This window comes from Bradyrhizobium sp. CCBAU 25338 (assembly GCF_028128965.1).
In the GTDB taxonomy this organism is placed as follows: Bacteria; Pseudomonadota; Alphaproteobacteria; order Rhizobiales; family Xanthobacteraceae; genus Bradyrhizobium; species Bradyrhizobium liaoningense.
The window spans coordinates 113,300-168,888 of sequence record NZ_LFKY01000037.1 but is presented as its reverse complement, the minus strand read 5'-3'; the positions used below and the strand labels follow the sequence as shown (position 1 = coordinate 168,888).

Sequence of the window (55,589 nt, the reverse complement as noted above, 5' to 3'; positions counted from 1 at the left end):
CGATCAGCAGGCCGAAGGCGAGCGGCGCCACCGCCTGCGCCATCCGTGCCGGGGCGCCGATGATGCCGAGACGATAGCCGAAATCCTTCGGGCCGAAGATCGACAGCGGCAGCGTGCCGCGCGCGATCGTCAAAATGCCGTTGCCGGAACCGTGGAACAGCGCGAACGCGCTCGCCGCTGCGCCGCCGAAGATCGCAACGATCATGGCTCCGAGCGGGTGGGTGAGGCAGGCGAGCCGGGTCGACCACAGCGGATGGAAGCGGCTGAGGAAGCCGGCTTCGAGCATGCGCGCCCCGACTTGCGCCGGGCCGATCAGTGCGCCGGCGGCGATGGCTTCGGCAGGCGTGGCCCCTGTCGCCTCCAGGATGCGCGGGAAATGCGCGGCCATCGCGCCGGTGACGGTCCAGACCGCCGCGAAGATGAAGCCCAGCAGGAGCATGGTGCGGTCGAGCGGCACGTGCGGCTTCTCGGCCGTGGCCGCGGCCTGCTTCGCGCCCTTGATCACCGGCAGCATGAAGAAATTGAGCGGCAGGCCGATCAGGACGTTGGCGGCGGCCCACGCAAAACAGGTGTCGCGCCAGCCGATATGGGCGATGCCCCAGGCCGTGAGCGGCCAGCCGACGGTGGAGGCGAAGCCCGCCATCAGCGTGATGCCGGTGATGGGCCGGCGTGCCTCGGTGCCGTAGATGCGTCCGAGCGCGGCGAAGGCAGCGTCGTAGAGCCCCATCGCCATGCCGATGCCGAGCACGAGCCAGGCGATCGCCATCACGGCGATCGATTGCGAGAACCCAAGGAGCACGAGGCCGGCGGCGATGATCAGGTTCGAGGCCGACAGCACCTGACGGCCGCCGACGAGATCGATCTGCCGTCCGATGCGCGGGCCGAGCATGGCCGAGATCACCAGCGCGGCCGAAAACGCGCCGAAGATCCAGTTGGAGGAGACGCCGAGGTCGTGTGCCATGGGATCGGCGAGCAGCGCCGGCACATAATAGCTCGAGGCCCAGGCCAGGGTCTGCGTGGTACCGAGCGCCAGGATGATCGGGAGCTGGCGCTGGGTCATCCGCGCGGGCTTCCGATTTGGGCCGACGAAGTCATCATCGCCGATATTTGCCGTTCGCGTGGCGAGGGCGTCAACCGGCGCCGCGACATATTCGACCTGCAGGGGACGGGAGCCTGGTGCACACGCCGGGCCTGCGCCTTTCGCTCGTCACGAATGCACGCCATAATGGCGCATGCAATTGACCTCGCGCCTTGCGCTGATGAACTGGGTGACCGGCCAGGGGCTCACGGGCCTGCCAGAGAACGAGCTGCTCCGCGGCTTCTGCGAGCGCTGCTGCGCCGAGGGGCTGGAACTGTCGCGCGGGCTCGTCGTCATCGACACGCTGCATCCGATCTATGAGGGCAGGGGCTTCCGCTGGAGCGACCGGCCCAGCAATGAGAGCGATGCGTTCGAATACGGCTCGACCGCCGACGGCGACGCGGCAAAGAGCTGGCGCCGCTCGGTGTTCTTCCACATGCTCGAGAATGGCCACGACGAGATGGTGATCGATCTCGCGGAGGCCCCGTCGATGGATTTCTCTCAAATCGGCGAGCTCGCCGAAAAGGGCCACAAGCACTATCTCGCCTTCGTGCATCGGTTCGGCGAGAATGGCGCGCTCGGCCTGATGGATTGCCTCTATTCCTGCTGGACCACCCGCCGCGAGAGCGGTTTCTCCGGACTGGAGCTGGAGGCGCTGCGCGATCTGGTGCCGGTGCTGGGTCTGGCGATCAAGTCGGCACAGCAGGTCGACATCGTGCGCACGCTCGGCCGGGTCTATCTCGGCCGCGATGCCTCCGAACAGGTTTTGCGCGGGCGCATCTCCCGCGGCGTCACCGAGCGCATCAACGCGGTGCTGTGGTATTCGGACCTGCGTGGCTCGACCGGGATCAGCGAGAGCATCGGCCCCGACGAGATCATTCCCTTCCTCAACGACTATGCGCAGACGGTGATCGACGCGATCCACCACGCCGGCGGCGACGTGCTGAAACTGATCGGCGACGGCGTGCTGGCGATGTTCTGGGGCGAGGATATGGCGGATGCGCGGCGGGCCGCGCTACGGGCCGAGCACCTGTTCCGCAAGAATGTCGCCGCGCTGAACAAGCGTCGTGCGGCGGAGGGCCGTCCGACCACGTCGGCTTATGTCGGCCTGCATGTCGGCGAGGTCTTTTACGGCAATATCGGCAGCGAGGACCGGCTCGATTTCACTGTGGTCGGCCCGACCGTCAACGAGGTCAGCCGCATCGCCTCGATGAGCCGCTCGGTCGACCGCGAGCTGCTGGCCTCATCCGAGTTTTATAGTGGCCTCGATGCCGCCGGCCGCCGCTATCTCGTCTCCACTGGCCGCTACGCGCTACGCGGCATCGGCCGCGCGCAGGATCTCTATACGCTCGATCCGGAGGTCGACGCGAACGAGCCGGTGACGGGGAGCTACGAACGCTACCTGGCGAATTGAACCAGCAACGACGTGGCTAGCATTGCGCTGCCACTTCGTCCCCCACCATGTCCGGCTGCCGGTCCAGCGCCACCGCGGGTGACAGCAGGATCACGAGCGCCTGCAGGCCGAATACGGCGGCGGCGAGATAGAGGCACGCTTCCGCGCTCCAGAGGCCGCCGACGATCGCGCCCAGCGCCGAGCCGAGCGGACGGGCGCCATAGCTCATGATGTTGATGGCGGAGACGCGTCCCAGGAGGCGCGGCGGCGTCACCGACTGGCGCAGCGTCGTGGTCGAGATCACCCACAGGATCGGACCGACGCCGAGCAGGAAGAAGCTCAAGGCCGCGAGCCACGGCGAGGGCAGCAGCACCGTCAGCGCCATCACCAATGCGGCGACGAAGCCGGTGACGGGGCCGAGTCCGACGACGGTGCCGAAGGCAATGCGCTTCATCACGCGCGTGGCGAGGAGCGCGCCGATCACCATGCCGACACCGTACATCGTCAGCACCGCGCCGACACCGGCCGCCGTCAAGCCGAGATGGCGCACGGCATAGGGCACGAACACGGCGATCTGCAGGAACCAGCCGGTGTTGAAGATGAACTGGGTGATGAATACCGGCCGCAGCAGCGGATGGTGGAACACGAAGGCCGCGCCTTCGCGGATCTCCTGGAACGGATGACGTCGCGGCGCAGGCCCGCGCGCGGGCTCGTAGATGCCGGAGAGCAGCACGACGGCGATGGCCGAGAGTGCCGCGGCAAAGCCGAAGGCCGGGCTGGCGCCCCACCATCCCACCAGCGCGCCGCCAAGCGCAGGGCCGCTGGCGAAGGCGATGGTGCGCGCGAGCTCGATCCGTGCATTCGCCGCCGGCAACAGCTCCGAGCTCACCAGCGAGGGCACCAGCGCCGGCGCGGCGACGCTGTAGACGACGGTGCCGCACACGGCAGCGAAGCCGAGCAGCGCCAGCAGCGGCAAGTCGAGGGCCCCCACCGCGAGCAGGAGCACGATAGCGGCGAGCGCGGCGGCCCGCAACGCCTCGGCGCCCGCCATCAGCCGGCGGCGGGAGATGCGGTCGGCGAGCACGCCGGCGGGAATGGCGAACAGGACGAAGGGCAAGGTGAGCGCAGTCTGGAGCAGGCCGGTCTGACCTTCGGCAACCCCCAGCGTCAGCACGGCGACGATGGGAGCAGCGGCGAGCGCAATCTGCTCGGCCGATTGCGCCGCGAGGTTCGACCAGGCGAGGCGATTGAAGGTGTCAGGGAGGCGGGCGGGCGTTGACATGGCTCATATCCTGCAAAGGCGAATTTCGCCAATGTTCGCCCCCGACGACCACCAGACCCACCCGCTTCCCGACAAGAGGCAAATCCCCCGCGGTCCGCGCCGGAACGGTGCCGCTAGATGCAGTTGCAAATGAGTTGCAATAAGAACAAAGTTGGTTATTCTGCCGGCATGGATGCCCGATCACCCCACCTGACTCCCGACGCCACCGCCTGGCGTGCCGACGCGCCCACCACCAAGAGCCTCGCCGAGGTCAATTCCACAGTCGCGATCCCGCGAGGCCACTGGTCCCGGCGGCTGCTGGCCTTCGTCGGTCCGGGCTACCTCGTCTCGGTCGGCTACATGGACCCCGGCAATTGGGCGACCGATCTCGCCGGCGGGTCGAAGTTCGGCTACACGCTGCTGTCCGTCATCCTGCTCTCGAACCTGATGGCGATCCTGCTCCAGTCGCTGGCGGCGCGGCTCGGCATCGTCACCGACCGCGACCTCGCGCAGGCCTGCCGCGCCACCTATTCACCGGCGGTGAACTTCCTGCTCTGGATTGCCTGCGAGGCGGCGATCATCGCCTGCGATCTCGCCGAGGTGATCGGGACCGCGATCGCGCTGAAACTCCTGTTCGGCATTCCCCTGATCGGCGGCGCATTGCTCGCCGCGCTCGACGCCTTCCTGCTGCTGCTCCTGATGAACCGCGGCTTCCGTTTCCTGGAAGCCTTCGTCATCGCGCTGCTGGCGGTGATCGCCGTCTGCTTCGCGATCCAGATCGTGGCTGCGGCCCCGCCGGTGGCGGAGGTCCTGCACGGCTTCCTGCCGAAGACCGAGATTTTCACCAATCCGGAAATGCTCTACATCGCGATCGGCATCATCGGCGCGACCGTGATGCCGCATAATCTCTATCTGCATTCCTCGATCGTGCAGACGCGCGCCTATGAGCGCAACGAGACGGGCCGGCGCGAAGCGATCAAATGGGCGACGACGGACTCCACCATCGCCCTGATGCTGGCGCTGTTCATCAACGCCGCCATCCTCGTTGTCGCTGCCGCGACCTTCCACAAGAGCGGCCATTCCGATGTGGCCGAGATCGGTCAGGCCTTCGAGCTGCTGTCGCCGCTGCTCGGCCTCGGCATCGCCTCGACGCTGTTCGCGGTGGCGCTGCTGGCCTCCGGCCTCAATTCGACGGTGACGGCGACGCTCGCCGGGCAGATCGTGATGGAGGGCTTTCTCGACCTGCGCCTGCCGAACTGGGCGCGCCGCCTGCTGACGCGCGGCATCGCCATCATTCCCGTGATCATCGTCACGGCGATCTATGGCGAGCGCGGCACGGCGGATCTGCTGGTGTTCAGCCAGGTCGTGCTGTCGATGCAACTGCCTTTCGCCGTCATCCCGCTGGTCCGCTTCGTCTCCGACCGCCGCAAGATGGGTCAGTTCGCGATACCCAAATCCGTCGCCGCGATCGCCTGGATCGTGGCGGGTGTCATTGTGGTTTTGAATCTGAAGCTGCTCGCCGATACGCTGTTCGGGTGAGTGGCGAATAGCGAGTAGCGAATGGAGCGTGCTTCTCCTATTCGCCATTCACCATTCGCTCCTTCAATCCTGCGGCTCGGATGCCACGTCGCCCTGCGCGTCGATGCGCAGCCAGCCTGAGGGTGCAAGGCGCTGCTGCGGCAGGAAGCGGGCCTTGTAGTCCATCTTCTTGGAGCCTTCGATCCAGTAGCCGAGATAGACGTAAGGCAGGCCTTGGCGGCGGGCGCGCGCGATGTGGTCGAGGATCATGAAGGTGCCCATCGAGCGGCTGACCTGGTTCGGCTCGAAGAACGAATAGACCATCGACAGGCCGTCGCTGAGCACGTCGGTCAGGGCGACCGCGATCAGCTCCTCGCCGCGGCCGGTGAGGCCGCTGTCGGGGCCGCGCTTGCGGTACTCGATGATGCGGGTCTCGACGTGGCTGTCCTCGACCATCATGGCGTAGTCGAGCACGGTCATGTCGGCCATGCCGCCGTGGCGGTGGCGGGCGTCGAGATAGGCGCGGAACACCGAATATTGCTCGGAGGTGGGCACCGCGCTGCGCTGCTCGCCGATGATGTCGGCGTTGCGCGCCATCACCTTCCGGAAGCTGCGGGAGGGCCGAAACTCGTTGGCGATCACCCGGACCGAGACGCAGGCGCGGCACTGGTCGCAGGCCGGCCGGTAGGCGATCGACTGGCTGCGGCGGAAGCCGCCATGGGTCAGGAGGTCGTTGAGGTCGCCGGCGCGGTCGCCGACGAGGTGCGTGAACACCTTGCGCTCATGCCGGCCGGGCAAATAGGGGCACGGCGAGGGCGCCGTGAGGTAAAATTGGGGGGTGTCGCGCGAGTGCTGGGTCAAGGGACGTCGTGGGCCTCCGAACTGAGCATCAGCATCGCGCTACGAAAGCCCCTGGTCAATCGGTCTGCTCGGCAGGTCAGATCACTCAGCTTAGTCCGTCCTGGTTGATAGGTTCTTGATCAGTACGGTCTTGCCGCTTGAGGCACGGGAGCGCGGACGGAATTGTTGATCACGACCGTGCCCAGCACGAAATCGTGCAGCAGGCGACGCCGGCCGTTGAACAGGCCGACCAGCACCACGAAGGGCGACAGGAACGAGACCGTGATCCAGAACAGCACGGCATGGGTGGCGCCGAGCACGAAGTAGCCGGGCGCGCCGTACCAGGTGCGCAATTCCAGGTCCATGACCCGCATGCCGATCGTCGCGGACGACGGACCGCCGATGCAGGCGCCGTAATAGACGATGGCCCAGATGACGGAGGCCGGCCACGCGATCCAGAACAGGGCCCAGCCGATGCCGAGGGTGACCACGCCGAACAATGCGATGAAGACGTAGCCGAGGATCACGGGCACCGAGATCACGACCATGTCGATCAGGAACGCGAACACCCGCCGCGTCGCCACGCCGCGGAACAGTTCCGGATGCAGGTAGGGGTCGTAGGCGTGCGGCTGCAACCCGCCGTCATTGCGCCAGACGCCTGAATCACTCGAGTCGTACGACATCGTCCGTCCTCCCAGGAGGAAAAACCCTCGTGGCACGACATGGGAACAGACCATGCCCGTGCCAAGGGCGCGCGGGCGTCAGCAAACCGAAATATTCCGGCGATTCGGGGGCGGGCTGGTGGTCGAAGAGACGCGCTGGCGCGACATCCCGCTGTCGTCCCCGCGAACGCGGGGGACCCATAATCCCAAGGGAGAGGTTTGGCGAAGATCAGCGGTTGATCCTTCGCCGGTACGAACAACGCGCATCACGAAGAGATCGCGCGGTATGGGTCCCCGCGTTCGCGGGGACGACATTGGAGATGCAGTGGGGGCTACCCTTGCGTCCGCAGCTTCTCTGCTGCCTTCGGCGCGAAATAGCTCAGCACGCCGTCCGCGCCGGCGCGCTTGAAGGCGAGCAGGCTCTCCATCATGGCACGTTCGCCGTCGAGCCAGCCGTTGTTCGCGGCGGCCGCGATCATCGCGTATTCGCCGGAGACCTGGTAGGCGAAGGTCGGCATCGCAAACGTATCCTTCACGCGGCGGACCACGTCGAGATAGGGCATGCCGGGCTTCACCATCACCATGTCGGCGCCCTCGGCGATATCGAGCTCGACCTCGCGCAACGCCTCGTCGGTGTTGGCGCTGTCCATCTGATAGGTACGCTTGTCGCCGGTCAGCGTCTTGGCCGAGCCGATGGCGTCGCGGAACGGGCCGTAGAAGGCGGAGGCATATTTGGCCGCATAGGCCATGATCTGCACGTCGAGCAGACCTGAGCGATCCAGCCCCTCGCGGATCGCGGCGACGCGGCCGTCCATCATGTCGGAGGGCGCGATGATGTCGCATCCGGCCTCGGCCTGCACCAGCGCCTGGCGCACCAGCACCGCCACCGTCTCGTCGTTCAGGATCTTGCCGTCGGAAATCAGGCCGTCGTGGCCGTGGCTGGTGAAGGGATCCAGCGCGACGTCGCAGAGGATACCGATCTCCGGAAACTCCTTCTTGATCGCGCGCACCGCCTGGCAGACCAGGTTGTCCGGGTTGGTGGCCTCCGAGCCTTCCTCGTCGCGCAAGGAGGGGTCGGTGTAGGGAAACAGCGCGATGCAGGGGATGGTCAGCTTCATGGCGCGCTCGGCCTCGCGCACGGCCTGGTCGACGCTGAGGCGGTCGACGCCCGGCATCGAGGCGACCTGCTCGCGCCTGTTGTGGCCGTCGATCAGGAACAGCGGCCAGATCAGATCGTCGGTGGTGAGGATGTTCTCGCGCACCATGCGCCGGGCCCACTCGGCCTTGCGGTTACGGCGCGGACGGACGGTCAGATCGAGGGCATGGGGCACTGCCGTGCTATCCCGGCGCGAAACCTCGCGCAATTCGATCGGACGTCCGTATTTGATCGCCATCACTCTTCCTCCGGCTGGAATTATTCTTATACCAGCTCGCATGGTTCCCGTCACCGCGGCTTGACCTGCCGCAAGGGATGGCAGCCGATTGATTTTGCGGGGCGAAGCAGCCAGAAGGGGCCATGTCCGAGATCTCCACCCGCGATGCGGCCCGCGACGGCGCCCAGGCCAGGGACGCCGCCCGAGACAATGCCAGAGAGAGCGCGTTGTCGGTGGCGGCGATCTCGTCGGAGCGCACCCAGTCCGATGACAATGTCTGGACGCGCCGGCTGGTGCTGTTCCTGCGGGTGATGGCGCTGCTCTCGATCCTGAAGGGTCTCTATCACTGGGCCCAGGTGACGGGGTTCGTCGGCGGCGAGGACGAGGCGTTCGAGAACCAGTCGATGGCCTGGCAGGCCGCGACCGTCTACTTCGCCGTGATCGAGCTCGTGGCCGCGGTCGGCCTCTGGCTCGCCACGCCCTGGGGCGCGGTGGTGTGGCTCACGACCGTGGTGTCGATGGCCGTGATCGAGCTGATGTTCCCTGGAATCTACGGCGGCAGCCTCGTCGTGGTCGGCGTCGAGGTCTTCATGCTTGCCGCCTATCTCGCGCTCGCCTGGATGGCCGCGCGCGAACGGCCGCCGTAGCAGCGTTTCTCGACGCGCGAACATTCGTGCCCCGGACGCAGCGCAGCATCAGCAGCGTGTTTGCGCGCGTCGTCAATGCGCTATGGTGATGCTCTGCTGAGCCGGGCCCATTTCGCCGCGATCTCAGTTTGCGACATCCGGATCCCGGCTCTGCGCTCCGCTTCGCGGCGCTTGTCCGGGACATGAGAGTGTTGCTCTTGGTTGACCGTTGGTTGCGTAAAATTCGACGTAAGTTTTCGCTAACCAGCCGCTTTCGCCACAGCTCTTACGCGCGCGTTTCGAAACGGGGCGGGGCTGTTCTGGAATGCGACAACAGGGGCGGACGGAGGGTGAACAGGACCTTGCGAAGGTCAACAGACGGTTGCGAAAAGTGCTTGTGGCACAGGCTTAATCCGCAATTCACTGTCTTAAATTCATGATCTCTTTATTCTCTTATTTAAGCCGATCTTCAAACGCGCCCCTTAAGTTGCACCTATCAGGCGGGACACAAGTTTCGTCGAATAAGTGTCGATAAAAACGACAACAGGGGAAGTGTCATGATGAAAGCCGTCGCAACTGCGGCAGATACCGCAGAGCGCGTCTCCGGCCAGCAGGGTTCGGTGCAGTCGCTCTATCTGGAAGCTTTGACTCTGGTGGAGCGGCTGCATCGCCGGCTCCTCGACGTGATCAAGGATGAATTCGATCGCCGCGGCCGTGCGGACATCAACTCGGTCCAGGCGCTCTTGCTCTACAACATCGGCGACAAGGAGCTGACCGCGGGCGAGCTGCGCACGCGCGGTTACTATCTCGGCTCCAACGTCTCCTACAATCTGAAGAAGCTCGTCGAACTCGGCTTCCTCGATCATCAGCGCTCGCGCGTTGATCGCCGCTCGGTGCGCATCCGCCTGACCCCGCAGGGCCAGGAAGTCCGCCGCATCGTCGACGCGCTCTACCAGAAGCACGTCAAGACGGTGGAGCAGGTCGGCGGCATCTCCGGCGACGAGTTTGCGACCCTCAACAAGTCGCTGCACCGCCTCGAGCGGTTCTGGACCGACCAGATCCTCTATCGCCTCTGAGTTTTCTGAAGGGATCAAGGCCAAGCCGGCCCGCAACAAGACCGGCAGCCTTCCCGAACGTGCCTGACCTCCCCAAGCGCGCCGGCCCGGATTTTCCGGACCGGTGCGTTTTGTGTTCTCGCACCTGCGAAAAAATGTGCCGGCCGTGAGGAACCAGTTCCGGGCTGGGCGCTTATCTCTTTCGGATCGGAGAGATGTCGATGCTGGTCGAGCGCGGGCTTCGGGCGATGAACGTGGAACTCGTCAGCGAGGCCTATGGCATTGCCGCGAATTACCTTCGCCGTTCCGGCGCGATCCCCGACACGCTCGTCACTGACGAGCGCCTGCTCGGCCTCATCGTCAAGCTGCTCCAGCAAGGCGAATTCAACAAGATCAGGCTGGCCAACAAGGCGATTGCCCGGTTCCAGGCGCAGATCGAGGCCAAGGCGGTTGCCTGATCGAAACTCCCAAAATCGCGACGAACCAGAGGATGCCATGGAAGCTGCCATCGACCGCATCATGCAGACCTATGACCTGCTCGCCAACCGCACCGCCGCGGCCAGCGAGGAGGCCCGGGCCAAGGTCACGAACTATCTCAATACGTTGATGGAAGCCGGCGAGAAGGACCCTCACAGGTTGACGGTTTGCGGCCTGACCTATCTGCGCCAGCTCGACGGCAGCGTCGATCCGGTGAAGGCGGGGTATACGGGGCTGTGAAACGCCGCCGGCTTGAGCCGGTGGCTGTTGGTGGAGATGAGGCCCGCAGCGGCCCGTCGAGATAGTGCAGAGGAGTGGTTCCATAGAACCGCTCCCGCGCTCGAAATCTCCAATCCGCCACCACATCTTGCATAAATATCAGGCTCGACCCGCAACTACTTGGCCTGTTGCGGGCGATGTGGTAGATCGCGCTCGCCGCTTCCGATCGCCACACCAGACCCGTCCGTAGCCCGCCAAAAGGCTGCGGCGGTGGAGATATTCGCAAGATGACCGCACCCAAAACCGCCTCCGCGCCCGATTCGTTTTTCACCGCCTCGCTCGAGCAGGCCGATCCGGAAATCGCCGCCGCCATCAAGGGCGAGCTCGGCCGGCAGCGCCATGAAGTCGAGCTGATCGCCTCCGAGAACATCGTCAGCCGGGCCGTGCTGGAAGCGCAGGGTTCGGTGATGACCAACAAGTACGCGGAAGGCTATCCGGGCGCGCGCTATTACGGCGGTTGTGAGTGGGTCGACGTCGCCGAGAACCTTGCGATCGATCGCGCCAAGAAGCTGTTCGGCGCCAATTTCGCCAATGTGCAGCCGAATTCCGGCAGCCAGATGAACCAGGCGGTGTTCCTGGCGCTGCTCCAGCCCGGCGACACCTTCATGGGGCTCGATCTCGCCGCCGGCGGCCATCTCACACACGGCTCGCCCGTCAACATGAGCGGCAAGTGGTTCAAGGCCGCGCACTATACCGTGCGCCGCGAGGACCAGATCATCGACATGGACGCGGTGGCCAAGCAGGCCGAGCAGGTCAAGCCGAAGCTGATCATCGCCGGCGGCTCGGCCTATTCGCGCGCCTGGGACTTCAAGCGTTTTCGCGAGATTGCGGACAGCGTCGGAGCGTACCTCCTGGTCGACATGGCGCATTTCGCCGGGCTCGTCGCCGGCGGCGTGCATGCTTCGCCGGTGCCGTACGCGCACGTCACCACGACGACGACGCACAAGTCGCTGCGCGGTCCGCGCGGCGGCCTCATGCTGTGGAATGACGAGACGCTGACCAAGAAGCTCAACTCGGCGATCTTCCCGGGCCTTCAGGGCGGTCCCCTGATGCACGTGATTGCGGCCAAGGCGGTCGCCTTCGGCGAGGCGCTGCGTCCGGACTTCAAGGTCTACGCCAAGAACGTCGTCGAGAACGCCAAGGCCCTGGCAGAGACCTTGAAGGGCCATGGTCTCGATATCGTCTCCGGCGGCACCGACAATCATCTGATGCTGGTCGATCTCCGGCCGAAGGGCCTCAAAGGCAACGTCTCGGAGAAGGCGCTGGTCCGCGCGGCCATCACCTGCAACAAGAACGGCATTCCGTTCGACCCCGAGTCTCCCTTCGTCACGTCAGGTATCCGGCTCGGCACGCCGGCGGCGACCAGCCGCGGGTTCGGCGTGGCCGAATTCCAGCAGGTCGGCGGCTTGATCGCCGAGGTCCTCAATGCGATCGCGCAGTCCTCCGACGGCAAGGCGCCGCTGGTGGAAGCTGCGATCAAGGAACGGGTCAAGGCGCTCACCGACCGGTTCCCGATCTACCAGTAAGGCTAGGCCAAGCGGATGCGCTGCCCGAACTGCAACAGTCTGGATACGCAGGTAAAGGACTCGCGTCCGACCGAGGACTCGTCCGTGATCCGCAGGCGGCGCGTGTGCGTCGCCTGCAATTTCCGCTTCACCACCTTCGAGCGCGTGCAGCTGCGCGAGCTCACGGTGATCAAGCGCAATGGCCGCCGCGTGCCGTTCGACCGTGACAAGCTGATGCGCTCGGTGCAGATCTCCTTGCGCAAGCGGCAGGTCGAGCCGGAGCGGGTGGAGAAGATGGTCTCCACCATCGTGCGCGAGCTCGAGACCGGAGGCGAAGCCGAGATCTCCTCCGAGGTGATCGGCGAGACCGTGATGGAGCATCTGCGCACGCTCGACGACGTCGCCTATGTGCGCTTTGCCTCGGTCTACCGCAATTTCCGCGAGGCCAAGGATTTCGCCGACGTCCTCGGCGAGCTCTCCGGCGAGGAGGAAGCGCGGCTCGCCGCGATCCGCAAATGATCTTCCGCATCCTGGAAGACCAGTTCGCGCAGAAGGCCCGCGAGGCCAAGGACGCCGATCGCCGATTCATGGAGCTGGCGCTCTCGCTGGGCAAGCGCGGGCAGGGGCGGACCTGGCCGAATCCGGCCGTGGGCGCCGTCATCGTCAAGGACGGCGTCATCGTCGGCCGCGGCTGGACGCAGCCTGGAGGACGGCCGCATGGTGAGCCCGAGGCGCTGCGGCGCGCGGGCGAGGCGGCGCGCGGCGCCACGCTCTATGTCACCTTGGAGCCATGCTCGCATTTCGGCAAGTCGCCGCCTTGCGCCGATGCGGTGATCGCAGCGGGCATCAAGCGGGTCGTGGCGGCGATCGAGGATCCCAATCCTGAGGTCGCAGGCCAGGGGCACGCCCGTCTGCGCGCCGCCGGCATCAATGTGGACGTGGGTCTTTGCGCGGCGGAGGCCGCCTTCGGCCATGCCGGCCATTTCCGCCGCATCAGGGATCACCGCCCGCATGTGATCCTCAAGCTCGCGGTTTCGCCCGACGGCAAGATCGGCGCGGCCGGCGGCGAGCCGCTCGCGATCACGGGTGAAGCCGCGCGCGACCGCGTGCATCTTCTCCGCGCACGCAGCGATGCGATCCTGGTCGGCATCGGAACGGTGCTGGCGGACGATCCGCTCCTCACCTGCCGCCTGCCGGGCATGGCGGTGCGCTCGCCGGTGCGCGTGGTGCTCGACCAGAGCCTGCGCATTCCCGCATCGAGCCAGCTCGTGCGATCCGCGCGCGAGACGCCGCTCTGGGTGGTGGGGTCCGAGCTCGCCGAGGCTGCCGCCGCCATGCGGCTCGGCGCGGCCGGTGCGCAGATCATTCGCGTGTCGCCGGGGGGCACGTCCGGGCTCGATCTTCCGGCCGTGCTGCGCGCGCTGGCCGAGAAAGGGATCACGCGGCTGATGGTCGAGGGCGGCAGCCGTGTCGCCGCGTCCTTTGTTGCGGCCGATCTCGTGGACGAGATCTGGCTGTTCCGCGGGGCGGAAGCGGTGGGCAGTGGCGGCGTCGATGCGCTCGATGCATTGCCCCTGTCGAAAATCACGCAGTCGCCGGCCTACAAGGTTCATGCTAGCGAGACCTTCGGCAAGGATACTCTCACCATCTACGAGCGCGCCTAATGTTCACCGGCATTGTCACCGATATCGGCGAGATCGTCAGCTTCACGCCCACGGCGCAGGGGCAGCTGCACCGCCTGCGCATCGCCTGCCGCTACGATCAGAGCACGATTGCCGACGGCGCCTCAATCGCCTGCAACGGCGTCTGCCTGACGGTGGTTGGCTCGGGCGTGGAGGGCGGCAAGGGCTCTGCTCAAAGGACCTGGTTCGACGTCGATACCGCCGCCGAGACGCTGGCGTTGACGACCGCCAAGCACTGGAAGGTGGGAACGAGACTCAATCTCGAGCGCGCCCTGAAGATCGGCGATGAGCTTGGCGGGCATATCGTCGCCGGCCATGCGGACGGCATCGCGACGCTTCTCAGCCGCGAGGATCTGCCCGACATGGCGCGGTTCGAGCTTTCCACCACGCGGGAGCTGGCGCGGTTCATCGCCACCAAGGGCTCGATCACGCTCGACGGCGTGTCGTTGACGGTCAATACGGTCAAGGACGTGAGTTTTTCGGTGCTGATCATCCCGCACACGCTGACGGTCACGACCATCGGCGACTGGAAGGCGGGGGACGAGGTCAATATCGAGGTCGACCTGATGGCCCGCTATGCGGCGCGGCTGACGGAAATGAAGTGACCGGCGAAGCCGGTCACTCCGGGATGGTCCGAAGGACCAGACCACAGGTGCGCAATTGCGCGCCGGGGAATCTCGAGATTCCGGGTTCGCTCCGCGTCCCGGAATGACAGTGTCTTTCAACTTGGCTAACCCGCCGGCGGCGACTACATAACGCGCCGACGACTGTAAAACGGATTGAACGATGGCAGACGCGCGGCGCGCACCCCTGAAGGACCAGACCGACATTTCCGGCGCGCGCGCGCTGATTGTCGAGGCGCGGTTCTATGACGATCTCCAGGATGCGCTGCTGGACGGCGCGGTCGCCGAGCTGAAGGCGGCCGGCCTGACCCACGATGTCATCACGGTTCCCGGCGCTTTGGAGATCCCCGCGGCAGTCGCCATCGCGGTCGATGCCGCGGCGGCGAACGGCAAGCCCTATGACGCGGTGATCGCGCTTGGCTGTGTGATCCGCGGTGACACCATTCATTTCGAGATCGTCTCGCAGGAATCCTCGCGCGCGCTGATGGACCTTGCGGTTTCGCGAAAACTGCCGCTCGGCAACGGCATCCTCACCGTCAACACCGAGGCGCAGGCCTGGGCGCGGGCGCGCGCCAGCGAACTCGACAAGGGCGGCGATGCCGCGCGCGCCGCGTTGGCGATGCTGCGCATCAAACGCCGCTTGGCGCAGGCCTGAAGCCATGGCCGACAACACCAGAAAGCCGCCGCTCGGAACCGAGAAGAAAGCGAACCGGCGCGGTGCGGCGCGGCTCGCAGCCGTGCAGGCGCTGTATCAGATGGATATCGCCGGTGCCGGTATCAACGACATCTTTGCCGAGTTCGAGAGCCACTGGCTCGGCAACGAGGTCGAGGGCGACACTTACCTGCCGGCCGAAGCCGCCTTCTTCCGCGACGTGGTCTCGGGCGTCGTGCGCGACCAGAAGAAGCTCGATCCGCTGATCGACGAGGCGCTGTCGAAGGGCTGGCCCTTGAAGCGGATCGAAGCCATCCTGCGAGCGGTGCTGCGCGCCGGAGCCTATGAGCTCCAGCATCGCAAGGATGTGCCGGGCCGGGTGGTGGTTTCGGAATATGTCGACGTCGCCAATGCCTTCGTCGACCGCGAGGAAACCGGCATGGTGAACGCGGTGCTCGACCAGATCGGCCGGCAGTTTCGCGGCGACGAGTTCGGGCGAGGGTAGGTCACACATTCCGCTGTCATCACCCGCGAAAGCCGGTGATCCAGTACGCCGCGGCAGCGGTTATTGATATCGGGCGTCTCGGCGTACTGGATTGCCCGGTCCTAGTGCGCAATTGCGCACTGGCCGGACAGCGGAGGGTGGAGTGGCGCCGATGACGAACGCACAGGACAGCTCGGGCGAAGACGCCCTCATCGCGCGCTACTTCAAGCCGCTGGCGACCGACCCCGGCGCGTTCGGTCTGGTCGATGATGCCGCGGTCCTGTCCTCATCCGGCGACGACATCGTCGTCACCACCGATGCCGTCGTCGAGGGCGTGCATTATCTTGCCGACGATCCGCCCGAGACCATCGCGCGCAAGGCGCTGCGGGTGAACCTGTCCGATCTCGCCGCCAAGGGCGCGCTGCCAGCCGGCTTCGTGCTGACGCTCGCGCTGCGCGGTCAAGAGGATGCCTGGCTCCGTCCCTTTGCGGACGCGCTGGGAGAGGACGCAAAGCATTACGCTTGTCCTCTGCTCGGCGGCGACACGGTGTCGACGCCGGGTCCGCAGATGATCTCGATCACGGCCTTCGGCCGTGTGCCGCGGGGGCGGATGATCGGCCGTACCGGCGCAAGGCCGGGCGACCGCATCCTAGTGACGGGCACGATCGGCGACGCCGCGCTCGGCCTCGATGTGCTCAAAGGCGGTGCCGCTGCCGCAGCGCTCGCGTCCGATCCTGCCGCGAGGGAAGCCCTGGTCTCACGCTATCGGGTGCCGCAGCCGCGCAACGTGCTGGCGCGGGCGGTGCGCGATCATGCGACCGCTGCAATGGACGTCTCCGACGGTCTCGCTGGCGATCTGGCCAAGCTCTGTGCAGCGTCCGGGGTTTCGGCTTCGGTCGACGTGACAAGCGTGCCGCTCTCGGCCGCGGCGGCCGGCCTGCTCGCAAGCAACGTCGTTTGCGTCGAGACGCTGCTTGCGGGGGGCGATGACTACGAGGTGCTGTGCAGCGTTCCGCCGGCGCAAAGCGACGCGCTGATGGCCGCCGGGCGGGCCGAGGGCGTTGCGGTGACCGCGATCGGCAGGATCGTGCAGGGTCATGAGCGGCCGCGCTTCCTGGATGGGCAGGGCCAGGAACTGCTCTTGACGCGGCTGTCCTACAGCCACTTCTGAAGCGCGATGCGATCAGGATGAATCGCCATCGCGCTTGAGGTCACTGTTCGAGCATGATCTTTTCGGAAAACCGCTGCGCACTTTTCCGGATCAGCTGTGAGAATTGCTCCAAACCGGCATCTTAGTTCTCAGCACTTGGTCCTAAATACCTGCCGAGATCGGCGGTTTCGGCCTTATCCGGCGTTGCACCCTCTATTTGATTTTGGCAAGCTTGCGACCGACTGAGGCCGCCCCTTTTTGGGCAAGGGGGCGGCCTTGTTCGAAATCAAGGCGCCGCACCGCACGACGGACAACAAAAGGCGCCGGGGGTACATCAAGGATCTGAGGCAAAAATCACATGACAGCATTATGGTTGATAGTGCTCTGCGGAGTGCTTTCCGTCGTCTACGCGATTTGGGCGACGTCTTCGGTGTTGAGCGCGGATGCGGGGTCGCCGCGCATGCAGGAGATCGCAGGAGCCGTGCGCGAAGGCGCACAGGCGTATCTGCGGCGCCAATACACCACGATCGGTCTCGTCGGCATCGTCATCTTCGTGCTGCTTGTATATTTCCTCGGGCTCTATGTCGCGATCGGTTTTGCTATCGGCGCGATCCTGTCCGGCGCTGCCGGCTTCATCGGCATGAACGTCTCGGTCCGCGCCAATGTGCGTACCGCCCAGGCCGCGACGACGTCGCTTGCCGGCGGGCTCGAACTCGCCTTCAAGGCGGGAGCGATCACCGGTATGCTGGTGGCGGGTCTCGCGCTGCTGGGGGTGACCCTCTATTTCGGCTTTTTGGTCCACTCGCTGAAGCTCGCGCCCGATAGCCGCGTCGTGGTCGATGCCCTGGTGGCGCTCGGCTTCGGCGCCTCGCTGATCTCGATCTTCGCCCGTCTCGGCGGCGGCATCTTCACCAAGGGTGCGGACGTCGGCGGCGACCTCGTCGGCAAGGTCGAGGCCGGCATTCCCGAGGACGATCCGCGCAACCCGGCGACCATCGCCGACAACGTCGGTGACAATGTCGGCGACTGCGCCGGCATGGCCGCCGACCTGTTCGAGACCTATGCGGTGACCGCGGTCGCCACCATGGTCCTGGCGGCCATCTTCTTCGCCAAGACGACGATCCTCGCCAACATGATGACGCTGCCGCTCGCGATCGGCGGCATCTGCATCATCACCTCGATCATCGGCACCTTCTTCGTCAAGCTCGGGCCGAGCCAGTCGATCATGGGCGCGCTCTACAAGGGCCTGATCGCGACTGGCATCCTGTCCCTGATCGGCATCGCGCTGGTGATCTACTACCTGATCGGCTTCGGCAAGCTCGAGGGCGTCGATTACACCGGCATGGCGCTGTTCGAATGCGGCGTGGTCGGCCTCGTCGTCACCGCGCTGATCATCTGGATCACCGAATACTACACGGGCACCGACTACCGTCCGGTGAAGTCGATCGCCCAGGCCTCGGTGACCGGTCACGGCACCAACGTGATCCAGGGCCTTGCGATCTCGATGGAAGCGACCGCGCTGCCCGCGATCGTGATCATCGCCGGCATCCTGGTCACCCACAGCCTCGCCGGCCTGTTCGGCATCGCGATCGCGACCGCCACCATGCTGGCGCTGGCCGGCATGATCGTCGCGCTCGACGCCTTCGGCCCCGTCACCGACAACGCCGGCGGCATCGCCGAGATGGCGGGCCTGCCGAAGGAGGTGCGCAAATCGACCGACGCGCTCGATGCGGTCGGCAACACCACCAAGGCGGTGACCAAGGGCTACGCGATCGGCTCCGCCGGTCTCGGCGCCCTGGTGCTGTTCGCGGCCTACAACCAGGACCTCAAGTTCTTCGTTGCCGGCTCCGCGCAGCATCCCTACTTCGCTGGCGTCAATCCGGACTTCTCGCTCAACAACCCCTACGTGGTGGTGGGCCTCTTGTTCGGCGGCCTCTTGCCGTATCTGTTCGGCGCCATGGGCATGACGGCCGTGGGCCGTGCGGCAAGCGCGATCGTCGAGGAGGTTCGACGCCAGTTCCACGAGAAGCCGGGCATCATGCAGGGCACCGACAAGCCTGACTACGGCAAGGCGGTCGATCTGCTGACGAAGGCGGCGATCAAGGAGATGATCATCCCCTCGCTGCTGCCCGTGCTGTCACCGATCTTCGTCTACTTCGTGATCTATGCGATCGCGGGCGGCGGCGCGGCCGGCAAGTCGGCGGCGTTCTCGGCCGTGGGCGCGATGCTGCTCGGCGTGATCGTGACGGGCCTGTTCGTCGCGATCTCGATGACTTCGGGCGGCGGCGCCTGGGACAACGCCAAGAAGTACATCGAGGACGGTCATTTCGGCGGCAAGGGCAGTGATGCCCACAAGGCCGCCGTGACCGGCGACACCGTCGGCGATCCCTACAAGGACACGGCGGGCCCCGCGGTGAACCCGATGATCAAGATCACCAACATCGTGGCCTTGCTGCTGCTGGCGATTTTGGCGCACTGAGCGGCGTCACGAGTTTGCAAGACGAGCCCCGCGGTGTGAGCCGCGGGGTTTTGGCTTTCACGATATCGTTCCTTCGCGGCTGCTTTGTCGCAGGGGAACTGTGACGTCAATTACAAAGTGTCTTCCCTCCGGGGACTACCGTGCAGCTGCTGTCTCACCCACTGGAGGGAAGAATGACGCAAGCTGTAAACCTGAACCCAAGACACGGGAAAGCCGGACGCCAGCCGACCAGGGCCGGTCTGAAACCGCCCAGCGCCAATGCAGACCCCGGCTTGTTCGGCCGGATGTTTGACTTGCCGGCATTCACGGTGCCGGAGGCTGCGCTGCGGGCGCTTGCGACCGCGATGAAGGACGCCAGTCCGGACGATGTGACCGGTGACAATTCCAACATTCCGTCGGGCTTTACCTATCTCGGCCAATTCGTCGATCACGACATTACGCTTGATCTCACTTCGCTTGCCGAGAAGCAGGAGGATCCCAACGCCACCACGAACTTCCGCACGCCGAGGCTCGATCTCGACAGCATCTACGGTCTGGGACCGGATGGCAGTCCCCAACTCTACGCTCGCGACACCAACAACGTCGCACAGCCCGGGCCGAAGTTCCTGCTCGGCAAGACAGAGCCCACGCCGCGCGCGGCCGGCGTCTTTCCGAATGATCTGACGAGGAATTCGGAAGGGCGGGCCCTGATCGGCGACCATCGCAATGACGAGAATCTGCTAGTCGCACAGACGCACCTTGCGTTCCTGAAATTCCACAACAAGGTCGTCGACATGCTCGCGGCCGGCCCCAATGCGCCGGCGCCCGACAAGCTCTTCTCCGAATCACGAAAGCTGGTGACTTGGCACTATCAATGGATGGTGCTGCACGATTTCGTCGAGCGCCTAACGGAGAAGGGCATCGTCGCCAGGATTCTGCACGAGGGCCGGAAGTTCTATCGATTCCAGAAGGTGCCCTATATGCCGGTCGAGTTCTCGGCGGCAGCCTACCGACTCGGACACAGCATGGTTCGCGAGACCTATAGCCACAACCATGTGTTCACGCAGCCCGGCGGCTTTGCTGCGGCGACCCTCAACCTCGAGTTCTTCTTCTCCGGGCTCTCCGGCCGCATCCTGGGCGAAATCGCCGGTACCACTCCCAACGCGCCCAATTCCCCACCCAACGTCAGCACCTTGCCCACGGACTGGATCATCGACTGGAGCCGCTTCTACGAATTCGATCCGGCGATTGCGCCGACGCCAAACTTCCTGTTCAACCATTCGCGCAAGATCGATCCATTCCTCATTCCGAAATTGCACGATCTTCCAGGTGGCGGCGGTAGCCTGCCGCTCCGCAACCTGCAGCGCGGAGTCAATCTCGGATTGCCGTCTGGTCAAGATGTGGCTCGTGCGATGGGGATTCCAGCGCTCAAGCCGGCGGAGATCGCAACCGGCACGGACGGCGCGGTTGCGGCCGCGCACGGCTTCGATCGAAAGACGCCGCTTTGGTATTACATCCTCAAAGAGGCTCAGGTGAAGACCGGCGGTCTTCGGCTCGGTCCGGTCGGCGCGCGCATCGTGGCTGAGGTGTTCATTGGAATCGTCGCTGGCGATAACCAATCCTATCTCAGCCAGCGGAACTGGAAGCCGACGCTGCCGGCGAAGACCCCGGGCACGTTCCTGATGAGCGATCTCTTGCGCTTCGTCGGAGATATCAGTCCGATCGACGGGGTTACGACCGGATAGCAGTTGCTCAAGTCCCGGATGCCGCAGGCGGCATCCGGGACACGAGAAACTACTGCACGTCCATTTGCAGCCCTTCCTTCTGGATGATGCCGGCGAACTTCTTCGTCTCGGCCTCCACGAAGGCGGCAAATTGCTGCGGCGTGCCGTAATCGGCGCGGGCGCCCATGGCGGCGATCTGCTTCTTGATGTCCTCGCGCTCCAGCATCGCCTTGATCTGGAGATTGAGCGCGTTGAGCACCTCGGGTGAAACCCCCTTCGGCAGGAACACCGAGAACCAGGACGAGATGTCGAAACTCGCCAGTTCCGGCGCGCTCTCCCGCATGGTCGGCAGGTTCGGCGCGAGGTCGCTGCGCTCGGTCGTGGTGACGCAGAGACCGTTGAGCGTGCCGTTCTGCACCTGAGGCAGGCTCGGATAGAGATTGTCGAACAGGATCTGGATGTCGCCGGCGAGGGCCGCTTGAAGCGCGGGTCCGGCGCCGCGGAACGGGATGTGTGTCATCTTCAGGCCGGTGAGCTGGAGGAACCAGGCGCCGGTGAGGTGAGGGCTCTGGCCGACGCCCGAAGAGGCGTAGCTGAGCTTGTCCGGATTGGCCTTGAGGTAGGCGATCAACTCGGGGATCGACTTGATGCCGGTCTTCGGATGCGCCGAGACGATGTTCGGGATCCGGATCATGTTCGAGACCGGCTGCAGCTGGTCGGGCTTGTAGGTGAGGTTCTTGAAGATGCTGTAGGCGATCGCGTTCGGACCGGGATTGCCGACCAGGATGGTGTGACCATCAGGCTTGGCGCGGACCACCTCGGCAGTCCCGATGGTGCCGCCGCCGCCGGAGCGGTTTTCCACGACCGCTGACTGGCCCCAGGCGGTTTGCAGATGCGCGGCCAAGAGCCGGCCCATCACGTCGGTCGAGCCGCCGGCCGCAGCCGGCACGACGAGGCGAACGTTTTCGGTGGGCTTCCAGTCGGCGAGGCTCGATCGCGGCAGTATGGCTGCGGCTGAAAGGCCGGCAGCGCCGGTGAGCACGCGACGGCGGGACAACAAAGGCTTAGGCACGAATCCACTCCCTGCTTCTTTCTTTGCAGGGACCGTACGGAACCGCTCGTGCGACCGCAAGTCGCGTGCGACGGCATGTGGCGCGCGCAGAGCGGCACGACGCCGCAGCTCAGAGCAATTTACCTTCCGACGGAATTGGAAGGGCTCTGGCTGTGTGTTGGACGCATTTTTTTCCGCGCGAGCCGTTATCGACTCCGCGCGAAAAGCGCTCTGGAGTCTCAGTTGAAGCTGAGCAGCTTGAACAGCGGTGTGAGGTAGTTCATCTCCTGACCCGACGTCGGCGTGGTGCGGCTGATGAAGTCGAAGATCTTGCCGTCCTGCAGACCGTAATTCGCAAGCCGGCGCACGCGCCGGTTCTTGTCGAAATAGATCGCGATGACGCGCTGGTCGACCACCTTCTGGTTCATGAAGGCGACCGGGCGCTCCGAGCGTTGCGAGATGTAGTAAAAGACCTCACCGTCGAGGGTTGCGACCGTGGAGGGAGTGCCCATCACGATCAGCACCTGGTCCTGGCTTGCGCCGATCGGAATCTGCTCGAGCGCGCCGGGCGGCAGGATGTAACCCTTCTGGAACTGCTCGCCCGTACAGCCCGCAAGAGCCGCGCCGACCACGGCGGCAGCTGCGAGCATGCGCAAGCCGCGCCAGCATGCGTGAAGGCCGCGCCGCTGATCCGCGCGCAGGCTGGTCTGGTTCGTTGTCGTCATAGCGGAACTGATTCCGTCCCCTTGCGTCGCGCGAGGCGCTGAAGTACCGGGCGGAGGCTCTGAATGCAACACGCGCGCGCCCGCTTGCGGAAACCACAATGCTTTGGCCGTTCAATCACTTCAGGAAACCCCGACTAACCCCGCCGGGCACCATTGAAGCCATCTATGGCATGATCGTGACGCAGGCGCGAGAACCCATATTTTACCGTGACTTGGGCGTGCCCGATACGGTTAACGGGCGTTTCGACCTGTTGCTGCTGCATCTCTGGCTGCTGCTGCGCCGCCTGCGCGCGGTCCAAGGCGGCACTGGAGGCGCCACGGAGTTGTCCCAGGCGCTGTTCGACCGCTTCTGCGAGGACATGGACGACAATCTGCGCGAGATGGGGGTGGGCGACCAGACCGTGCCGAAGCGGATGCGGGCCTTCGGCGAGGCGTTCTACGGTCGCGTCCAGGCCTATGACCAGGCCATGGAAGGCGGCGGCGAAGCGCTGGCATCGGCGATCTGCAAGAATATCTTGAATGGGACCGGCTTCGGCCAGGCGCAGCAGCTCGCGGCCTATGCCCGGGCCACTGAGGCCGATCTTGGCCGAACCGACGAGGCCGCGCTGCTGCGCGCCTCCTTCAAGTTTCCTCCAGCACTCCCCGAGGATGTCACGCCATGAGCCGACCGAATGCCGGATCCGAGCCCGATCCCTGGCGGGCGCCCGTCATCGTTGCGCAGATCCCCGAAGCAGGCCTGCATCGCGAGCTCGAGGCTACAGCGGCCGAGCGGCAGGCCATGGCGGAGCTCGCGGGCGTGCGGGAGATCCTGTCCGCGCATGCCAGCTTCGATGTCGTGCCGAAAAGCGGTGGGCGGGTCCAGGTCACGGGGCTTGTTCGCGGCCGGATCGGCCAGACCTGCGTCGTCACGCTGGATCCGATCGAGAGCGAGATCGAGGAGGAAGTCGACCTGATGTTCGCCCCCGAGGCCGAGGCGCGGCGTCTGGCCGATCTGATCGAGGAGGGGCAGGACGATGACGGGCCGTCCGAGGTCGCCAATTCTCCCGAGCCGATCGCCGGTGGCATCATCGACCTCGGCCGGCTCGCCACCGACGTCCTGTTCCTGGCGATCGATCCGTATCCGCGCAAGGAGGGGGCCGTGTTCGAGGCGGAGGTCACCGCCCCCGACCCTGAGGACCATCCTTTCGCGGTGCTGAAGGCGCTTCACGACAAGAAGAAGGGCCAATAGGGCATTGTCCGCTCGTGCCCGCCTTGCGAGGGGACGTGAGGCATTTTCCTTGTTGGTTTGAAAGAAGCATTTATCCTTCTGATTTCAATGTATTTCCTGCTAAATTCGGGGTTCGCGGCCGCATCGCCCCAAATGCAAAAGGCTGGGGGCAAGAGGTTGTTTCGGGGTAACAAAACGCTATTGTCGCGCCCCGGTCCGGGTGCGGCGTGGCGCTTGGCCGATCGCCATGTCCGTGGCGAACCCATTTTGCGGCCCCGCTAGCTCAACACCGCACCAGACCAGGTTTCCAGGACTTTTATGCCAAGCAAGGTTCGCATCGCGCTGGACGCCATGGGGGGCGATGTCGGCCCCGCCGTGGTCATTCCGGGCGCCGCCATCTCGCTAGGCAGGCATCGCGATACCGAGTTCCTGCTGGTCGGCGACCGCGCCAGGATCGAGCCGGAGCTCGACAAGCACCCGAAGCTGAGAGCCGCCTCCAGGATTGTCCATACCGACGTCGCCGTCAGCATGGAGGACAAGCCGAGCCAGGCGCTGCGGCGCGGCCGCAGGACCTCCTCGATGTGGCTCGCGATCGATGCGGTCAAGAAGGGCGAGGCGGATGTCGCCATCTCCGCCGGCAATACCGGCGCGCTGATGGCGATGGCGCGCTTCCACCTGCGGACGCTGCCGGGCATCGATCGCCCGGCCATCTCCGCGATATGGCCGACCATGCGCGGCGAATCCGTCGTGCTCGACCTCGGCGCCACCCTCGGCGGCGATGCGCACCATCTGGTGTCGATGGCGGTCATGGGCGCAGCCAAGGCGAGCGTGCTGTTCAACAAGAAGCGACCGACGGTCGGGCTGCTCAACATCGGCGCCGAAGAGATCAAGGGCCACGAGGAGATCCGCGAGGCCAGCGAGATTCTGCGGGCCAGGAACCTGCCGGAGCTCGACTATATCGGCTTCGTCGAGGGTGACGGCATCGGCAAGGGGCTGGCCGACGTGATCGTGACCGAGGGCTTCAGCGGCAACATCGCGCTCAAGGCTGCCGAGGGAACCGCGCGCCAGATGGCGGAATTGCTCCGTAACGAGATGCAGCGGAGCTGGCTCTCCAAGCTCGGCTATGTCTTCGCCCGCAGCGCCTTCCAGGCCCTGCGCGACAAGATGGACCCCAACAAGTCCAATGGCGGCGTGCTGCTGGGACTGAGGGGGGTGGTGGTCAAGAGCCATGGCGGAACCAACGCCGAAGGCTTTGCCTATGCGATCGATGTTGGCTATGAGATGGCTCACTACGATCTCCTGAACAAGATCAATCAGATGCTCAACCGCGAGGGTGGTGCACTCAGTTTCGTGCAGCCCGCGCCGGAGGATGTTTCGTGACTCAAATTCGTTCGGTCGTGCTTGGCTGCGGCTCATATCTGCCGGAGCAGGTGGTGACCAACGCCCAATTGGCGGCCCGCATCGACACCTCCGACGAGTGGATCGTTCAGCGCACGGGCATTCGCGAGCGGCACATCGCGGCTGAGGGCGAATTCACCTCGCACCTGGCGATCAAGGCGGCGCAGGCCGCGCTCAGCGATGCCGGCATGGACGCGCAGTCGATCGACCTCATCGTGCTGGCGACCTCGACCCCGGACAACACCTTCCCCGCGACGGCTGTCGCCGTGCAGCACGGGCTCGGCATCAATCATGGCGCGGCCTTCGACCTCCAGGCGGTGTGCTCGGGCTTCGTGTTCGCGCTTGCCACTGCCGACAATTTCCTGCGCACCGGCGCCTTCAAGCGCGCGCTGGTGATCGGCGCCGAGACCTTCTCGCGCATCCTCGACTGGAACGACCGCGGCACCTGCGTGCTGTTCGGCGACGGCGCCGGGGCGGTGGTGCTGGAGGCGCAGGAGCAGCCCGGCAATGCCGCGACCGATCGCGGCGTCGTGACCACGCATCTGCGCTCCGACGGCCGCCACAAGGCAAAACTGTTCGTCGACGGCGGCCCGTCCTCGACCCAGACCGTCGGCCATCTGCGCATGGAAGGCCGCGAGGTCTTCAAACATGCGGTCGGCATGATCACCGACGTCATCGTCGATGCCTTCGAGGCGACCGGGCTCAATGCCGAAAGCATCGACTGGTTCGTGCCGCACCAGGCCAACAAGCGAATCATCGACGCCTCCGCCCACAAGCTTCACATCGCGCCGGAAAAGGTGGTGCTGACGGTGGACCGTCACGGCAACACCTCCGCCGCATCGATCCCGCTGGCGCTGGCGGTGGCGCGCAAGGACGGCCGCATCAAGAAGGGTGACCTGATTCTCCTGGAGGCGATGGGCGGCGGCTTCACCTGGGGCTCCGCGCTGCTGCGCTGGTAAGCCACAGTCGGTAAAATTTTGCCGGAATTCGCGCCGATAATCGATGCGTATGCATTGATGAGCGCTGTTGACCGCCGTATCGTAACCTCATAATTTCAGACAACAATTGTTCGCCGTGATGTGGGGCAGGGCGATGACCGATCAAAGTAAAACCGTAACGCGAGTTGATCTGTGCGAAGCCGTCTACCAGAAGGTCGGGCTGTCGCGCACGGAATCGTCCGCTTTCGTGGAACTCGTGCTGAAGGAGATCACCGATTGCCTCGAAAAGGGGGAGACGGTGAAATTGTCCTCCTTCGGGTCCTTCATGGTCCGCAAGAAGGGCCAGCGCATCGGCCGTAACCCGAAGACCGGTACCGAGGTGCCGATCTCGCCGCGCCGGGTCATGGTGTTCAAGCCGTCGGCGATCCTGAAGCAGCGGATCAACGGCCAGCACCGCGCCAATGGCGACGCCACCAGCAAGGCTCAACAAGAGGCGTAACCCTTTCGCAAAGGATTTGGCATTTGGACAAGGCGCCGGATGCGTTCCGAACCATCAGCGAAGTAGCGCAGGAACTCGACATCCCGCAGCACGTGCTGCGGTTCTGGGAGACCCGGTTCTCCCAGATCAAGCCGATGAAGCGCAGCGGTGGCCGCCGCTATTACCGCCCCGACGACGTCGACCTGCTCAAGGGCATCCGCCGGCTGCTCTACGGCGAGGGCTACACCATTCGCGGGGTGCAGCGGATCCTGAAAGAGCACGGCGTCAAATCGGTGCAGGGCCTCGCCGACAGCGCGGCCGCGGTCTCGTTCGGGGCCATCGAGGACGCCATCGGCGCGAGCCTGATCGAGCCCGAGGACGAGGCGCTCATCAAGGGCGTCACCGACACCGACGATGACGATTACCAGGGCAACGAAGAGGAAGGCATCGACTTCCGCTTCAGCGAGATCGACGACGAGGAGATCCTCACCACCTTCCGCAAGGGCGGCGCCACTGCTGCGCCCGCCGGCCCCAGCGCGCTGGACCGGGAGCGCCTGGGTCGGGCGCTCGCCGACCTCGTCGCAGCTAAGGAGATGCTCGAGCAGGCGCTGAAGGACGGGTAGGGGCGGTGGCCCACCGGCTTGGCGGGCAGTTCCGCACGCTTTGGGCGGATACACCAAAATGCTGCGGCCTCGCCTTGCGCAAAGCGGCGATCCTAGCTAATGGAACGACGTTCGGAGCGTGGCGCAGCCCGGTTAGCGCACTAGTCTGGGAGACTAGGGGTCGGAGGTTCAAATCCTCTCGCTCCGACCATTTTCTTCAACTCATCTTTCGGGTGGATTGACTGTTGGCGTGGGCCTGTTCGCGCCAGCGTTGCATGCGCGGCGGCCAGCGGCGAAAGGCTGGTTCGGTAGTTATACTAAGACGCCGAAAACAACCCCATGCACAGTAGCGAAGCTATTGGCGGAATGATGTTTTTCCGAATCGATTTGACGCGTCGGACAGTCGACTTCCTAGAAGAATAGGTGCCTGTTCTTCCGGCAGCCACCGCGCACGGTGACCACCCGCGGCGTCACCCGTTAACCCAGATCCGCCCCCAAGGCCTGCTCAAGCAGCTTCCGGCTCGGCTCGTAGCGATTGACGAACTGGTCGATCAGCAGCGGGGTTCGCCCGGTGCGGCAGGCCTCGATGGTATCGGTGATGTCGGCGAGCTTCATCTGGATCGCGGCCTGATTGCCGGAAGCGCAGAGCTTGCGGATGTAATCGAGATAGATCGCGCATTCGGCGGGCCCCACGTCCTGGAAACGACGATAGTAGTCTGCATTCGGCGGCGGGGTCTGGATCTCGATGATCTCGCGGGCTTCCCGGCTGACCCCAAGAGAGTCGAGCATCTCGCGTCCGCCGCCGCGCTCCATCATCGCATCGTGCAAGAGAGCAGCTTCGATATGGGCGCGGGTCGCGTCCGGTTTGCGGAAGATCAGGCGGAGCGCCACGCGCTCGAAATGCTGCGCCCAGGGGCGACCGAGATGATCCTTGATACCGGCCTGCTGCTGGTCCACAGCGGCGATGATGTCAGTGTACCAGGATGCGCTTGGAACGAGCGTCATGCGTTGGTCCCTTCTTGCCTTGCGTGCTTGCGATCTGAATCCTCGGACGAGAGTTCGACGAGCCGCTGCTCGGACGGGCGAACGGAGCGACTGAGGCTGCGTTGGCTTGCGACGTCCTCGACCCGGCGCTGCCACCCCTCGACCATCGGGCGCGTTGCGGCCTCCCAGGTGCCAAGCGCGGCATCGATGTCGTCGGCGTGCGCAACGGTTTCCGCGAGCGCGACGGCGTTGACGATGCTGACGCCGGCGCCTTGCCCCAGGCTCGATGGCATCGCATGTGCCGCATCGCCGACGATCGCTGCGCGTCCCTTCGACCAGGTCGACAGCGTTGTCGTCGCGTAGCGGTCGTGCCGGCCCGCGTTGCCAACCCGCCGCAATGTCGGCGCGAGATCAGGAAATCGCGCGATCCAAAGCGCGCCGGCAATCGGAACGGAGGTCGCCTCGAGATCGGTAACGGGCGCCATCAGGCAGAAATAGAAAGCGTCCGGGCCGCACGGCGTGTAGAGCACCCGCAACGGACGCCCGCGGTAATCATAGTAGTCGTGAATGTCGTTCCATTTGTCGTCGCGCAGTCCGTCGCGATCGAGAAGGATGCGCGTGATGCCGTCCTGGTGCGCGACGCGCGTGATCGGAATGTCCAGCGCTTTCGCGATGGTCGACCTCACGCCATCGGCGGCGACGACCAGATCGGCTTCGAGCCGCGTGCCGTCTGCGAGGATCAGGACGCCAGACGGCTCAGCCGCAACGGCCTGCGATCCGCCGACGATGCTAACGCCGGCGCGCTTTGCCGCATTGATCAGCGCAATATGAAGGAGCGCCCGAGTCGTGGTGACGATGTTTCCGTTTGTGGAGGCATTCGATTGCCGTGCGCCGTCGATGTAGACGCAATGCGCGGCAGGTTTAAAAGCCCCAGTCGTGAAATCGTCGTAGGCACCGGTCTTGCGAAGGGCGTCATGGACGAAGCCGTGAACATAGAGGCCGGCTCCGACGCTTCTTGGCTGGGGATCGGCCTCATGCACGGTCACACGCCATCCCGCGCGCGCAAGTACGGCCGCCGCGGCGAGGCCGGCATAGCCGGCCCCGGCAATCACTGCTGTCCGCGTCATTCGGCCGGTGCCTCAACGGCGTTTGCCGATGCTGCAACGTCGCGCGCCGACGACGTTGCCTCAAGCGTTTTGCCCTTCGTGTTGGGGCCGACCAGCGCCACCACGATGATGCTCACGATCAGCAGGCCATCACTCACCAGGAAGAGTGCGAGCCGCCCGTGCAGCACGGCGAAGATCCCGAACGCCAGCAGCAGGAGGATGCCGCCGACCCGGCCCCAGGCCGAGGCCATTCCCATCGCCGTCGTCCGGATCTCGGTCGGATAGAGTTCGGGCGTGTAGGTGTAGATGCAGGTCGAACCGTTACCGAGGAAGAAGGCGGTAAACCATGCACAGGCCATGATCGTGATGGGGGTATTCGCAAGGCCAAACAGCGTGCTGGAGATCCCGATCCCGGCGAAGCAGATCATCAGCCAGAATTTTCGGCCGACGAGATCGAGGAAGTAGCCCGCGCCGATATAGCCGGGGATGAAGCCGGAAAAAATCACCACAGTGAATTCGGTCGATCGCACGATGGAAAAACCATCCATGGCGAGCAATGTCGGAAGCACGGATTGGAAGGTGTAGAGAACTCCGTACTCGGTGAACCACACGAGCCACAGCATGATGGTGACCGGCAGGATGGCGGGAGCGACAATCTCGCGCCTGCTGACTGGACGGGTGACGGGTGCCGGAATCGGAACGATCGGTGGAAGAGTTCCGCCGTTTGACCGGGCCACCTGCGCTTCGATTGACGCGACAATCTGTTCAGCTTCCTCGGCGCGGCCCTGGCTCACGAGCCATCGCGGGCTCTCCGGAAGGTAGATCCGCATCAGGCCGATCAGGAGTGCAAACGGGAAGGTGAGCGCGAGCGTCCAGCGCCAGCCGACTGTCGGGATTAGCAGGAGGGCCCAAACGGGGGACAGGGCGATGCCGACCGCGAAGAAGGCCATCATCCAGCCGTTGAAGCGGCCGCGAAGCCGCGAGGGCCACAGCTCCGCCAGATAAGGTGGCACCACGCAGCTCTCCATTCCCACGAAGACCCATGTGAAGAAGTTCAGCAGGCAGAAAACTTCGATGCCGCCGGCGAGCGCGCGGGAGGCCGAGAACAGGGAGTAGAGGGCGAGGCTCCAGGTCATGACGGCCTTGCGCCCGAACCGGTCGGCGACGAAGCCGACGAGAACGGATCCGAGGAGATAGCCGCTCAGTCCGATCGCCGACGTGACGCCGAGAGCGAGCGGGCCGAGGTTCCACTCGGTCCGAAAAGCTGCGAAGGCAAAGCCGGTGACAGCCGTGTCCAGCGTATCGAAGAACAGTGAGAGCCCAGCAATGATAAGGACTTGAATGTGAAAGCGAGAGGGAGGTAGCCGGTCGATTCGGGCAACGAGCCCTTGGGCGGTGATGCTCATGGACGAGATCCTTTGCTTGCGCGAAAACGCCCCGGCAGACGCCCCCGCATTGCGCGGCCCCCGTGACAAGGTTTGGCCGTGCATGCACAGTTTATGCACGATGAATAAAGCAAGGCAAGATATTTCATGATGGCCAGCAGACCACCGCCGCCGCCGGGCAAAGGGAAGGGCGTCGAATTCGCCTACACTGCGCTCCGGCGCGAGATCGTTTCGCTCACCCTGCGGCCCGGGACCCCGCTCGACGAGGCTGCTCTCGCCGCAAGGCTGGGGCTCTCGCGAACACCCGTGCACGAAGCGCTCGTCAGGCTCGCTTCGGAATCGCTGGTGGTGCTGCTGCCGAACCGCGGCGCCAGCGTTGCAAGTCTCAATTGGGACGATGTCCGGGAAATGCTCGAGGCACTCGATATCGCGCAGCGCGTCGTCAACAGATGGGCGGCGCTACGCCGAACCGATGCACAGCTTGCCGAGATAGAAGCGGAGCGGATTGCGTTCGAACGCCTGGAGGCGGCGGGGCGAGCGGATGACATGAACGAGAGCAATTGGCGGTTTCACGCGCTGATCGCTGCTGCTTGTGGCAACAAGCTCATCGAACGCAACTATCTTCATCTGCTCACCCTCGGGCTGCGGATTTCCTATCTCGCCTACAACGTCGAGCATTTCGTTTCGAAAGCCGCGTATCAGAAGCACATGAATACGATCCTGACCGAGCACATCGCCATGGTCGCGGCCATCAGGGACCGGGATGCCGACAAGGCGGATGCCCTGGGACGTTCTCACGCCGATCTTGGCCGGCAACGCATTCAGGATGTCCTCACGAGAGGGGTGAGCAGTTCGCTCGATATCGCACTCGATCATCCGTTCACGATGTTGAAGCAATGATGGTGTGCCCGGCGGATGGCAGCCCCTCGGCCACGAGGCTTACCTCAAATACCCCACCACCATCCGCGTCATCTCGTCCACCAGCGTCCGCACCATCTTCTCCGACAGCGTCCCGGCGTCGTTCAGCACCGTGTTGTGCGCGACCGACTCGATCGCGCTGACGCAGATGAAGGTTGCGACATCGAGGTCCAGCTTGCGCATCTCCTTGCGCCGGCTTTCGAGATAGGCGCGCACCAAGGTGTGGATCTCGCGGTTGAATGCTTCGACATCCTTGAGCTGGCCAGTGCGGGGGATCTGCTCGGCGAGCACACGGTGCAGTTTCGGGTTGATGCGGTGGGCGTCGATGGCGACGGTGACGAGTTGTCGCACGGCCTTGTCGATCGGCGTGTCGGCGATTTCGGTGAGCGCCGTGCGGACGATGGCCATGATCTCCTCGTTGTGACGGTCGATCACTGCGGCGACGAGCGCCTCTTTGCTCGGAAAGTATTGATATAGCGAGCCGACGCTGACGCCGGCGATCTCGGCGATGTGGTTGGTGCTGGCCTTCTCGAAGCCTTCCTTGACCAGAATGCGAGCAGTTGCCTCGACCAGCGCGTCCACCGTGGCGCGGGATCGCTCCTGCGAGGCATTTTTTCGGGGTGTTGTGGGCGGTTTGCGGGCCACGGCTTTGTGATCTGAATGCGAGTAGGAAAAGCGAGTGAATGCTCACATTATATCGGCAAGTGGCGGCGGGTCGGCAAGCCTCTTTGTCGCCGTATCGAAAAGAGCGAGATGGGGATGTGGCGATGAGCGTTGCCAGGATCGTGTCGGCCTTGCAGTTCTGCCCGGGCGGCTGCGTGTTCGGTGCGCGAGCCTCGCGCGATCCCGCGCCGAGCCTGCAGAGCCGCGCCTTCAACCTGCTGCTCGGGCTGCTTCCGTACAAGGAGCGGTTGGCCTCAGCCGAGGCGGTGCAGGAGCATGTGCAGAAGCTCGCCTTGCAGCCGGCCTCGTTCGAGCCGACGGGGCTCGGCCGCGATGTCGAGGCGACGCTGACCAAGATGGGCGGATGGCCGGTGTACTACACCGCGCCGTCGTCGGGCCATGAAGGCTGCAACTATGTCATGTTCCTGCATGGCGGCGGTTACATCAACGAGATCGTGCCGGCGCATTGGCGCTTCATTGGCCAGATGACGCGCCAGGCGCGCGTGTGTTGCGTCGTGCCGGTCTATCCGCTGGCGCCGCGCGCGACCGCGAAGGACGTCGTGCCGGCGACGGCCGAACTGCTCAGGATGCTGCTGGAGGACGCCGGCACTGCGAAGGTCACGGTGGTCGGCAATTCGGCCGGTGCGGGGCTCGCGCTCGCTGCGTGTCAGTGGCTGCGCGATCACGGCCATCCGCAGCCGAGCCGGATGGTGCTGATCTCGCCGGCGGCTGATGCCTCGGTCAGCCGTCCAGAGCAGGTGGCGATCGCCGCACGCGATCCGATCCAGGACATTCCGGGGATCGTCGAGGCGGGACGCCTCTATGCCGGCGAACTCGATATCGGCCATCCCTTCGTTAGCCCGCTCAACGGCGCCTTCCGCGCCCTCGCGCCGATGACGATCTTCGCGGGGACGCGCGATCTTCTCTATCCCGACAGCGTCGATCTCGCCGAAAAGGCGAGGGCGGTGGGTGTGCCGGTCGAGCTGCATCTTTTGCGCGAGCAGCCGCACAACTTCGCGCTGATGCCGACACCGGAAGGGCGGCGGGCGCGTGCGATCATCTGGCGTGCGGTGGCTTGAAGGAAAGGTGTGACCGTTGTCACAGAGCGCGGCCGCAATGGGGCTGGCGCTGCAAGCCGCACAGGGAAAAGGCGCCCCCGGGCGTTTCCTCGTATTGGTAGTCTTGGATCAGTAGTTTTGCGGGGCCGTCAGGCGTGGCCCTTGATCTCGTAGTGGCCCGGCACGCATTTGTAGCGCTCGAGGCGCCAGTTGGCGTGATAGATCGGATGCTCGCCCATCCATTTCGCGAGCGGCGCCTGTGCGCCGACCGCGCACTGCATCATCGAAATCTCGGGCGTCATGTTGCTGTCGGTCACGATCTCCTCGACGCAACTGCCTGAGCTGGCTGCGCCAAGCCGGCAAAGTACGGCAACGACGGTCACGAACATTCCTGTCACCTCATCGGTTGTTTCTGACCACGAGGAGGATGCAAGCGGAGTGCCAGAGCCTGTTGCACGCAAACGACATGCTGGCCCGGCCGACTCAACCCAACGTCCACCCTCGTCTGTCGATTCGGATTGTAAAAAATCTGCCCTTAACCCGAAGCCGGACAAATACGGGAAGCGGGCAGTCATCCCCGACATGTGGGACCAGCGCCGCGCCGCGGCTTCACGGGGCGTGCCCGGGCCTATTGAGCCGGCCGCGCGTCGAAGCGACGGGACGGAATAATCCGTCCGCCGAAATAACTGATCTCGAACACGGCCGCGCGGCGCTTTTACCTGCGGATGCGGCGCTGCTACAGTTTTGCGCGCGCCCCGGTGAGCGGCGCTGTGACGAAGAAACATACCGACAAGGGGAGGGACCGAAGTCCCATGAAGGATTTTGCTGGAAAGATCGCGGTCATCACCGGCGGCGGCACGGGAATGGGGCGCGAGCTCGCGCGGCAGCTCGTCGCCGAGGGCTGCAATGTCGCGATGTGCGACGTCTCGGAGGCCGCGATGGCCGAGACCAAGCGGCTCTGCGAGACCGAGAAGCTGCCGCAGGGCCTGCGCGTCACGACGCATGTCGCCGACGTCGCGATCGAGGATCATCTGAAGCGTTTTCGCGACGAGCTCGCCGAGCAGCAGCAGACGGACAAGATCCATCTGCTGTTCAACAATGCCGGCATCGGCGGCGGCGGCAGCCTGTTCACCAACACGCGCGAGCAGTGGGAGCGCACCTTCAACATCTGCTGGGGCGGGGTCTATCTCGGCGTGCGCACCTTCCTGCCGATGCTGGTGGCGGCGGACGAGGCCCACATCGTCAACACGGCGAGCGTCAACGGCTTCTGGGCCTCGATCGGCATGAACCAGGCGCACACAGCCTACAGCTCGGCCAAGTTCGCCGTGAAGGGATTTACCGAAGCGCTGATCAACGATCTCCGCCTGCACGCGCCGCACGTCAAATGCTCGGTCGTGATGCCCGGTCACATCGGCACCTCGATCGTCTCCAATTCGCGCAAGGTGCAGAGCGCGGACGGCTCGGAACGGCTCAACACCGACGAGGTGGCGTTGACCCGCAAGCGCATGGTGGCGGCCGGCGCGCCGGATGCGGACAAGATGTCGGACGAGGACATCCAGGCGGTGTTCGCCGAGCGCGCCCGCAGCTTTCTGGAGGATGCGCCGACGACGGCTGCGCAGGCGGCGAAGATCATCCTCGACGGCGTCAAGGCGGAGCGCTGGCGCATCCTCGTCGGCGAGGACGCAAAACGCCTCGACGAGCGCGTGCGCGCCACGCCTGAGCAGGCCTACGACCGTGCCTTCTACGAAAGTTTCACGCAGGAGGTCGGCTGGCGGCTTGGTTGAGGCGGTCTCCGGGCGGCCGCGAATATGGGTATGATGATCGTCATGGCAAGAGATGCGCATGCAATTTTGCGTGCCACCTCTTGCCAATGTTCGCTTGCCGATGTTCGCCCGCTCCATGACCTGTCGGAATGTCACGCATGCGACATGACGATGTTCAAGCGATGGTGATCTGAAACGCCTCTCATCGGGCGCACGGCCGCTTGGTTGGCGGACTGAAATCGTTTAGTCATTGGGAGTAACGCGACGATCGAGCGTAGCTCCCGATGATACCGTGCCTCTCCGACGACTGGACCTTTTGCCCGGAACGAGAGGACATTTCCGCTGAGTTCACGCGGCTGCTCACTGCGGCCCAGGAGGGCGGCGCCACGATCGCGGAATGCCTCATGATCGCGCGACAGCTGAAGCGGGGCGACGACCGGTCCTGGCATCGCGAGTGGAAGAAGCTGGCGCAAACCAATCGGCAGCGCGCCGAGGCCGCGTTCGCGGAGGGCCACATGGCGAGCGCGCAACGCAATTGGCTGCGCGCGATGAACTACTATGGTGCCGCGGCGATGCCGCTCGATCCGGCGGATGAGCGCCGCTGGGTCGCGGTGCTGGCGATGCAGGACTGCGCCCGCCGCTACCTCGCCGCGCGCAGCCCGGCCGGCGAGGTCGTGACGATACCCTGGCTCGACGGGCATTCGCTGCAGGGCTACTTCCTTCCTGCGCCGTCAGCCGGCGGGCGGGCTCCGACCGTGATCTGCATCGGCGAGCCCGGTCACCGCAAGGAAGAGTTCCTGATCAAGCTCGTGCCGCATGCGCGCGAGCGCGGCTTCTCGATGCTCGCCATCGACCTGTTCGGCGACGAGCGCGACGATTTTCTCGACGCGCTGTTGCGGCGCCGGGATCTCGAGAGCGCGATCCCTGGCGTCATGGACTATCTGGAGACGCGCGGTGACGTCGACTTCGCTCGCGTCGGGATCATCGCCGATGGCTGGGGCTCGTCCTTCGTCTCGCGCGCGGTGTTGCAGGAGCCGCGGCTTGCCGCCGCCGTCTGCGACGGCGGCCTGTGGGACCTGCACGAGCGGGCCTTTTTTGCCAGCCGATTCGCGATGAGCGACGTCAGCATCGTCCCCGTGCCGCATGCGCCGCTCATGGCCTCCAGCGCCGAGTGCCCGGTGCTGATCACGCTCGGCGAGGACGGTTGGCTCAAGGCCGATCGGGCGCGTCAGATCGTCCGGAACTCCAGGCTCGGCGGTTCGGACGTCATGCTGAAGGTGTTCACTGCGGCTGAGACCGGCGCGGCACAGGGCCATGCGGACAATCCCAGCCTTGCCAACGAATACATCTTCGACTGGCTCGAATCACGGCTCGGTGCCGCCGGGCGCATCTAGCGGCGGTGGCCCGGATCAGGCCGGGCGTCAGAAGTCCAGGCTCAGACGGACGCAGGCCTTTTCGAGACGGGTCTTCAGCGTCGCGAGCTTGGTGGTGAATTCGGTGAGCTCGGCCTCGTCGAATTCCTGGAAGACGAATTCCCTGATGGTCTTGTACTGCTCATTGAGGCTCGCCAGGTGCTTCTGCGTCTTGTCGGTCAGGGACAGCCGGACGACCCTGGCGTCGGTCGGCGAGGGGCGGCGGCGCAACAGGCCCTTCTTTTCGAGCAGCTTGGACTGGGTGGTGACGAAGGACGGATCGACGTGGAGGAGCTTGGACACAACGTTGACCGGGATGCCGTCGTCCTTGTCGAGGTCGGAGATGGCCATCAGGATCAGCCATTGCGGCCCGCTGATGCCTAGCGTCCTCGCCCAGAACTGACGCAGCTCCTCAAGATACAGGTTGATCGACGATATCTCCCAGGTGAAGCGCCTGATGATATCGAGATTGCCGATGGTGCGCAGGCGCGCTCCCTCTTTCCTCGTCGCGGACACAGCGTCACTCCGTGAACCGATTGTTCAGGTCGGTGTTCGTGGAACGTCATAGTCCACGCAAGCCTGCTCTGACGCAAGTGCAGAGCAGGGTAATTTTGTCACCAAAACCACAAAGATGACCGGCTCAGCAGATTCGCCTGGCCCGGGTGTTGCGCCCGGGGCACAGGTTTAGCGAAACCAGTAACATTATCTAATAAACTATTTTGATTAGCGGAACAGCGCAGGCATATTGGCCGCGACGGTGGGGGGTACTCGATCGTCCCGTTGCAGGTGGTTCGCTCACGTCCCTCGCCTCGAAAGCGGGTGTGTCCGAAAGCGCAAAGCGGCCGAGCGGATTTGAGAGAGACGGGGATCTGGGGGGCCTCACGGTCCGGTCTCCGCAAAATGAGCAACTTGGAGGTTTTAAATGAAAGTGGTGAAGAGCCTTTTGCTCGGCACTACGGCGGGTCTGATCGCCGTCGGTGGAGCCCAGGCGGCCGATCTTCCGGTCAAGGCCAAGGCGGTCGAGTACGTCAAGATCTGCACGCTGTACGGCGCCGGCTTCTACTACATCCCGGGCAGCGACACCTGCATCAAGCTGGGCGGCTACCTGCGTGCCGAAGTGGCGCTGAACGCCGGCGGCAACTACAGTGCCCAGTACAACGGCGTGTTCGCGGCCAACAACCGCCTCACCAATTACTACTCGATGCGCGCTCGTGAGGATCTCAACATCGACACGCGCACCGCGACCGAGTACGGCGTCGTCCGCACCTATTTCGACGCGGTCTTCACCTGGACGACCGGCAGCTATGTCGGCACCGGCTCTGGCACGGGCGCGACCACCTACTCCGGGGCAGCCCCCGTCGCCAATGCGTCTGACGGCGGCATCTCGGGCGGCTCGCTGGGCGTCTACTACGCCTTCATCCAGTTCGCCGGCTTCACCCTGGGCAAGTCTGTGTCGCAGTTCGACGCTCCCTGGATCAACTATCCCGGCAACAACTTCGACCAGCTCGTCGGCGGCAGCGGCACCACCAACGGCGTCCCCCAGATCAGCTACACGGCCGATTTCGGCCAGGGCGTGACGGCGACGATCTCGGCGCAGGATCAGACGCAGATCTTCCAGACCAACCTCTGGAATACCGCGGGCATGACGACCTCGGGCGTTCTCGGCGGCGCCTACGGCTCGAGCAATTTCGGCGGCACCCGGGCCCCCGACATCGTCGGCGCGGTCCGTGTCGACCAGGCCTGGGGCCTGTTCCAGGCGTCGGTCGCTGCGCACGACAACCATGCCGGCTATTACGGTGCGACCGAAGTCACCGGTCATCCCGAAGACAAGTGGGGCTGGGCGGTTCAGCTCGCTCTCTCGATCAAGAACATTCCGACCGGCGCCGGCGACGTGATCAACGTCTCGGGCGTCTACACCGAAGGCGCGAGCCGCTACAACTTCCAGGAGCTGGCCGCGACCAGCTACTCGATGTTCGGCAGCTCGAACGCCGCCTACCAGAGCATCGGCTTCGCCGGCGTCTCTGACGCGGTGTTCGGCCCGGGCGGCCAGCTCGAGCTGACCAAGACCTACGGTTTCCGTGGTGCCTACACCCACAACTGGAGCCCGTACTGGAATACGGCGCTGTACGGCGCGTGGGCTGCGGTTAACTACAACAGCGCGGCGAAGGGCCTGATCTGCGGCAGCGCCGCGTTCGCGACCCTGACCGGCACCTGCAATCCGGACTTCAACATCGGCCAGGTGGGCGTCATCACCCGCTGGACGCCGGTGAAGAACCTGACCTTCTCGGCCGACTTCACCTACAGCCATCTCGACCAGAAGTATTCGGGCGTGATCACGACCGGAGCGCTGACGAACGTCGCCAAGCCGGCTGCGACCTACGAGCTGAAGGACCAGGACACCTACAGTCTCCTGCTGCGCGCCCAGCGCAACTGGTAAGCTCGAGGTTTCGGACTTGACGAAGCCCCGGCGGGAAACCGCCGGGGCTTTTTCGCAAGGAAGAGAATTTGGAAAATCGGTGGCCTTTGCAGGCGACGAAGACGAGCCATGCGATTCGATCGCCTCAAACTTATTTACTTACCTGAGTTACTAAGCTATATACCCGCCAGCCAAATACGAAAGTTGCGGCTCTTAGCTTCACGCTAAGCCTCCAGAAACCTCCGGTGATGCCCCGCCGGAGGTTTTTCGTTTTTCGGAGCACGGCGCGGCATCAGCCGCGCATCACGCGAGCGCGCGCGTTCGGCCGGTAGGCGAGGCGGCTGTGACCGGCGCAATAGGGCTGGCCGTCGGGAGCCGTGTTGCCGCAGAAGCAGAAATCGTCTTCGCCCGGGGTCGAGATCGGCCATCGGCAGCGGTTCTCGGATAGTTCCAGCAGAGAGCAGCGATTGGCCTCGTCGATGGGGCCGGCGACCGCGGGACCGTCGCTCTCGCCATAGATCGTGGCGAGCATCTCATATTGCAGCCGCGGCACGGCCCTCCGCGTGCGCGCCGGCGCAAAGCCTCTGTCCTGGTCCTTGCGGTCGTCGACCGCCCGGCCGCGCGTCAGATTCAGCCGGGACAGCTTGCCGATCACGGCGTTGCGGCTGACGCCGATGTCGGCGGCGATCTCGCGGCAGGAGAGGCCGGCCTCGAAGTGCCGCTTCAACAGTTCAATGCGTTCGTCGGTCCAGGTCGGTGAAGAGGTCGGTGAGAGAGCAGGCATGTGTAACGATCCCAGGTTGCAGATGTCGGCCATCCGCCCTCTCGAGATCCGTCCGCCTCACGTCGGGCGCGCGCTCACGTCCTGCCATTGTCGCGGATCGACAAAAGCCCGTCCTTGATGGCGAGACGGATGCCTTCCTCGATCAATGTCCGTGCGACGCCGGGAACGCTGGTGCCGTGGGTGCCCTGTCTCACCAGCTTCTCCAGATAGGCGATGGTCGAGAGCGCCAAGGTAACGGGAATGCGGTCAGTCTCGGCTTTTTCGGTGGCCATGGCCGAACGCTAGCCTCTTACTCGGGTACATAAAAGTAACGATTAAGACTCTATTTAGGTTCGGGGGTGGAAGTCAAATCAGCGCCGGGGCAGCCGCTCACCTTGTTGGAATCGCTTGGGAATCGAACACGCCGCGGCGTCCCGCAGGGAAGACCGGGCGGCGGCTTGTGTCGGCAGGTCGGGGAAGGGCCCGGCGGGCTCAGCCGTGCACGATCGCCTTTTCGATCATGCAATGGATGCCCTTGGCGCCGTTGACGGTTTGGGTCACCCTGAGATCGGCGGCCAGGCTGCACAGCGTGTAGGCGTCCTCGCGCGACAGATTTCGCGTCTCGCCGAGCAGTGCGATCATGTCGCGCAGCGCGCGCACCACGCACTGGTCGAGATCGGGGTCCATGGCCATGGTCATGTAGTGCGTCGCCGTCTCGGCGCGGGGGTAGTCGAGCCTGAGGTCCTTGCGCAGCGTCAGGCGGAAGCGGCCCTGGAGCGCGGTCTCGATCGCAGTGACGCAGACTTCGCCGTCGCCCTGCACGCCATGGCCGTCACCGCAGGAGAACATCGCGCCCGGAACGAACACCGGCAGATACAGCGTCGCGCCGGCGCCGAGCTCCTTGTTGTCGAGATTGCCGCCCATCGCGCGCGGGATCAGCGAGGAGATGCGGCCCCAGGCCGGCGGCGGCGAAACGCCCATCACGCCGAAGAACGGCTTGAGAGGCAGGTCGAGGCCCCACGGCATGCGGCCGGTCATCCGCGACCGGTCGAGCGGGATGTTCAGGATGCGCGTCTCGTGGAAATCGTCGGGCAGGGTACCGGACAGCGGCTTGATCATGTTCCAGCCCCAGTCCTGCCGGAGCTGGACGTCGAGGATCTCGACCGCCAGCACGTCGCCGGGCTCGGCCCCTTCGACCGCGACCGGGCCAGTGAGGATGTGGCCGGGCAGCATGCGCTCGTTCTTCGCATGAACCTCGTGCATCTCGGGTGGAATGTGAAATTTGTCCCGGTCTGGCAGCATGTCTGGGCCGCCGCTGATGGTGTCGATCGTCACCTCGTCGCCGCTGGCGATGGTGAGGACGGGCTGAAGCGCGGCTTCGAAGAAGCCCCAATGGCAGGTTTCGGGGCTGGAATGCAGGTGATGATGGGTCATTTGCCGCGTCCGGTTGGTTTCGTCGGCCGCGGGCTTGACCCAACGATCGATCCTCTTTCAAGAAGATTTCTGAAGATGGTGGGGCCGGTCAAGCCCTGCACAGACATGCACGATGATTTCAGCGAGGCTCCCCTGTTTTTTGTTCTTTCCAAGACCCTCGGCGTCGCGCTGCTGCCGATCAATCTCCTGGTCGAGCTCGGCATCCTGTCTGTCGTGCTGATGGCGACGCGCTTTGCCGCGCTCGGCCGCAGGCTCGCGGTGATCACGCTGGTGGTGCTGGGACTCGCTGCGTTCTCGCCGCTCGGCAATCTCCTGATCTATCCGCTGGAGTCGCGCTTTCCGGCGTGGGATCCCTCGCGCGGCGCGCCCGACGGCATCATCGTGCTCGGCGGCTCCGTCGACACCGATCTTTCGGCGGCGCACCATACGCCCGTCGTCGCGCACGCGGCCGATCGTCTGTTCGCGCCGGCCGAGCTCGCGCGGCGCTATCCGAACGCGCGCATCGTCTTCACCGGAGGCTCAGCGAACCTGGTTTCGACCGAGGCGAGGGAGGCCGACTACTCCGCACCGATCCTGGAGAATCTCGGCATACCGAAGCAGCGCCTGATCCTCGAGCGCAATTCCCGCAACACCTGGGAGAACGCGATCTTCACAAAGCAACTGGTGGCTCCAAAGCCGGGCGAGCGCTGGCTCCTGGTGACGTCGGCCTTCCACATGCCGCGCTCGATGGGGATCTTCCGCGAGGCCGGATTTGACGTCGAGGCCTATCCCGTGGACTGGCGGATGGGGGGACGAGACGATCTTTTTTCCTTCACCAATATCGGCGCGGATGGGCTCCGCCGAACTGATGTGGCCGTACGCGAGTGGATCGGCCTCGTGGTCTACCGTCTGATGGGCCGGACCGGCGAGTTGCTTCCGGGACCGGGCAAGGACTAGAACGAGGGGCGCAAAACAACAACACACGGCGCGCGATCGCCGGCCGGGAGGGACCGCCATGCAACAGCAGAGCGTAGACAGGATCGATCTTGCCGGCCTCGTCGCCGACCTCAACAGCCTGCTGCGGCTGAAGACGACGGTGATCGGCATGAAGTTGTTCGCAACGGCCGCGGATATGGAGGCGATCCCGAAGATCCGCCGTCCGAACGCAATTCACACCACCGATCAGATCGTCAGCATGGCCGCGCGCCTCGGATGGACCGTCGGCATCACCGCCGACGACCTCGTCGGCGCGCAATGCCGCGCGGTGATCGGCCTTGCGCCGCAGGACGAGAAATGGCTCGCCGGCGAAAGTTATGTCGGCGTCTGGCACGGTACCGCAGAGGATGCGCGCAAGCGCCAGGAGGCGCTGGATGTGGTTCCGTTCGGGCAGTATCAGGCGCTCGCCGTCAGTCCGCTGGCGAGCGGCCGGCTCGATCCGCCCGACATCTGCCTGGTCTATGCGACGCCAGGGCAGATGATCATCCTGATCAACGGGCTGCAATATACCGGCTACAGGAAGTTCGAATGGGGCGTGGTCGGCGAGACCGCTTGCGCCGATTCCTGGGGGCGGGCGCTCAAGACCGGGGAGCCCAGCCTGTCCTTGCCATGCTATGCCGAACGGCGCTATGGCGGCGTGCCGGACGAGGAGATGCTGATGGCCTTGAAGCCGTCGCATCTCGCCAAGGCAGTTGAAGGCATGAAGGCGCTGGCCAGGAACGGCCTGCGCTATCCGATCCCGCCCTATGGCATTCAAAGCGACGTCCGTGCCGGCATGGGCGTGAGTTACGCGAAGAAGTAAAGGCCGACCATGAGCTCTGCGAAATTCGACATCGTCGTCTACGGCGCGACCGGTTTTACCGGCCAGCTCGTCGCCGAGTATCTGGCAACGCATTACAAGGACGACAAGGCGCTGAAATGGGCGATGGCGGGCCGCAGCCTCGACAAGCTGAAATCGGTGCGCGACGCGATCGGTGCGGCCGCGGACACGCCGCTGATCGTGGCGGATGCGTCGGATGCGGCGTCGCTGAAGGCGATGGTCGCTCAGACGAGGTCGGTGATCACGACGGTGGGGCCGTATCAGTTCTATGGCGAGGACCTGTTAGCTGCCTGCGTCGCTGCGGGCGCGGATTATTTCGATCTCTGCGGCGAGCCGGTCTGGATGCGGCAGATGATCGACAAGTACGAGGCGGCGGCCAAGGCGAGCGGCGCGCGCATCGTGTTCTCCTGCGGCTACGACTCCGTGCCGTTCGAGCTCGGCACGTTCTTCGTGCAGGAAGAGGCCAGGCGCGTGTTCGGTGCGCCGGCCGCGCGCGTGAAGGGCCGTGTGCGCGACATGCGCGGCACGCTGTCAGGCGGCACCGCGGCGAGTGCGAAGGCGACCTTCGATGCCGTCGCCAAGGACCTCAGCCTCGTCGCCATTCTCAACGACCATTTTGCGCTGACGCCTGATTTCACCGGCCCGAAGCAGCCCAAAGGCAACCGGGCGGCCTACGAGGAGGATCTGCAATCCTGGGCCGCGCCGTTCATGATGGCGCTGATCAACACCCGCAACGTCCATCGCTCCAACATGCTGATGGGCTTTCCCTACGGCAAGGACTTCGTCTACGACGAGATGGTCCTGACCGGTCCCGGCGAGAAGGGCGAAGCCAACGCAAAGCGCGTGATGGCGGTCAACGCCGAGAAGACCGGTCCTAACGCGCCGAAGCCGGGCGAAGGGCCGTCGAAGGAGGAGCGCGAGAACGGCTTGTTCGATCTGCTCTACGTCGCGATCGCACCGGACGGACGCCAGGTCCGCGCCGGCGTCACCGGCGACCGCGATCCCGGCTACGGCTCGACCTCCAAGATGATCTCCGAATGCGCGATCTGCCTGCTGCGTGATGCGACGGATGTTCCGGGCGGCTTCTGGACGCCGGGCGCGGCGATGCAGCACAAGCTGATCAGGCGGCTGGTCGATCACGCCGGGCTGGTGTTCAGGGTGGAGGCTTAGGCGGCGGCATCACGGATGCTGTCATGTCCAGCCTTGTGCGCAGTTGCGCACTGGGGCGGGGCATCCAGTGCGCCGCGGCCTCTTGTCCCGCTCTCACGCTGAAGAAGCTTCGTCGTCAGCCTCGATCTTGTAGGCCTGCGCCGCTGCGATCATGCCCCACATCGCGCCCAGCATCATCCAGAAGTGCCGCCAGTGATCGGTGTCGATCACGAAGTTTTCGCCGACGGTGCCGAGGAAGGCGGAGAAGACCGCAAGATATGCGCGCTGCCAGGGTACACGCACGAAGATGTGCCTGAAGCCCATGATGACGGTGGTGAAGACCAGCGCGGGATAGCACACGCCGGAAAGCCAGCCGCCGGACATGAAGGCGTTCAGGTAGGAGTTGTGGGTGTCCTCGGGGAAGTAGCGGTGGAATTGCAGGGGCCCGATGCCGAACGGCAGGTCGAGCGCCATCTCCGCGCCGAGGATGTGCCGGCCGAACCGGCCGAAGCGGCCTTCGTCATAGCTCTGGTCGAAGCTCGCGCGCTGCTTGAACATCTCGGCGGTGGAATCGAACGACAGCAGTACCGCGATCAGCGCGAGGCCCAGCACCGCGGCGACGATCGCCATGACGATGATGCGCGAACGCTGTGCGTTGGTGCGGCTGGTCAGCACCATCAGCGCCAGCATGAAGGCGGAGGTCAGCACCAATCCGCCCCAGGCGGCGCGGGAGAAGGCGAGCAGGATCGCGAGCGACATGATGCCGAAGGCGAAGACGTTGCGGAACGCCTTGCCGAACTTGTCAGAGACGACGCTCTGGAGAGCGAACAGGGCCGGCAGGATCAGGAAGGCACCGAGCACGTTCGGGTCCTTGAAGGTGCCGCGCGCGCGGCCGTAGAGCGTGAGCAGGTCGTTGCCGCCGGGAATCAGGTGGAAGTAGCCGGCGATCGCCAACAGCGAGGCAACCATCGCGCCGACCACGAGCCCGCGGCGGAGCATGTCGAGCCGCGCCGCGGTGTCCTCGGACGTGACCATCGCGAAAAACACCACGGTCACCGCCATGTACCAGGAGGTCGCGATCCAGCTCGCCACCTCGGGCTTATCGAATAGCGGGATCGCGCTGATGGTGTAGCCGACATTGAGCAGGACCAGCAGCGCGACCAGCGGCATCAGAACGAGCTTCAGGCGCAGGCCGGTGGCGAAGAAGGTGACGGTGGCGAGCAGCGTCGCGATCTCGTAGGGGCTCGGCTCGATGAAAACGATCGCGCCGGAGGCGCCGACCAGCCACACCAGCGCGCGCTGCAGCGCCAGCACGCCGGGCGCAGCACGGACCGCTGCATTCATCTCCCCGGCTGTCGCCGCATACGTCATCGCACGCTCATACGCTCACGCAACTCTTACGCCACAAAACACGCCGTCATCGCCCGGCTTGACCGGGCGATCCAGTACTCTGCGGCGCCCATTGCGGAAAACGGCTGGCGCTGTGGGGTACTGGATGCCCCGGTCAAGCCGGGGCATGAGGGAAACTCAATACGCGTTCTCGTTCTTGGTCAGCAGCGAGACCGGCGTCTTCAGGAGGATGTAGAGGTCGAACAGCACCGACCAGTTCTCGATGTAATACAGGTCGAACTCGACGCGCTTCTGGATCTTCTCTTCGTTGTCGATCTCGCCGCGCCAGCCGTTGATCTGGGCCCAGCCGGTGATGCCCGGCTTGACGCGGTGGCGGGCGAAATAGCCGTCGACGGCTTCGTCGAACAGACGGCTCTGGAGCTTGCCTTGCACCGCATGCGGCCGCGGGCCGACCAGCGAGAGATTGCCGGCGAACACCACGTTGAAGAGCTGCGGCAGCTCGTCGAGGCTGGTCTTGCGGATGAAGCGGCCGACTCGGGTGACGCGCGGATCGTTCTTGGTCACGACCTTCGATGCGGTCGGGTCGGCCTGGTGGTGGTACATCGAGCGGAATTTGTAGACGTCGATGCGTTCGTTGTTGAAGCCGAAACGCTTCTGGCGGAACAGCACCGGGCCGGGGCTGTCGAGCTTCACCGCGAGGGCCACCAGTCCCATCACCGGCAGCGCTGCGAGCAGCGCGAGGCTGCCGACGACGCGGTCGAACAGCCATTTCATCACCAGATCCCAGTCGGTGATCGGCGCCTCAAACACGTCCAGCGTCGGCACCTCGCCGAGATAGGAATAGGAGCGGGGACGGAAGCGCAGCTTGTTGGTGTGCGCGGACAGACGAATGTCGACCGGCAGCACCCAGAGCTTCTTCAGCATCTCCAGGATGCGCGTTTCCGCCGAGATCGGCAGCGCGAACAGCACGAGGTCGACGCGGGTGCGGCGCGCGAACTCGACGATGTCGTCGACCTTGCCGAGCTTGCGCGCGCCGGCGCAGGTGTCGAGCGCGCGGCTGTCGTTGCGGTCGTCGAACACGCCGAGCACGTGGATGTCGGAGTCTTCCTGCGCGTTCAACGCCTCGACCAGCTGCTCGCCGCTGCTGTCGGAGCCGACGATGATGGTCCGGCGGTCGAGCCGGCCCTGGCGCGCCCAGCCACGCACCAGCGCGCGCAGCACCAGACGCTCGGCAATCAGCGCGGCGAGCCCGAGGAAGTAGAAGGCGGCAAGCCAGAGCCGCGAGATTTCGCTGCCGAACTTGGCGAAAAAGGAGATGCCGATGAACAGCAGGAAGACGAAGGACCAGGACGAGATCATCCGCGTCATCTGCCGGAGCTGACCACGGAACAGCTGCACCTGGTAGATGTCGGCGGCCTGGAAGCAGACCACGGCGGCGACCGCGACGGCGACGACCTCGGCGGGATAAATCCAGCTGAAGGCGCCGGAGAGCGGCATGACATAGCCGACATAGAGCGCAATGCCGACGAGGCTCAGCAGCACGAAATCGGCCAGACGGACGAAACCGGTGATCACGACCGGCGAATAGGCGCGGGCGACCTTCTGGTTGACCACTTCGAGCGCGGCAGGCGAGAGCCGGCGACGGCGCTCCACGAAGGGCTGGTCAACAGGTTTTGCCGCGGCACTGGTCGCGGCATCGAGCATCGAGCGTGCGTTGAGCGGTTCCACGGGCGTCCACGTCCATTCCAAAACTTGCGGCACGGTCTTGCGCGCCCCGGGCAAGCATCCCCTGGCGCTTCGATTATCGAACAAATCGGAAGATTTTCTAAAGCGAGCTTAAGGATGGTTAATGATTGGTAAACGCATCGCGATAGCCGGCGAGCACGCCCTCGACCATGGCGGCTTGCGAGAAATGTGCCGAGATGCGCTCACGCAAGGACGCCGCGCGCTGCGTGGTCGTTTGCGGATCGTCCAGCGCCGCGGCGATCGCCTCCGCCATGGCTTCGGGATTGCTCGGCGCAAACAAGGCGGGGCTGTCGGAGCCGAAGATCTCTGGAATACCGCCGATGCGGGACGCGATCATCGGAATGCCGGCGGCACCCGCCTCGATCACGACGTAAGGCATGGAATCGCCGCGCGAGGGGACGACCAGCAGCCGCCCCTTGGAGAAGCCATAGCGCGGCTTGACGTGGCCGATGAAGCGGATTGCGTCGGACAGGCCGAGCCTCTCGACCTGCGCTTTCAGCGCCGCCGTTTCCTCGCCGTCGCCGCCGAGCGTCAGCGTGACCTTCCTGCCGCCCGCATGCAGCTGCGCCACGGCATCGACCAGCAGATCCGTACCCTTGATATGCCTGAACTCGCCGACATAAGCGAGGTCGGTGGGATCGTCGGCCGTTACGACAGGCTCGAACTCCTCGGGAGTGACACCATTGAAGACGCAACGCACCACGCCCTTGGGCGTGCCGACGATGCGTTGATAGGTGTCGCGGGCAAATGCGCTCTCGAACAGGAACAGGTCGGTCGAATCCATGAGCGCGCGCTCGAGCCGCGCGTAGAACTCGCCCTTGAAGGTGTTGAGGGGATAGTGCAGCGAACCGCCATGCGGGGTGTAGATGCGGATGGTGTCGTCGGAGCGCCGCCGCATGCGGATGAAGGCGCCGGCCTTGGCGCCGTGGCCGTGCATCACGTCGGGCTTGAGCGTGGCGATCAGGCGCCGCATGCGAAGCCATACCAGGACATCGTCGGGCGACGGCTCGCGGCGGATTGCGAGCCGGTGCACGCCGAGCTTCAGCCGAGGCGCGAGCTCGGCAAGCGCCTTGTCGGCACGCTCCCCGCCGGTGAGGCTGTCGGCGAGAATGCCGACATGATGGCCGCGGTCGACCTGGCCGTTGGCGACGTCGAGGATGTGGCGGAAGATGCCGCCGACCGGAGCACGCACGGCGTGCAGGATGCGAAGTGGCCGGTCGGGAGAGGGGGACATGATCGAAACCAGCTCGACGGCGACTGCCGAACAATTCTCACGAAATAATCGTGAGGGATTAAGGGCCCTCGTGGTTAACAAACGGTGACGAGCGCGCCAGGGCCGGCCGCGGCCGTCGCGATTAACCCAGCGGCAACCTTAATGGAGTGTAATCGCCCCGGTTGAGGTAGAGTCGCAGCGTTGCCCTGCGGGAGTGTTCGATGCGTTTAGCGTTCTGGCGTGACAGCAAGGCCAAGGCGGTGATCGAGCGGGCAGTCTCGAGGTCGAGGCCCAAGCCCGCGCCCAAGGTCGAAGCCAAGGTCGAAGCCGAGGTCAAAGCGGGCCATGCGCCCGTCGTCGCGAAGCAGGCACAAGTCGAATCCGGCGACATCGATCTGCGCGCGCTCGGAACGGCATTGGCGCGCAAGCGCAGCTGGATCATCGTGCCGACGGTGCTGGCGCTCGTTGCGTCTCTCGCTGTCGTCAATCTCGTCACGCCCCGCTACAAGTCCGAAGCCCGCATCCTGATCGACGGCCGCGAGAATGTGTTCCTGCGCCCGAACAGCGACCGCACCGAGGAGCGGCAGGCTCTCGACGCCGAGGCCGTCACCAGCCAGGTGCAGCTGGTGTTGTCGCGCGATCTCGCGCGGGAGATCATCAAGAAGAACAAGCTCGCGGAGCGCCCCGAATTCGACCCGGTGCTGCAAGGCGTCTCGCCGCTGAAGTCGCTTGCCGCGCTCATTGGTATCGGCCGTGATCCGTTCTCGATGACGCCGGAAGAGCGCGTGCTCGATGCCTATTACGAACGCCTCCAGGCCTATGCGGTCGACAAGTCGCGCGTGATCGTGATCGAATTCCAGTCCGCCGATCCCGAGCTTGCCGCCCGCGTCGCCAATTCGATCGCCGACGGCTATCTCGTGCTCCAGCAGGGCGTGCGCCAGGAGCAGGCCAAGAACGCCAGCCAGTGGCTGGCCGGCGAGATCGAGAGCTTGCGCAAGAAGGTCTCGGACGCCGAGGCGAGGGTCGAGGACTTCCGTTCCAAGTCGAGCCTGTTCATCGGGACCAACAACACCACGCTGTCGAACCAGCAGATGGGCGAGGTGAACACCCAGCTCAACAATGCGCGCTCGATGAAGGCGGATGCGGAATCCAAGGCACGGCTGATCAAGGAGATGCTCCAGAGCGGCAAGCCGATCGAGGCATCCGAGGTCGTGAACTCCGAATTGATGCGCCGGCTGTCGGAGCAAAGGGTGACGCTGCGCGCGCAGCTCGCCGAACAGTCATCCACGCTGCTCGGCAATCACCCGCGGATCAAGGAGCTGAAGGCGCAGCTTGGCGATCTCGACAATCAGATCCGCGACGAAGCGGCCAAGATCTCGCGCTCGCTCGAAAGCGACGCCCGGATCGCCAGCGGTCGGGTCGATGGCCTGACCGTGAGCCTCGAGCAGCTCAAGAAGCAGGCGGCCTCGACCAACGGTCAGGATGTCCAGCTCCGCGCCCTGGAGCGCGAAGCCAAGGCGCAGCGCGACCTGCTCGAGACTTATCTGGCCAAGTACCGCGAAGCCAATACCCGCGAGACTATCGACACCGCGCCGACGGACGGCCGCATCATCTCGCGCGCCATCGTCTCGAACACGCCGGCATATCCGAAGAAGCTGCCGATTGTGCTGATCGCGACCATCGCGACGCTGCTGCTTTCGTCCGGTGTCGTCGTCACCGGTGAGCTGTTGCGCCAGACCGCGCCGCGCGCGGCAGCTGTGTTTATGCCGGCGGCGGTTCGGGGGGAGCCGGCGGTGGCTCGGCAAGAAGTGGTGGTGGAGCCGGTCGTCGAACCCGTCACAGAAGAGCCGGCGCCGCTTCAGCCGGAGATGGCGGCCGATGCCGGAGTGACGGAGTTCGCCGAGATCGAGCACCTCGCCGACGGCCTGCGTGCCGCGGGCGCGGCGGCGAAAAAGGTCACGGTGCTCGGCACGGCGCCCGGCGAAGCCATCACGCTGTCGACGTTGACGCTCGCCCGGCACCTGGCGCGCGATGCCCGCGTCGTCGTCGTCGATCTCGCCGCGTCCTCGCCGACGATTGCCGCGGTCTCCGTCGATGCGTCGGCGCCGGGCCTCGCCGAGCTGATGCAGGGTGAAGCCTCGTTCGCCCAGATCATCACCCGCGACAAGCTCTCGCGACTGCATCTGGTCATGGCCGGCCGTCCCGGCTTCGACCGCAGCCTGCTGCAATCGCCGCGCGTGGGGCTCGCGATCGACGCGCTGCTGCGCGCCTACGACCACGTGCTGATCGATGCCGGCAGCGCCTCCGATCTTCCGGCCGAACTGCTGACGGCGCATGCCCGCGCCGTCGTGGTGCCCGATGCGTCGATGGCACCTGATGCCCGCACGCTGATGTGCGAGCAGCTGAGGGAGGTCGGCTTCAGCGAGGTGACGATGCTGAGCAAGCCGGTGCAGCCGTCAGATGCGATGGAAGCGCCGCGCGTCGTGGCGGCGTAGCCTCCGCCTTCCTCCCACGAGAGGGGAGGGATGGCACGGCTCGTATTGGACGTCAGAACTTTGGGCGCTGGAGCTTCCACAGCGTCATGGCCGGGCCTGTTCCGGCCATCCACGCCTTGCCCAGTGGTGCGAAGAACGTGGATACCCGGGACAAGCCCGGGCACGACGACCTCTCGTGAATATCGATATGCGATTGCCCGGAAGGGGAACTCGCTGGCCGCGAGTTCTTAGCCGAACGCCTGCCGCAGCCGTCGGGCCATATCGAACAGCATGTGGTTCTGCTTCACCAGCCGCTTGCCGTGGCTGAGCGAGGACATCGCCATCGCCGCGAGCTTGCCGCGGGAGGTCAGGGGCACGAAGCTGTCGAAAATGTCCTCGTCGTCCTTGCAGAACATTCGCTTGTAGTCGTCCGAACCGATGCCGAGGTCGAGCGAGCGGTAGCCGTGTTCGGCACAGCGATCGATGATGTAGCGCATCAGGATCAGGCCCGGGCTGTAGCGGGCGTGCTCGGACATCGTGTAGGTGTTGAACATCATCGAGAAGCGCTCGCCGTCGGCGACGCCGGCGAAGATCGCGATCACCTCCTCGTCGCATTCCAGCGCATGGATGTCGATGACGCGGCCTTCATCGCGCGGCGCAAGGCAGGCGTTGCGGACGAACTGTTCGACGCCGGGCTCGGCGAAGACGTTCGGGAGCTTCTGTTCCGCCATCCGCACCGGCTTGACGCGGAAGAACCAGTCGAGCAGGCGGGTGATGTCTGCGTCGGACGTGGCCAGGTGATAGCGATAGCCGGCGAGCGACTGAAGCTTCTTTTCCTTGCTCTTGAGGCGGCGGCGGAGCGAATTGCTGATCCGCGATGCCGGCGGGCCGCCAGGCTCCATCACCAGCAGCGGACAGCCGTTGATCGCGCTCTGTCGCGGCAGTAGCGCAAACGGGTTCTGCTGGTCGTGCCAGCGCTGCGGCTGCTGCGTCAGCACGAGCACGTCGACATGCTGTCGCAGCGGCGCAAGCAGTGCGTCGAGATCGGTGATGCCAGCCTGCGCCGCGAACTCGGCGTTCCACAAGCCCATGTTGAAGGTCGTATGCTTACCGCCCATGAAGCAGGCCGTGCGCACGCCGTGGCTTTGGCGTTGCGAGAGCGGCAGCAGCAGCAGCGGGTGGCGCTCGGCGTCGCGGGCGATCACGATGAACGGTCGGGTGCCTTCATGGGCGCCCACCAGGCGTTGCCACGGGCTGAGCAGGTCGAAGCGCTGGTAAGGCGTGAAGAGATGGCCGTTCGCCTCGAAGGCACGCCAGATCGCCTCGGCATCGGCGAGATCGGTAACGATATCGACCTGCGCGATACGGCTCGCTTTCGACCGCGCTGGCGCTTCTGCCGTCCGGCTTTGCATCGCCGCAGCCATGGTCATTCGCGAAACCTGTCGAGAAATCGAAAATACGTATTTCGGCCTGTTGCCGACCTTTGCAAACAAAGGTCAACAAAGGGTAATGACGATGGGAGAGGGAACGGGCGCCGGCGAGCGCGAAGGATGGGATTTTGGCATCCGACGACAGATGGGTGGAACGGCTGCGTCTCGAGCTGGCCTGGTTCACTGGCCGGGCCATGCTGCACAGTCGCGGTGCCGGCGTCATCCTGCGCTTTGCGCATGTGCGGCCGCGGCGGCGCGGATTTCAGCCGCTGCGCGCGAACGAGATCACGTCGGAATTTCTTGATCGCGCGATTCGCGCGCTGAAGCGGTGGAGGTACGATTTCCTCGGCATGGACGAGGTCTGCCGGTGTGCCGTGACGCTGCCGGAGAAGCGTCGTTTCGTGGCGCTGACCTTCGACGGTGCGCCCAAGGATCTCATCAACTTCGCCTATCCGGTGCTGACGCGCCATGCCGTACCTTTCACAATCTATGTGCCCACCGCCTTTCCCGACGGCGTCGGCGAAGCCTGGTGGCTCGGTCTCGAACAGGTGATCGCGCGCGAGAGCCGGATCAGCCTGATGATGGGCGACAGGGAGCAGCGTTTCACCGTCACGGACAATGCCGAGAAGCAGGCGCTGTTTTCGTATATCGAGAGCTGGCTGCGCTCGTTGCCGCCCGCGGAGCTGTCGGCCGCGATTGCCGATCTCTGCACGCGCTACAGGATCGACCTCGCCACGCTCTCGCGCGAGGCGTCGATGGATTGGGAGGACTTGGCGCAGCTGGCCGCCGATCCGCTCGTGACGATCGGCAGCGCGACCGTCAACTATCCTGTTCTCGCCAACATGAAGGATGCCGCCGCGCTGCGCGAGATGACGATGGGCAAGGCCGTCGCGGAAGCGGCTTTCAGCCGCGAGATCAGGCATTTCGCTTTCCCGTTCGGCGATCGCTCTTCGTTTCGGCGCAGCCACGTCGTGATGGCGGAGGAGGCCGGATTTGCCAGCGCAGTGTCGACGATCCCGGGCATCGTGGACGCGGAGGGACGCACCAATCTGCGCGCGCTGCCGCGGATTTCCTGGGACGGACGGGTGCGTTCGCTGCGGATGATGCGCGTGCTGGCGTCGGGTGTCGCCTTTGCGCCGGTGAAACCGACGGGCAGCGCGATGGGCCAGACTTAACGAGTGGACTTGACGCGGTCGGGCCGCTGCATCCAGCTCACGATCGGCATCGCGGGCAGCACCCAGCCCATGCCGACCACGACGTAGTAGATCGCCTGCCGCCAGCCGGACTCGGCGATCCACGGCATCTGCGCGGCGGCCATCCCGAGCAGGGCCCAGACGGTGGCCAGCACCAGGAGCAGGATGGCGCCGAGGAACTTACGGGTGCGGATCGTCATGGCGGGAGCTTGCTGCTTTCGCGTAACTTGCACTGAGGGAGCGGGGGACTATAAGGGGCACGCAGTCCGGTTCAAGCCTGGTTTTTGCCCCGAATGACGACGATTTCCACCCCGTCCGAGCCGCATCGCGCCGTGCGCTGGTGGCTGATCGCCGTGGCTGCGCTGATCGCACTGATGGTGCTGGTCGGTGGCGCGACGCGGCTGACGGAATCCGGCCTCTCGATCGTCGAATGGAAGCCTTTCACGGGCAGTGTTCCGCCGCTCTCGGAGGCGCAGTGGACCGAAGCATTCGAGGCCTACAAGAAGATCCCGCAATATCGCGAGCTCAACGCGGGCATGAGCCTGTCCGAGTTCAAGGAGATCTTCTGGTGGGAGTGGAGCCACCGGCTGCTCGGGCGTTTCATCGGTATCGCTTATCTCTTGCCGTTCCTGTTCTTCCTCTGGCGCGGCGGCCTGTCCGGTGAACTGAAGCGGCGGCTGTGGCTGCTGTTCGCTCTCGGCGGTCTGCAGGGTGCGGTTGGCTGGTGGATGGTCGCCTCGGGCCTGACCGAGCGGGTCGAGGTCTCGCAATATCGGCTGGCGACACATCTGGTGCTCGCACTCCTGATTTTCGCCGGGATCGTCTGGACGGTGCGGCGGCTCAAGGAGCGGCCGCAGATCTCAGCGCCCGCGAGGCTGCGGCTCACGAGCGCGCTGCTTCTCGTCGTGACCTTCGTGCAGATCTATTTCGGCGCGCTGGTCGCGGGCCTGCGCGCCGGGCGTGCCTACAACACCTGGCCGCAGATCGACGGCGCGTTCATCCCGTCGGCGGAGCGGTTGTGGTTCGAGACGCCATGGTGGCGCAACATGTTCGACAATGTGCTGACCGTGCAGTTCGAGCACCGCATGACCGCCTATCTGCTGTTCGCGCTGGCGGCGCTGCACGCAATTGACGCGGTGCGCTCGCGCGCAGGGGCGGCGGCGAGCGGCGCGCTGTGGCTGTTTGCGGCAGTGAGCCTGCAGGCGGTGCTCGGCATCCTCACGCTTCTCAACCAGGTGCCGGTCGATCTCGCGCTCGCCCACCAGGCGGTCGCGATCGTGGTGTTGACGCTTGCGGTGATGCAGGTCGAACGGCTGGCCTCGCGACAATCTGCGCAAGCACAGCCGCGCGCGGTTCCGGTCAGTCAGCCCGGCTGATCGCCATCAGCCCGGCTGATCATGGATCAGCAATAGCCGTAAACGCCGCAGGCGTAGGGCAGGCGCCAGAAATAATCGACCTGCTTCCCGCCGTAATACGCGCCCTGATAATCGTAGCTCCAGGGACGGCCGTAATAGCCCGGCAGCGCGTGGGAGCCCGGCAGCAGCGGCGTGCCCGGCAGGTTTCGGATATAGCTGCCGATGCCATAGGCCGGCGAGATCAGCGCATCCGGATCGGTTTCGACATAGACCTGCGGCGGATCCTGCGGCGGCACGGCGGCGCGCCGCTTCGGCGTCGCCGGCAGATCGGCGGCCAGCGCGCCTGATACCGTCAGCATCGCCGCAAGGGCAGGCACCATCCAGCGCAGCATCGTCGGCTCCGAATCAAAAGGGGCGATCAAGGACGATGTATGGGGCAGATGTGGTTAACGACTGTTAACCGAGTCCAGCCATTCCGGGGCGGTCCATAGGACCGAACCCGGAATCTCGAGATGACCAGACAATATCGAGATTCCGGGTTCGGTGCTTTGCACCGCCCCGGAACGACTCCAAGTTCAAGCTCCCAGCGCCTGTTCCAGATCGGCGATCAGGTCTTCCTTGTCCTCGATGCCGACCGAGAGCCGCACCACGTCGGGGCCGGCGCCGGACTTGATCTTGGCGGCGTCGTCGAGCTGGCTGTGCGTGGTCGAGGCCGGATGGATCACCAGCGAGCGGGTGTCACC

Annotated in this window: 55 protein-coding genes and 1 tRNA gene (2 of these 56 running past the window's edge); 33 read left to right on the top strand and 23 right to left on the bottom strand. The window is 64.9% G+C overall.

Annotation, left to right across the window (positions count from 1 at the left end; translation table 11 throughout):
- On the bottom strand, positions 1 to 1,060 hold the 5' portion of the coding sequence (locus ACM42_RS19190) for an MFS transporter (RefSeq protein WP_271529403.1). Its footprint begins 98 nt before the window's first position; the window shows 1,060 of its 1,158 coding nt (coding positions 1-1,060); its start codon is at positions 1,058 to 1,060; its stop codon lies beyond the left edge, outside the window.
- Between the two features lie 172 nt (positions 1,061 to 1,232).
- On the opposite strand from ACM42_RS19190, the gene ACM42_RS19185 reads away from it, so the two are divergent.
- Positions 1,233 to 2,492 carry an adenylate/guanylate cyclase domain-containing protein gene (locus ACM42_RS19185; RefSeq protein ID WP_271529402.1) on the top strand — a complete coding sequence of 420 codons (1,260 nt, stop codon included), beginning with the start codon at positions 1,233 to 1,235 and terminating at the stop codon, positions 2,490 to 2,492.
- A gap of 16 nt (positions 2,493 to 2,508) precedes the next feature.
- Here the strand turns inward: ACM42_RS19185 and ACM42_RS19180 are convergent, their stop codons facing one another.
- Positions 2,509 to 3,753 (bottom strand): MFS transporter, encoded by a 1,245-nt coding sequence (locus ACM42_RS19180; RefSeq protein WP_271529401.1) that lies wholly within the window; start codon positions 3,751 to 3,753, stop codon positions 2,509 to 2,511.
- A gap of 168 nt (positions 3,754 to 3,921) precedes the next feature.
- Between ACM42_RS19180 and ACM42_RS19175 the strand changes: the two genes are divergently transcribed.
- Positions 3,922 to 5,271 (top strand): Nramp family divalent metal transporter, encoded by a 1,350-nt coding sequence (locus tag ACM42_RS19175; protein WP_271529400.1) that lies wholly within the window; start codon positions 3,922 to 3,924, stop codon positions 5,269 to 5,271.
- Positions 5,272 to 5,334: 63 nt separating this feature from the next.
- Here ACM42_RS19175 and ACM42_RS19170 read toward each other — a convergent pair whose 3' ends face one another.
- The 3 genes from ACM42_RS19170 to hemB form a co-directional block, all read right to left on the bottom strand.
- Positions 5,335 to 6,111: an arginyltransferase gene (locus ACM42_RS19170; protein WP_271529399.1), complete on the bottom strand. Its 777-nt coding sequence runs from the start codon at positions 6,109 to 6,111 to the stop codon at positions 5,335 to 5,337.
- Between the two features lie 119 nt (positions 6,112 to 6,230).
- The gene (locus ACM42_RS19165; RefSeq protein ID WP_271529398.1) at positions 6,231 to 6,773 is read right to left on the bottom strand and encodes an RDD family protein; all 543 of its coding nucleotides are present in this window, start codon (positions 6,771 to 6,773) and stop codon (positions 6,231 to 6,233) included.
- Between the two features lie 311 nt (positions 6,774 to 7,084).
- The gene (gene hemB / locus ACM42_RS19160; RefSeq protein WP_271529397.1) at positions 7,085 to 8,146 is read right to left on the bottom strand and encodes a porphobilinogen synthase; all 1,062 of its coding nucleotides are present in this window, start codon (positions 8,144 to 8,146) and stop codon (positions 7,085 to 7,087) included.
- 122 nt (positions 8,147 to 8,268) lie between these two features.
- On the opposite strand from hemB, the gene ACM42_RS19155 reads away from it, so the two are divergent.
- The 13 genes from ACM42_RS19155 (at position 8,269) to ACM42_RS19095 (ending at position 20,861) form a co-directional block, all read left to right on the top strand.
- Complete coding sequence (locus ACM42_RS19155; protein WP_035674874.1) at positions 8,269 to 8,772, top strand: DUF6163 family protein; 504 nt, start codon at positions 8,269 to 8,271, stop codon at positions 8,770 to 8,772.
- Between the two features lie 536 nt (positions 8,773 to 9,308).
- Entirely contained in the window at positions 9,309 to 9,827 is a 519-nt protein-coding gene (gene ldtR, locus ACM42_RS19150; protein ID WP_025036696.1) for a transcriptional regulator LdtR, read from the top strand.
- 200 nt (positions 9,828 to 10,027) lie between these two features.
- Positions 10,028 to 10,264, top strand: a complete 237-nt coding sequence (locus ACM42_RS19145) for a hypothetical protein (protein WP_239629799.1) — start codon at positions 10,028 to 10,030, stop codon at positions 10,262 to 10,264.
- Positions 10,265 to 10,301: 37 nt separating this feature from the next.
- Positions 10,302 to 10,523, top strand: a complete 222-nt coding sequence (locus tag ACM42_RS19140) for a hypothetical protein (RefSeq protein ID WP_014494771.1) — start codon at positions 10,302 to 10,304, stop codon at positions 10,521 to 10,523.
- A gap of 266 nt (positions 10,524 to 10,789) precedes the next feature.
- Positions 10,790 to 12,088: a serine hydroxymethyltransferase gene (gene glyA / locus ACM42_RS19135; protein WP_271529396.1), complete on the top strand. Its 1,299-nt coding sequence runs from the start codon at positions 10,790 to 10,792 to the stop codon at positions 12,086 to 12,088.
- A gap of 15 nt (positions 12,089 to 12,103) precedes the next feature.
- Positions 12,104 to 12,586 carry a transcriptional regulator NrdR gene (gene nrdR, locus ACM42_RS19130; protein ID WP_011087793.1) on the top strand — a complete coding sequence of 161 codons (483 nt, stop codon included), beginning with the start codon at positions 12,104 to 12,106 and terminating at the stop codon, positions 12,584 to 12,586.
- Positions 12,583 to 13,731: a bifunctional diaminohydroxyphosphoribosylaminopyrimidine deaminase/5-amino-6-(5-phosphoribosylamino)uracil reductase RibD gene (gene ribD / locus ACM42_RS19125; RefSeq protein ID WP_271529395.1), complete on the top strand. Its 1,149-nt coding sequence runs from the start codon at positions 12,583 to 12,585 to the stop codon at positions 13,729 to 13,731. The genes nrdR and ribD overlap by 4 nt, the downstream gene beginning before the upstream one ends.
- The gene (locus ACM42_RS19120) at positions 13,731 to 14,354 is read left to right on the top strand and encodes a riboflavin synthase (protein ID WP_271529394.1); all 624 of its coding nucleotides are present in this window, start codon (positions 13,731 to 13,733) and stop codon (positions 14,352 to 14,354) included. Before ribD ends, ACM42_RS19120 begins: the two co-directional genes overlap by 1 nt.
- A gap of 181 nt (positions 14,355 to 14,535) precedes the next feature.
- Positions 14,536 to 15,027: a 6,7-dimethyl-8-ribityllumazine synthase gene (ribH, locus tag ACM42_RS19115; RefSeq protein ID WP_271529393.1), complete on the top strand. Its 492-nt coding sequence runs from the start codon at positions 14,536 to 14,538 to the stop codon at positions 15,025 to 15,027.
- 4 nt (positions 15,028 to 15,031) lie between these two features.
- Entirely contained in the window at positions 15,032 to 15,529 is a 498-nt protein-coding gene (gene nusB, locus ACM42_RS19110; protein WP_194393592.1) for a transcription antitermination factor NusB, read from the top strand.
- A 151-nt stretch (positions 15,530 to 15,680) separates the two neighbouring features.
- Positions 15,681 to 16,679 (top strand): thiamine-phosphate kinase, encoded by a 999-nt coding sequence (gene thiL, locus ACM42_RS19105; protein WP_271529392.1) that lies wholly within the window; start codon positions 15,681 to 15,683, stop codon positions 16,677 to 16,679.
- 337 nt (positions 16,680 to 17,016) lie between these two features.
- Positions 17,017 to 19,137 (top strand): sodium-translocating pyrophosphatase, encoded by a 2,121-nt coding sequence (locus ACM42_RS19100; protein WP_271529391.1) that lies wholly within the window; start codon positions 17,017 to 17,019, stop codon positions 19,135 to 19,137.
- A gap of 173 nt (positions 19,138 to 19,310) precedes the next feature.
- On the top strand, positions 19,311 to 20,861 hold the full coding sequence (locus tag ACM42_RS19095) for a peroxidase family protein (protein WP_271529390.1): 1,551 nt from the start codon (positions 19,311 to 19,313) through the stop codon (positions 20,859 to 20,861).
- A gap of 49 nt (positions 20,862 to 20,910) precedes the next feature.
- On the opposite strand, the gene ACM42_RS19090 is transcribed toward ACM42_RS19095, so the two are convergent.
- Both ACM42_RS19090 and ACM42_RS19085 read right to left on the bottom strand, forming a co-directional pair.
- Positions 20,911 to 21,912, bottom strand: coding sequence for a Bug family tripartite tricarboxylate transporter substrate binding protein (locus ACM42_RS19090; protein WP_239623910.1), 1,002 nt, complete (start codon positions 21,910 to 21,912; stop codon positions 20,911 to 20,913).
- A 218-nt stretch (positions 21,913 to 22,130) separates the two neighbouring features.
- A complete protein-coding gene (locus ACM42_RS19085; RefSeq protein WP_271529389.1) occupies positions 22,131 to 22,616 on the bottom strand; it encodes an outer membrane protein assembly factor BamE in 486 nt (161 codons plus the stop codon).
- A gap of 98 nt (positions 22,617 to 22,714) precedes the next feature.
- Here ACM42_RS19085 and ACM42_RS19080 point away from each other — a divergent pair, with 98 nt between their 5' ends.
- The 7 genes from ACM42_RS19080 to ACM42_RS19050 all read left to right on the top strand — a co-directional run bounded on the left by ACM42_RS19080 (position 22,715) and on the right by ACM42_RS19050 (position 27,450).
- Positions 22,715 to 23,278: a ubiquinol-cytochrome C chaperone family protein gene (locus ACM42_RS19080; protein WP_271529388.1), complete on the top strand. Its 564-nt coding sequence runs from the start codon at positions 22,715 to 22,717 to the stop codon at positions 23,276 to 23,278.
- On the top strand, positions 23,275 to 23,844 hold the full coding sequence (locus tag ACM42_RS19075; protein WP_271529387.1) for a YceD family protein: 570 nt from the start codon (positions 23,275 to 23,277) through the stop codon (positions 23,842 to 23,844). Before ACM42_RS19080 ends, ACM42_RS19075 begins: the two co-directional genes overlap by 4 nt.
- A gap of 297 nt (positions 23,845 to 24,141) precedes the next feature.
- On the top strand, positions 24,142 to 25,203 hold the full coding sequence (plsX, locus tag ACM42_RS19070; RefSeq protein ID WP_028181285.1) for a phosphate acyltransferase PlsX: 1,062 nt from the start codon (positions 24,142 to 24,144) through the stop codon (positions 25,201 to 25,203).
- The gene (locus tag ACM42_RS19065; protein ID WP_271529386.1) at positions 25,200 to 26,180 is read left to right on the top strand and encodes a beta-ketoacyl-ACP synthase III; all 981 of its coding nucleotides are present in this window, start codon (positions 25,200 to 25,202) and stop codon (positions 26,178 to 26,180) included. Before plsX ends, ACM42_RS19065 begins: the two co-directional genes overlap by 4 nt.
- Positions 26,181 to 26,313: 133 nt before the next feature.
- On the top strand, positions 26,314 to 26,658 hold the full coding sequence (locus tag ACM42_RS19060; protein WP_028136003.1) for an integration host factor subunit alpha: 345 nt from the start codon (positions 26,314 to 26,316) through the stop codon (positions 26,656 to 26,658).
- 23 nt (positions 26,659 to 26,681) lie between these two features.
- Complete coding sequence (locus tag ACM42_RS19055; protein WP_271529385.1) at positions 26,682 to 27,260, top strand: MerR family transcriptional regulator; 579 nt, start codon at positions 26,682 to 26,684, stop codon at positions 27,258 to 27,260.
- A gap of 112 nt (positions 27,261 to 27,372) precedes the next feature.
- Positions 27,373 to 27,450: transfer RNA gene (locus ACM42_RS19050), tRNA-Pro, on the top strand.
- A 266-nt stretch (positions 27,451 to 27,716) separates the two neighbouring features.
- On the opposite strand, the gene ACM42_RS19045 is transcribed toward ACM42_RS19050, so the two are convergent.
- The 3 genes from ACM42_RS19045 to ACM42_RS19035 are packed head-to-tail and all read right to left on the bottom strand — an operon-like array spanning position 27,717 to position 30,819.
- Positions 27,717 to 28,244 carry a hypothetical protein gene (locus ACM42_RS19045; RefSeq protein ID WP_271529384.1) on the bottom strand — a complete coding sequence of 176 codons (528 nt, stop codon included), beginning with the start codon at positions 28,242 to 28,244 and terminating at the stop codon, positions 27,717 to 27,719.
- Positions 28,241 to 29,350, bottom strand: a complete 1,110-nt coding sequence (locus ACM42_RS19040; protein WP_271529383.1) for an FAD-dependent oxidoreductase — start codon at positions 29,348 to 29,350, stop codon at positions 28,241 to 28,243. Before ACM42_RS19040 ends, ACM42_RS19045 begins: the two co-directional genes overlap by 4 nt.
- Complete coding sequence (locus ACM42_RS19035; RefSeq protein ID WP_271529382.1) at positions 29,347 to 30,819, bottom strand: MFS transporter; 1,473 nt, start codon at positions 30,817 to 30,819, stop codon at positions 29,347 to 29,349. The genes ACM42_RS19040 and ACM42_RS19035 overlap by 4 nt, the downstream gene beginning before the upstream one ends.
- Positions 30,820 to 30,861: 42 nt before the next feature.
- Between ACM42_RS19035 and ACM42_RS19030 the strand changes: the two genes are divergently transcribed.
- On the top strand, positions 30,862 to 31,614 hold the full coding sequence (locus tag ACM42_RS19030) for a GntR family transcriptional regulator (protein WP_333921691.1): 753 nt from the start codon (positions 30,862 to 30,864) through the stop codon (positions 31,612 to 31,614).
- Positions 31,615 to 31,653: 39 nt separating this feature from the next.
- Here ACM42_RS19030 and ACM42_RS19025 read toward each other — a convergent pair whose 3' ends face one another.
- Entirely contained in the window at positions 31,654 to 32,214 is a 561-nt protein-coding gene (locus ACM42_RS19025; RefSeq protein WP_271529381.1) for a TetR/AcrR family transcriptional regulator, read from the bottom strand.
- A 185-nt stretch (positions 32,215 to 32,399) separates the two neighbouring features.
- On the opposite strand from ACM42_RS19025, the gene ACM42_RS19020 reads away from it, so the two are divergent.
- Entirely contained in the window at positions 32,400 to 33,374 is a 975-nt protein-coding gene (locus ACM42_RS19020; RefSeq protein ID WP_271529380.1) for an alpha/beta fold hydrolase, read from the top strand.
- A 128-nt stretch (positions 33,375 to 33,502) separates the two neighbouring features.
- Here ACM42_RS19020 and ACM42_RS19015 read toward each other — a convergent pair whose 3' ends face one another.
- Complete coding sequence (locus ACM42_RS19015) at positions 33,503 to 33,742, bottom strand: hypothetical protein (protein WP_028178804.1); 240 nt, start codon at positions 33,740 to 33,742, stop codon at positions 33,503 to 33,505.
- A gap of 423 nt (positions 33,743 to 34,165) precedes the next feature.
- Here ACM42_RS19015 and ACM42_RS19010 point away from each other — a divergent pair, with 423 nt between their 5' ends.
- Positions 34,166 to 35,137, top strand: coding sequence for an SDR family NAD(P)-dependent oxidoreductase (locus tag ACM42_RS19010; RefSeq protein WP_271529379.1), 972 nt, complete (start codon positions 34,166 to 34,168; stop codon positions 35,135 to 35,137).
- Between the two features lie 263 nt (positions 35,138 to 35,400).
- Entirely contained in the window at positions 35,401 to 36,510 is a 1,110-nt protein-coding gene (locus tag ACM42_RS19005; protein WP_271529378.1) for an alpha/beta hydrolase family protein, read from the top strand.
- A gap of 27 nt (positions 36,511 to 36,537) precedes the next feature.
- Here ACM42_RS19005 and ACM42_RS19000 read toward each other — a convergent pair whose 3' ends face one another.
- Positions 36,538 to 37,044, bottom strand: coding sequence for a MarR family winged helix-turn-helix transcriptional regulator (locus ACM42_RS19000; protein WP_271529377.1), 507 nt, complete (start codon positions 37,042 to 37,044; stop codon positions 36,538 to 36,540).
- Positions 37,045 to 37,450: 406 nt separating this feature from the next.
- On the opposite strand from ACM42_RS19000, the gene ACM42_RS18995 reads away from it, so the two are divergent.
- Positions 37,451 to 38,965: a porin gene (locus tag ACM42_RS18995; RefSeq protein WP_271529376.1), complete on the top strand. Its 1,515-nt coding sequence runs from the start codon at positions 37,451 to 37,453 to the stop codon at positions 38,963 to 38,965.
- Positions 38,966 to 39,236: 271 nt separating this feature from the next.
- Here the strand turns inward: ACM42_RS18995 and ACM42_RS18990 are convergent, their stop codons facing one another.
- The 3 genes from ACM42_RS18990 to ACM42_RS18980 form a co-directional block, all read right to left on the bottom strand.
- Positions 39,237 to 39,728 carry a GcrA family cell cycle regulator gene (locus ACM42_RS18990; RefSeq protein WP_271529375.1) on the bottom strand — a complete coding sequence of 164 codons (492 nt, stop codon included), beginning with the start codon at positions 39,726 to 39,728 and terminating at the stop codon, positions 39,237 to 39,239.
- Positions 39,729 to 39,802: 74 nt separating this feature from the next.
- A complete protein-coding gene (locus ACM42_RS18985; RefSeq protein WP_024341172.1) occupies positions 39,803 to 40,000 on the bottom strand; it encodes a hypothetical protein in 198 nt (65 codons plus the stop codon).
- 199 nt (positions 40,001 to 40,199) lie between these two features.
- The gene (locus ACM42_RS18980; RefSeq protein ID WP_271529374.1) at positions 40,200 to 41,141 is read right to left on the bottom strand and encodes an acetamidase/formamidase family protein; all 942 of its coding nucleotides are present in this window, start codon (positions 41,139 to 41,141) and stop codon (positions 40,200 to 40,202) included.
- Between the two features lie 168 nt (positions 41,142 to 41,309).
- Here ACM42_RS18980 and ACM42_RS18975 point away from each other — a divergent pair, with 168 nt between their 5' ends.
- The 3 genes from ACM42_RS18975 to ACM42_RS18965 are packed head-to-tail and all read left to right on the top strand — an operon-like array spanning position 41,310 to position 44,106.
- Positions 41,310 to 42,077: a YdcF family protein gene (locus tag ACM42_RS18975; RefSeq protein ID WP_271529571.1), complete on the top strand. Its 768-nt coding sequence runs from the start codon at positions 41,310 to 41,312 to the stop codon at positions 42,075 to 42,077.
- 58 nt (positions 42,078 to 42,135) lie between these two features.
- Positions 42,136 to 42,918 carry a DUF169 domain-containing protein gene (locus ACM42_RS18970; RefSeq protein WP_271529373.1) on the top strand — a complete coding sequence of 261 codons (783 nt, stop codon included), beginning with the start codon at positions 42,136 to 42,138 and terminating at the stop codon, positions 42,916 to 42,918.
- A 9-nt stretch (positions 42,919 to 42,927) separates the two neighbouring features.
- Entirely contained in the window at positions 42,928 to 44,106 is a 1,179-nt protein-coding gene (locus ACM42_RS18965) for a saccharopine dehydrogenase family protein (RefSeq protein ID WP_271529372.1), read from the top strand.
- Between the two features lie 93 nt (positions 44,107 to 44,199).
- Here the strand turns inward: ACM42_RS18965 and ACM42_RS18960 are convergent, their stop codons facing one another.
- The 3 genes from ACM42_RS18960 to ACM42_RS18950 form a co-directional block, all read right to left on the bottom strand.
- Positions 44,200 to 45,456: an O-antigen ligase family protein gene (locus ACM42_RS18960; protein WP_271529371.1), complete on the bottom strand. Its 1,257-nt coding sequence runs from the start codon at positions 45,454 to 45,456 to the stop codon at positions 44,200 to 44,202.
- A 156-nt stretch (positions 45,457 to 45,612) separates the two neighbouring features.
- On the bottom strand, positions 45,613 to 47,163 hold the full coding sequence (locus tag ACM42_RS18955) for an undecaprenyl-phosphate glucose phosphotransferase (RefSeq protein WP_271529370.1): 1,551 nt from the start codon (positions 47,161 to 47,163) through the stop codon (positions 45,613 to 45,615).
- Between the two features lie 118 nt (positions 47,164 to 47,281).
- Complete coding sequence (locus ACM42_RS18950; protein ID WP_271529368.1) at positions 47,282 to 48,415, bottom strand: glycosyltransferase family 4 protein; 1,134 nt, start codon at positions 48,413 to 48,415, stop codon at positions 47,282 to 47,284.
- Between the two features lie 200 nt (positions 48,416 to 48,615).
- Here ACM42_RS18950 and ACM42_RS18945 point away from each other — a divergent pair, with 200 nt between their 5' ends.
- Positions 48,616 to 50,889 carry a GumC family protein gene (locus tag ACM42_RS18945; RefSeq protein ID WP_271529367.1) on the top strand — a complete coding sequence of 758 codons (2,274 nt, stop codon included), beginning with the start codon at positions 48,616 to 48,618 and terminating at the stop codon, positions 50,887 to 50,889.
- Positions 50,890 to 51,116: 227 nt separating this feature from the next.
- Here the strand turns inward: ACM42_RS18945 and ACM42_RS18940 are convergent, their stop codons facing one another.
- Positions 51,117 to 52,298 (bottom strand): GNAT family N-acetyltransferase, encoded by a 1,182-nt coding sequence (locus tag ACM42_RS18940; protein ID WP_271529366.1) that lies wholly within the window; start codon positions 52,296 to 52,298, stop codon positions 51,117 to 51,119.
- Positions 52,299 to 52,426: 128 nt separating this feature from the next.
- On the opposite strand from ACM42_RS18940, the gene ACM42_RS18935 reads away from it, so the two are divergent.
- The gene (locus ACM42_RS18935) at positions 52,427 to 53,473 is read left to right on the top strand and encodes a polysaccharide deacetylase family protein (protein WP_271529365.1); all 1,047 of its coding nucleotides are present in this window, start codon (positions 52,427 to 52,429) and stop codon (positions 53,471 to 53,473) included.
- On the opposite strand, the gene ACM42_RS18930 is transcribed toward ACM42_RS18935, so the two are convergent.
- Positions 53,470 to 53,691, bottom strand: coding sequence for a DUF2842 domain-containing protein (locus ACM42_RS18930; RefSeq protein WP_028178822.1), 222 nt, complete (start codon positions 53,689 to 53,691; stop codon positions 53,470 to 53,472). The two genes, ACM42_RS18935 and ACM42_RS18930, sit on opposite strands and share 4 nt — an antisense overlap.
- Positions 53,692 to 53,784: 93 nt before the next feature.
- Here ACM42_RS18930 and ACM42_RS18925 point away from each other — a divergent pair, with 93 nt between their 5' ends.
- Entirely contained in the window at positions 53,785 to 54,867 is a 1,083-nt protein-coding gene (locus ACM42_RS18925; RefSeq protein WP_271529364.1) for a COX15/CtaA family protein, read from the top strand.
- A 26-nt stretch (positions 54,868 to 54,893) separates the two neighbouring features.
- On the opposite strand, the gene ACM42_RS18920 is transcribed toward ACM42_RS18925, so the two are convergent.
- Both ACM42_RS18920 and ACM42_RS18915 read right to left on the bottom strand, forming a co-directional pair.
- Entirely contained in the window at positions 54,894 to 55,238 is a 345-nt protein-coding gene (locus ACM42_RS18920; RefSeq protein ID WP_271529363.1) for a hypothetical protein, read from the bottom strand.
- A gap of 183 nt (positions 55,239 to 55,421) precedes the next feature.
- Positions 55,422 to 55,589, bottom strand: partial view of an O-acetylhomoserine aminocarboxypropyltransferase gene (locus ACM42_RS18915; protein ID WP_271529362.1) — the final stretch only. The gene runs 1,113 nt beyond the window's last position; 168 of the gene's 1,281 nt are visible here — the last part of the coding sequence; the start codon falls outside the window, past its right edge — the gene reads right to left on this strand; the stop codon is at positions 55,422 to 55,424.

Bases quoted from the DNA above. Each gene is read 5' to 3' on its own strand.
- ACM42_RS19120 (WP_271529394.1), top strand. From the start codon at position 13,731: ATGTTCACCGGCATTGTCACCGATATCGGCGAGATCGTCAGCTTCACG.
- ACM42_RS19155 (WP_035674874.1), top strand. From the start codon at position 8,269: ATGTCCGAGATCTCCACCCGCGATGCGGCCCGCGACGGCGCCCAGGCC.
- ACM42_RS19035 (WP_271529382.1), bottom strand. From the start codon at position 30,819: ATGCACGGCCAAACCTTGTCACGGGGGCCGCGCAATGCGGGGGCGTCT.
- nrdR (WP_011087793.1), top strand. From the start codon at position 12,104: ATGCGCTGCCCGAACTGCAACAGTCTGGATACGCAGGTAAAGGACTCG.
- ribD (WP_271529395.1), top strand. From the start codon at position 12,583: ATGATCTTCCGCATCCTGGAAGACCAGTTCGCGCAGAAGGCCCGCGAG.
- ACM42_RS19180 (WP_271529401.1), bottom strand. From the start codon at position 3,753: ATGTCAACGCCCGCCCGCCTCCCTGACACCTTCAATCGCCTCGCCTGG.
- ACM42_RS18925 (WP_271529364.1), top strand. From the start codon at position 53,785: ATGACGACGATTTCCACCCCGTCCGAGCCGCATCGCGCCGTGCGCTGG.
- ACM42_RS19060 (WP_028136003.1), top strand. From the start codon at position 26,314: ATGACCGATCAAAGTAAAACCGTAACGCGAGTTGATCTGTGCGAAGCC.
- ACM42_RS19145 (WP_239629799.1), top strand. From the start codon at position 10,028: ATGCTGGTCGAGCGCGGGCTTCGGGCGATGAACGTGGAACTCGTCAGC.
- ACM42_RS19085 (WP_271529389.1), bottom strand. From the start codon at position 22,616: ATGACGACAACGAACCAGACCAGCCTGCGCGCGGATCAGCGGCGCGGC.
- ACM42_RS18945 (WP_271529367.1), top strand. From the start codon at position 48,616: ATGCGTTTAGCGTTCTGGCGTGACAGCAAGGCCAAGGCGGTGATCGAG.
- ldtR (WP_025036696.1), top strand. From the start codon at position 9,309: ATGATGAAAGCCGTCGCAACTGCGGCAGATACCGCAGAGCGCGTCTCC.
- ACM42_RS18920 (WP_271529363.1), bottom strand. From the start codon at position 55,238: ATGCTGCGCTGGATGGTGCCTGCCCTTGCGGCGATGCTGACGGTATCA.
- ACM42_RS19020 (WP_271529380.1), top strand. From the start codon at position 32,400: ATGAGCGTTGCCAGGATCGTGTCGGCCTTGCAGTTCTGCCCGGGCGGC.
- ACM42_RS19030 (WP_333921691.1), top strand. From the start codon at position 30,862: ATGATGGCCAGCAGACCACCGCCGCCGCCGGGCAAAGGGAAGGGCGTC.
- ACM42_RS18950 (WP_271529368.1), bottom strand. From the start codon at position 48,415: ATGTCCCCCTCTCCCGACCGGCCACTTCGCATCCTGCACGCCGTGCGT.
- ACM42_RS19075 (WP_271529387.1), top strand. From the start codon at position 23,275: ATGAGCCGACCGAATGCCGGATCCGAGCCCGATCCCTGGCGGGCGCCC.
- ACM42_RS19095 (WP_271529390.1), top strand. From the start codon at position 19,311: ATGACGCAAGCTGTAAACCTGAACCCAAGACACGGGAAAGCCGGACGC.
- ACM42_RS18930 (WP_028178822.1), bottom strand. From the start codon at position 53,691: ATGACGATCCGCACCCGTAAGTTCCTCGGCGCCATCCTGCTCCTGGTG.
- ACM42_RS19005 (WP_271529378.1), top strand. From the start codon at position 35,401: ATGATACCGTGCCTCTCCGACGACTGGACCTTTTGCCCGGAACGAGAG.
- ACM42_RS19010 (WP_271529379.1), top strand. From the start codon at position 34,166: ATGAAGGATTTTGCTGGAAAGATCGCGGTCATCACCGGCGGCGGCACG.
- glyA (WP_271529396.1), top strand. From the start codon at position 10,790: ATGACCGCACCCAAAACCGCCTCCGCGCCCGATTCGTTTTTCACCGCC.
- ACM42_RS19175 (WP_271529400.1), top strand. From the start codon at position 3,922: ATGGATGCCCGATCACCCCACCTGACTCCCGACGCCACCGCCTGGCGT.
- hemB (WP_271529397.1), bottom strand. From the start codon at position 8,146: ATGGCGATCAAATACGGACGTCCGATCGAATTGCGCGAGGTTTCGCGC.
- thiL (WP_271529392.1), top strand. From the start codon at position 15,681: ATGACGAACGCACAGGACAGCTCGGGCGAAGACGCCCTCATCGCGCGC.
- ACM42_RS19185 (WP_271529402.1), top strand. From the start codon at position 1,233: ATGCAATTGACCTCGCGCCTTGCGCTGATGAACTGGGTGACCGGCCAG.
- ACM42_RS18980 (WP_271529374.1), bottom strand. From the start codon at position 41,141: ATGACCCATCATCACCTGCATTCCAGCCCCGAAACCTGCCATTGGGGC.
- ACM42_RS18990 (WP_271529375.1), bottom strand. From the start codon at position 39,728: ATGCCTGCTCTCTCACCGACCTCTTCACCGACCTGGACCGACGAACGC.
- ACM42_RS18940 (WP_271529366.1), bottom strand. From the start codon at position 52,298: ATGACCATGGCTGCGGCGATGCAAAGCCGGACGGCAGAAGCGCCAGCG.
- ACM42_RS19080 (WP_271529388.1), top strand. From the start codon at position 22,715: ATGCTTTGGCCGTTCAATCACTTCAGGAAACCCCGACTAACCCCGCCG.
- ACM42_RS19045 (WP_271529384.1), bottom strand. From the start codon at position 28,244: ATGACGCTCGTTCCAAGCGCATCCTGGTACACTGACATCATCGCCGCT.
- ACM42_RS19165 (WP_271529398.1), bottom strand. From the start codon at position 6,773: ATGTCGTACGACTCGAGTGATTCAGGCGTCTGGCGCAATGACGGCGGG.
- ACM42_RS18965 (WP_271529372.1), top strand. From the start codon at position 42,928: ATGAGCTCTGCGAAATTCGACATCGTCGTCTACGGCGCGACCGGTTTT.
- ACM42_RS18960 (WP_271529371.1), bottom strand. From the start codon at position 45,456: ATGACGTATGCGGCGACAGCCGGGGAGATGAATGCAGCGGTCCGTGCT.
- nusB (WP_194393592.1), top strand. From the start codon at position 15,032: ATGGCCGACAACACCAGAAAGCCGCCGCTCGGAACCGAGAAGAAAGCG.
- ACM42_RS19040 (WP_271529383.1), bottom strand. From the start codon at position 29,350: ATGACGCGGACAGCAGTGATTGCCGGGGCCGGCTATGCCGGCCTCGCC.
- ACM42_RS18985 (WP_024341172.1), bottom strand. From the start codon at position 40,000: ATGGCCACCGAAAAAGCCGAGACTGACCGCATTCCCGTTACCTTGGCG.
- plsX (WP_028181285.1), top strand. From the start codon at position 24,142: ATGCCAAGCAAGGTTCGCATCGCGCTGGACGCCATGGGGGGCGATGTC.
- ACM42_RS18995 (WP_271529376.1), top strand. From the start codon at position 37,451: ATGAAAGTGGTGAAGAGCCTTTTGCTCGGCACTACGGCGGGTCTGATC.
- ribH (WP_271529393.1), top strand. From the start codon at position 14,536: ATGGCAGACGCGCGGCGCGCACCCCTGAAGGACCAGACCGACATTTCC.
- ACM42_RS19015 (WP_028178804.1), bottom strand. From the start codon at position 33,742: ATGTTCGTGACCGTCGTTGCCGTACTTTGCCGGCTTGGCGCAGCCAGC.
- ACM42_RS18970 (WP_271529373.1), top strand. From the start codon at position 42,136: ATGCAACAGCAGAGCGTAGACAGGATCGATCTTGCCGGCCTCGTCGCC.
- ACM42_RS19140 (WP_014494771.1), top strand. From the start codon at position 10,302: ATGGAAGCTGCCATCGACCGCATCATGCAGACCTATGACCTGCTCGCC.
- ACM42_RS19100 (WP_271529391.1), top strand. From the start codon at position 17,017: ATGACAGCATTATGGTTGATAGTGCTCTGCGGAGTGCTTTCCGTCGTC.